Annotated in this window: 56 protein-coding genes and 1 riboswitch (1 of these 57 running past the window's edge); of the genes, 30 read left to right on the top strand and 26 right to left on the bottom strand. The window is 37.0% G+C overall.

Going from position 1 to position 57,671, the window contains the following annotated elements:
* The 10 genes from PMI13_RS04705 to tssO (PMI13_RS04655) form a co-directional block, all read right to left on the bottom strand.
* On the bottom strand, positions 1-77 hold the 5' portion of the coding sequence (locus PMI13_RS04705) for a hypothetical protein (RefSeq protein ID WP_007841201.1). 889 nt of this gene lie to the left of the window's left edge; the window shows 77 of its 966 coding nt (coding positions 1-77); its start codon is at positions 75-77; the stop codon falls past the left edge of the window.
* Positions 78-163: 86 nt separating this feature from the next.
* Positions 164-943: a hypothetical protein gene (locus PMI13_RS04700; protein WP_007841200.1), complete on the bottom strand. Its 780-nt coding sequence runs from the start codon at positions 941-943 to the stop codon at positions 164-166.
* A gap of 82 nt (positions 944-1,025) precedes the next feature.
* Entirely contained in the window at positions 1,026-1,421 is a 396-nt protein-coding gene (locus tag PMI13_RS04695) for a hypothetical protein (RefSeq protein ID WP_007841199.1), read from the bottom strand.
* 3 nt (positions 1,422-1,424) lie between these two features.
* Positions 1,425-2,087 carry a hypothetical protein gene (locus PMI13_RS20565; protein WP_007841197.1) on the bottom strand — a complete coding sequence of 221 codons (663 nt, stop codon included), beginning with the start codon at positions 2,085-2,087 and terminating at the stop codon, positions 1,425-1,427.
* The gene (locus tag PMI13_RS21500; protein ID WP_007841195.1) at positions 2,084-4,366 is read right to left on the bottom strand and encodes a hypothetical protein; all 2,283 of its coding nucleotides are present in this window, start codon (positions 4,364-4,366) and stop codon (positions 2,084-2,086) included. Before PMI13_RS21500 ends, PMI13_RS20565 begins: the two co-directional genes overlap by 4 nt.
* A 16-nt stretch (positions 4,367-4,382) precedes the next feature.
* Complete coding sequence (locus PMI13_RS04675) at positions 4,383-4,886, bottom strand: DUF4280 domain-containing protein (RefSeq protein WP_007841193.1); 504 nt, start codon at positions 4,884-4,886, stop codon at positions 4,383-4,385.
* 93 nt (positions 4,887-4,979) lie between these two features.
* Complete coding sequence (gene tssR / locus PMI13_RS04670; protein ID WP_007841191.1) at positions 4,980-7,379, bottom strand: type VI secretion system protein TssR domain-containing protein; 2,400 nt, start codon at positions 7,377-7,379, stop codon at positions 4,980-4,982.
* Positions 7,380-7,426: 47 nt separating this feature from the next.
* On the bottom strand, positions 7,427-8,338 hold the full coding sequence (locus tag PMI13_RS04665; RefSeq protein ID WP_007841190.1) for a PKD domain-containing protein: 912 nt from the start codon (positions 8,336-8,338) through the stop codon (positions 7,427-7,429).
* 47 nt (positions 8,339-8,385) lie between these two features.
* On the bottom strand, positions 8,386-8,907 hold the full coding sequence (tssO, locus tag PMI13_RS04660) for a type VI secretion system TssO (RefSeq protein ID WP_007841188.1): 522 nt from the start codon (positions 8,905-8,907) through the stop codon (positions 8,386-8,388).
* Positions 8,908-8,912: 5 nt separating this feature from the next.
* Positions 8,913-9,443 carry a type VI secretion system TssO gene (gene tssO, locus PMI13_RS04655; RefSeq protein WP_007841186.1) on the bottom strand — a complete coding sequence of 177 codons (531 nt, stop codon included), beginning with the start codon at positions 9,441-9,443 and terminating at the stop codon, positions 8,913-8,915.
* Positions 9,444-9,692: 249 nt separating this feature from the next.
* Here tssO (PMI13_RS04655) and PMI13_RS04650 point away from each other — a divergent pair, with 249 nt between their 5' ends.
* The 3 genes from PMI13_RS04650 (at position 9,693) to PMI13_RS04640 (ending at position 12,653) form a co-directional block, all read left to right on the top strand.
* On the top strand, positions 9,693-10,295 hold the full coding sequence (locus PMI13_RS04650) for a response regulator transcription factor (RefSeq protein ID WP_238536279.1): 603 nt from the start codon (positions 9,693-9,695) through the stop codon (positions 10,293-10,295).
* A gap of 139 nt (positions 10,296-10,434) precedes the next feature.
* The gene (locus PMI13_RS04645; RefSeq protein ID WP_002984212.1) at positions 10,435-10,725 is read left to right on the top strand and encodes an HU family DNA-binding protein; all 291 of its coding nucleotides are present in this window, start codon (positions 10,435-10,437) and stop codon (positions 10,723-10,725) included.
* Positions 10,726-11,093: 368 nt separating this feature from the next.
* Positions 11,094-12,653 (top strand): Rne/Rng family ribonuclease, encoded by a 1,560-nt coding sequence (locus PMI13_RS04640; RefSeq protein ID WP_007841183.1) that lies wholly within the window; start codon positions 11,094-11,096, stop codon positions 12,651-12,653.
* 222 nt (positions 12,654-12,875) lie between these two features.
* On the opposite strand, the gene PMI13_RS04635 is transcribed toward PMI13_RS04640, so the two are convergent.
* Positions 12,876-15,926 (bottom strand): M60 family metallopeptidase, encoded by a 3,051-nt coding sequence (locus tag PMI13_RS04635; RefSeq protein WP_007841182.1) that lies wholly within the window; start codon positions 15,924-15,926, stop codon positions 12,876-12,878.
* Positions 15,927-15,964: 38 nt separating this feature from the next.
* Positions 15,965-18,703: a polysaccharide lyase family 8 super-sandwich domain-containing protein gene (locus tag PMI13_RS04630; RefSeq protein WP_162129629.1), complete on the bottom strand. Its 2,739-nt coding sequence runs from the start codon at positions 18,701-18,703 to the stop codon at positions 15,965-15,967.
* Between the two features lie 350 nt (positions 18,704-19,053).
* On the opposite strand from PMI13_RS04630, the gene PMI13_RS04625 reads away from it, so the two are divergent.
* From PMI13_RS04625 to PMI13_RS04605, 5 genes are all read left to right on the top strand, one after another.
* On the top strand, positions 19,054-19,530 hold the full coding sequence (locus PMI13_RS04625) for an OsmC family protein (RefSeq protein ID WP_007841176.1): 477 nt from the start codon (positions 19,054-19,056) through the stop codon (positions 19,528-19,530).
* A gap of 235 nt (positions 19,531-19,765) precedes the next feature.
* Positions 19,766-20,395 (top strand): NUDIX hydrolase, encoded by a 630-nt coding sequence (locus PMI13_RS04620; protein WP_007841175.1) that lies wholly within the window; start codon positions 19,766-19,768, stop codon positions 20,393-20,395.
* A 27-nt stretch (positions 20,396-20,422) separates the two neighbouring features.
* Positions 20,423-21,229: a lysophospholipid acyltransferase family protein gene (locus PMI13_RS04615; RefSeq protein WP_007841173.1), complete on the top strand. Its 807-nt coding sequence runs from the start codon at positions 20,423-20,425 to the stop codon at positions 21,227-21,229.
* 16 nt (positions 21,230-21,245) lie between these two features.
* Positions 21,246-21,683 (top strand): hypothetical protein, encoded by a 438-nt coding sequence (locus PMI13_RS04610; RefSeq protein WP_007841172.1) that lies wholly within the window; start codon positions 21,246-21,248, stop codon positions 21,681-21,683.
* A gap of 6 nt (positions 21,684-21,689) precedes the next feature.
* Positions 21,690-23,027, top strand: a complete 1,338-nt coding sequence (locus PMI13_RS04605) for a UDP-N-acetylmuramate--L-alanine ligase (protein WP_007841171.1) — start codon at positions 21,690-21,692, stop codon at positions 23,025-23,027.
* Between the two features lie 62 nt (positions 23,028-23,089).
* Here PMI13_RS04605 and PMI13_RS04600 read toward each other — a convergent pair whose 3' ends face one another.
* Together PMI13_RS04600 and PMI13_RS04595 are read right to left on the bottom strand one after the other, a co-directional pair.
* Positions 23,090-24,151 carry an NAD(P)H-dependent flavin oxidoreductase gene (locus tag PMI13_RS04600; RefSeq protein WP_007841169.1) on the bottom strand — a complete coding sequence of 354 codons (1,062 nt, stop codon included), beginning with the start codon at positions 24,149-24,151 and terminating at the stop codon, positions 23,090-23,092.
* Positions 24,152-24,387: 236 nt separating this feature from the next.
* Positions 24,388-25,263, bottom strand: a complete 876-nt coding sequence (locus PMI13_RS04595; RefSeq protein WP_007841165.1) for an aldo/keto reductase — start codon at positions 25,261-25,263, stop codon at positions 24,388-24,390.
* A gap of 181 nt (positions 25,264-25,444) precedes the next feature.
* On the opposite strand from PMI13_RS04595, the gene PMI13_RS04590 reads away from it, so the two are divergent.
* Both PMI13_RS04590 and PMI13_RS04585 read left to right on the top strand, forming a co-directional pair.
* Positions 25,445-25,879 (top strand): GNAT family N-acetyltransferase, encoded by a 435-nt coding sequence (locus tag PMI13_RS04590; protein WP_007841159.1) that lies wholly within the window; start codon positions 25,445-25,447, stop codon positions 25,877-25,879.
* Entirely contained in the window at positions 25,880-26,356 is a 477-nt protein-coding gene (locus tag PMI13_RS04585; protein ID WP_007841157.1) for a GNAT family N-acetyltransferase, read from the top strand.
* Here the strand turns inward: PMI13_RS04585 and PMI13_RS04580 are convergent.
* The gene (locus tag PMI13_RS04580; RefSeq protein ID WP_007841156.1) at positions 26,333-27,229 is read right to left on the bottom strand and encodes a LysR family transcriptional regulator; all 897 of its coding nucleotides are present in this window, start codon (positions 27,227-27,229) and stop codon (positions 26,333-26,335) included. The genes PMI13_RS04585 and PMI13_RS04580 overlap by 24 nt on opposite strands.
* A gap of 341 nt (positions 27,230-27,570) precedes the next feature.
* Between PMI13_RS04580 and PMI13_RS04575 the strand changes: the two genes are divergently transcribed.
* The 6 genes from PMI13_RS04575 to PMI13_RS04550 all read left to right on the top strand — a co-directional run bounded on the left by PMI13_RS04575 (position 27,571) and on the right by PMI13_RS04550 (position 32,293).
* A complete protein-coding gene (locus tag PMI13_RS04575; protein WP_007841154.1) occupies positions 27,571-28,185 on the top strand; it encodes an NAD(P)H-dependent oxidoreductase in 615 nt (204 codons plus the stop codon).
* Complete coding sequence (locus tag PMI13_RS04570; protein WP_007841153.1) at positions 28,185-29,069, top strand: NAD-dependent epimerase/dehydratase family protein; 885 nt, start codon at positions 28,185-28,187, stop codon at positions 29,067-29,069. Before PMI13_RS04575 ends, PMI13_RS04570 begins: the two co-directional genes overlap by 1 nt.
* A 9-nt stretch (positions 29,070-29,078) precedes the next feature.
* Positions 29,079-29,366, top strand: a complete 288-nt coding sequence (locus PMI13_RS04565) for a putative quinol monooxygenase (protein WP_007841151.1) — start codon at positions 29,079-29,081, stop codon at positions 29,364-29,366.
* An 80-nt stretch (positions 29,367-29,446) separates the two neighbouring features.
* On the top strand, positions 29,447-30,121 hold the full coding sequence (locus PMI13_RS04560; protein ID WP_007841149.1) for a type 1 glutamine amidotransferase domain-containing protein: 675 nt from the start codon (positions 29,447-29,449) through the stop codon (positions 30,119-30,121).
* Between the two features lie 134 nt (positions 30,122-30,255).
* A complete protein-coding gene (locus PMI13_RS04555; protein ID WP_007841147.1) occupies positions 30,256-31,239 on the top strand; it encodes an aldo/keto reductase in 984 nt (327 codons plus the stop codon).
* Positions 31,240-31,321: 82 nt separating this feature from the next.
* Positions 31,322-32,293, top strand: coding sequence for a cyclase family protein (locus PMI13_RS04550; protein ID WP_007841144.1), 972 nt, complete (start codon positions 31,322-31,324; stop codon positions 32,291-32,293).
* Between the two features lie 119 nt (positions 32,294-32,412).
* On the opposite strand, the gene PMI13_RS04545 is transcribed toward PMI13_RS04550, so the two are convergent.
* The 3 genes from PMI13_RS04545 to PMI13_RS04535 form a co-directional block, all read right to left on the bottom strand.
* Positions 32,413-32,856 (bottom strand): carboxymuconolactone decarboxylase family protein, encoded by a 444-nt coding sequence (locus PMI13_RS04545; protein WP_007841141.1) that lies wholly within the window; start codon positions 32,854-32,856, stop codon positions 32,413-32,415.
* A 5-nt stretch (positions 32,857-32,861) separates the two neighbouring features.
* Entirely contained in the window at positions 32,862-33,293 is a 432-nt protein-coding gene (locus PMI13_RS04540) for a DoxX family protein (protein ID WP_051957046.1), read from the bottom strand.
* Positions 33,294-33,356: 63 nt separating this feature from the next.
* On the bottom strand, positions 33,357-33,929 hold the full coding sequence (locus PMI13_RS04535) for a Crp/Fnr family transcriptional regulator (protein ID WP_007841137.1): 573 nt from the start codon (positions 33,927-33,929) through the stop codon (positions 33,357-33,359).
* Between the two features lie 64 nt (positions 33,930-33,993).
* On the opposite strand from PMI13_RS04535, the gene PMI13_RS04530 reads away from it, so the two are divergent.
* Complete coding sequence (locus PMI13_RS04530; protein ID WP_007841135.1) at positions 33,994-34,359, top strand: DUF1304 domain-containing protein; 366 nt, start codon at positions 33,994-33,996, stop codon at positions 34,357-34,359.
* Positions 34,360-34,605: 246 nt separating this feature from the next.
* Here PMI13_RS04530 and PMI13_RS04525 read toward each other — a convergent pair whose 3' ends face one another.
* The gene (locus PMI13_RS04525; RefSeq protein ID WP_007841133.1) at positions 34,606-34,980 is read right to left on the bottom strand and encodes a winged helix-turn-helix transcriptional regulator; all 375 of its coding nucleotides are present in this window, start codon (positions 34,978-34,980) and stop codon (positions 34,606-34,608) included.
* Positions 34,981-35,071: 91 nt separating this feature from the next.
* On the opposite strand from PMI13_RS04525, the gene PMI13_RS04520 reads away from it, so the two are divergent.
* Positions 35,072-36,064 (top strand): quinone oxidoreductase family protein, encoded by a 993-nt coding sequence (locus PMI13_RS04520; protein ID WP_007841131.1) that lies wholly within the window; start codon positions 35,072-35,074, stop codon positions 36,062-36,064.
* A gap of 147 nt (positions 36,065-36,211) precedes the next feature.
* Here the strand turns inward: PMI13_RS04520 and PMI13_RS04515 are convergent, their stop codons facing one another.
* Together PMI13_RS04515 and PMI13_RS04510 are read right to left on the bottom strand one after the other, a co-directional pair.
* Positions 36,212-36,682, bottom strand: a complete 471-nt coding sequence (locus PMI13_RS04515) for a thioredoxin family protein (RefSeq protein ID WP_007841130.1) — start codon at positions 36,680-36,682, stop codon at positions 36,212-36,214.
* Positions 36,679-38,748 (bottom strand): TonB-dependent receptor plug domain-containing protein, encoded by a 2,070-nt coding sequence (locus PMI13_RS04510; protein WP_007841129.1) that lies wholly within the window; start codon positions 38,746-38,748, stop codon positions 36,679-36,681. The genes PMI13_RS04515 and PMI13_RS04510 overlap by 4 nt, the downstream gene beginning before the upstream one ends.
* A gap of 118 nt (positions 38,749-38,866) precedes the next feature.
* Between PMI13_RS04510 and PMI13_RS04505 the strand changes: the two genes are divergently transcribed.
* The 7 genes from PMI13_RS04505 to PMI13_RS04475 all read left to right on the top strand — a co-directional run bounded on the left by PMI13_RS04505 (position 38,867) and on the right by PMI13_RS04475 (position 46,386).
* Positions 38,867-40,054: a homogentisate 1,2-dioxygenase gene (locus PMI13_RS04505; protein ID WP_007841128.1), complete on the top strand. Its 1,188-nt coding sequence runs from the start codon at positions 38,867-38,869 to the stop codon at positions 40,052-40,054.
* A gap of 28 nt (positions 40,055-40,082) precedes the next feature.
* On the top strand, positions 40,083-41,357 hold the full coding sequence (locus PMI13_RS04500) for an acetyl-CoA hydrolase/transferase family protein (protein WP_007841127.1): 1,275 nt from the start codon (positions 40,083-40,085) through the stop codon (positions 41,355-41,357).
* Positions 41,358-41,542: 185 nt separating this feature from the next.
* Entirely contained in the window at positions 41,543-42,274 is a 732-nt protein-coding gene (locus PMI13_RS04495; protein ID WP_238536277.1) for a hypothetical protein, read from the top strand.
* 229 nt (positions 42,275-42,503) lie between these two features.
* A complete protein-coding gene (gene hppD, locus PMI13_RS04490; protein WP_007841123.1) occupies positions 42,504-43,634 on the top strand; it encodes a 4-hydroxyphenylpyruvate dioxygenase in 1,131 nt (376 codons plus the stop codon).
* An 83-nt stretch (positions 43,635-43,717) separates the two neighbouring features.
* Entirely contained in the window at positions 43,718-44,173 is a 456-nt protein-coding gene (locus PMI13_RS04485) for a hypothetical protein (protein WP_034669789.1), read from the top strand.
* Positions 44,174-44,283: 110 nt separating this feature from the next.
* On the top strand, positions 44,284-45,531 hold the full coding sequence (gene fahA, locus PMI13_RS04480) for a fumarylacetoacetase (protein WP_007841119.1): 1,248 nt from the start codon (positions 44,284-44,286) through the stop codon (positions 45,529-45,531).
* Between the two features lie 33 nt (positions 45,532-45,564).
* Positions 45,565-46,386: a flavin reductase family protein gene (locus PMI13_RS04475; protein ID WP_007841117.1), complete on the top strand. Its 822-nt coding sequence runs from the start codon at positions 45,565-45,567 to the stop codon at positions 46,384-46,386.
* Positions 46,387-46,450: 64 nt separating this feature from the next.
* Here PMI13_RS04475 and PMI13_RS04470 read toward each other — a convergent pair whose 3' ends face one another.
* The 4 genes from PMI13_RS04470 to PMI13_RS04455 all read right to left on the bottom strand — a co-directional run bounded on the left by PMI13_RS04470 (position 46,451) and on the right by PMI13_RS04455 (position 49,811).
* A complete protein-coding gene (locus PMI13_RS04470) occupies positions 46,451-47,263 on the bottom strand; it encodes an arylamine N-acetyltransferase family protein (RefSeq protein WP_007841116.1) in 813 nt (270 codons plus the stop codon).
* Positions 47,264-47,290: 27 nt separating this feature from the next.
* Positions 47,291-47,953, bottom strand: coding sequence for a hypothetical protein (locus tag PMI13_RS21300; RefSeq protein WP_034669791.1), 663 nt, complete (start codon positions 47,951-47,953; stop codon positions 47,291-47,293).
* Positions 47,954-48,019: 66 nt separating this feature from the next.
* Complete coding sequence (locus PMI13_RS04460) at positions 48,020-48,916, bottom strand: helix-turn-helix domain-containing protein (protein WP_007841114.1); 897 nt, start codon at positions 48,914-48,916, stop codon at positions 48,020-48,022.
* A gap of 55 nt (positions 48,917-48,971) precedes the next feature.
* Positions 48,972-49,811: an alpha/beta hydrolase family protein gene (locus PMI13_RS04455; RefSeq protein ID WP_007841113.1), complete on the bottom strand. Its 840-nt coding sequence runs from the start codon at positions 49,809-49,811 to the stop codon at positions 48,972-48,974.
* 151 nt (positions 49,812-49,962) lie between these two features.
* Between PMI13_RS04455 and PMI13_RS04450 the strand changes: the two genes are divergently transcribed.
* From PMI13_RS04450 to thiD, 5 genes are all read left to right on the top strand, one after another.
* The gene (locus PMI13_RS04450) at positions 49,963-50,736 is read left to right on the top strand and encodes a HipA family kinase (RefSeq protein ID WP_007841107.1); all 774 of its coding nucleotides are present in this window, start codon (positions 49,963-49,965) and stop codon (positions 50,734-50,736) included.
* On the top strand, positions 50,723-51,106 hold the full coding sequence (locus tag PMI13_RS04445; RefSeq protein WP_007841105.1) for a DUF3037 domain-containing protein: 384 nt from the start codon (positions 50,723-50,725) through the stop codon (positions 51,104-51,106). Before PMI13_RS04450 ends, PMI13_RS04445 begins: the two co-directional genes overlap by 14 nt.
* A 21-nt stretch (positions 51,107-51,127) precedes the next feature.
* Complete coding sequence (locus PMI13_RS04440) at positions 51,128-52,120, top strand: alpha/beta hydrolase (protein WP_007841103.1); 993 nt, start codon at positions 51,128-51,130, stop codon at positions 52,118-52,120.
* A 186-nt stretch (positions 52,121-52,306) separates the two neighbouring features.
* A complete protein-coding gene (locus tag PMI13_RS04435) occupies positions 52,307-54,148 on the top strand; it encodes a carbon starvation CstA family protein (RefSeq protein WP_007841101.1) in 1,842 nt (613 codons plus the stop codon).
* Between the two features lie 168 nt (positions 54,149-54,316).
* Positions 54,317-54,409: riboswitch (TPP riboswitch) on the top strand.
* Between the two features lie 73 nt (positions 54,410-54,482).
* Positions 54,483-55,316 (top strand): bifunctional hydroxymethylpyrimidine kinase/phosphomethylpyrimidine kinase, encoded by an 834-nt coding sequence (gene thiD / locus PMI13_RS04430; RefSeq protein WP_007841099.1) that lies wholly within the window; start codon positions 54,483-54,485, stop codon positions 55,314-55,316.
* 175 nt (positions 55,317-55,491) lie between these two features.
* Here the strand turns inward: thiD and PMI13_RS04425 are convergent.
* Positions 55,492-57,671, bottom strand: a 2,180-nt coding sequence (locus PMI13_RS04425) for a TonB-dependent receptor plug domain-containing protein (RefSeq protein ID WP_007841097.1), incomplete at its 5' end; no start/stop codon positions are given.

The following is a 57,671-nucleotide window of genomic DNA, read 5'->3' as shown; positions in this document are numbered from 1 at the left end:
TATTCCGGATTTTCCAATTTTATTTCTTCAGCGATGCTTTCCAGCGTTTCCCCGTGAAGTATAAAATGAACAATCATAGTTTCTGTTTTTGGTGTAAGGCAATTTAATTTAAAAATTTTATTTTACAAAATCGATGATATCATCTTTTTGTACACGAGAATCTTTATTTCTTTTTTAACTCATACGAGCCCGCATTTCCTGAAATTTTATCCATAAATGTACTTTTCAACATATATTTGTTATTATTTCTGCTAATGGTCAGGATGGAATTTTTATTATCTTTTTCACTAAACACTATTTCATCAGACGCTGCACGAACAATTGTTAAATCTTTTTTGAGATTTTCTATATAACTATCAAGCTGGTATTCAGCTGAGTTTTTATCAATTGTTATAACTATAGTTCCCCAACCTCTCGGATCACCGGACTCTTCTTTCATTCTCAGGAATCTACAGGAATAAGAACCGAGCCATTGTTGATTTGCCTTCTGATCAGCAATTTTATTGGATGCTGTTTTTATTTTAACATTTTTATCAGCATTCATCAATAATCTGTTCCCAAAATCCCTAAAAGATTCTTGTGCATCCGGCATAAGTGTTTCCAAAACATTCTCATTTTTTCCCTCAAGATTTATTTTTTCTACTTCTCCTGAATTCCCATAAGAAAAGATATAGATTTCTTTATAAGTCTCCGTCACGGCCTCATCTACATACATGTCTACGTTAAATTTCACTTTTATTGATTTATCAAGCTGTTCTATGTTCTCCGGTGAATAAGTCATTGCACAACCAGAACCACAACTTATAACAAAGGATTCTTTCGTAATACCATTTATTTCGTTTCTTATCGTGTCCTCTTTTACTAAAATCGGCACCGATATGATGGCTACTTTTTTACAACCAAACATCAGTAAAATAAAAATTACTATCGTTATTCTTATCATCTCTAAATTAGATGGTCTTACTTTGTTTTGTAATCATAAATGCCCATAATTCCTTCAATAAAACATTATACTAAACATTAAATTAGTTTAATTTCTTTAAAGGCATATCATCACTTCCCGGATTAATATAATATATTGGACTTCCCGAAATATAATATTCGTTATCAAGTTTTTCAATATAAATAATTCCCATTTCTTCATATTTGGGATTAAAATTTATTTTAATCTTATCTTTTTGTATAAAATCGCTTTTCAAATTTTTATAAATTTCCGGTTTACCTCCATCACTTATATATTTTACCGTTATATTATTTAGTGTGAAGATATTAATATCAAAACCTGTTTTTAAGCCATCCTTATTTCTAGCAGAAAAAGAATAGTCTCCAATCCAGCTTTTTTCATTCTTTTTCTGATCTATATTGTGATTTTGACAAAATACATTGACAAAAAGTACTAAAAAGCATATAAGTGATTTCATATTTTATTTTTTAATAAATTTCCCTGCCGGATCAATTATATAGTTTACTTTTAATTTGGTGGAATCTGCAGATTTTTTTTCACCAATAATGTCACCTGTCTCATTGTATTCGAGTTTATCAACAGAATATTTCACAATTTCTATATTTTTGTCAGCATCTATTTTAAATGTTCTAAAATATTCTGTCTCAAAAGTAAATCTACAGTCAAGCAAAAGTTGATCAACTAAATCACTATTAAGATAACTGTTTAACTGAACATTTAATATTTTAGAATCATTCTCTCCAAAAGAATTGTAAATAATTAATTTTACAGTATTGGTGTCAGAAAATTTAAACGTTTCTAAAATGTAATACTTGTATTTTGGCTCCTGTTGAATTTCAAAATCATTCTCCTTCAGCGGAACAAATTTATTTTTTTCATTAAAATTCCCAGAGACTAATCCTTTGTACTGCGAATTAACAACGTAACTTATAGAGTCCACATTGTATTTATAGTATTGTTTTATATTATCTGAAGTATATGGTAAATTATTTTTCATTGTGTTCGTACTATCAGCTATTGTTAATTCATGATTAGATTCTTCTTGTTTTGGAGCTACTTTTTTACAAGAATAAGAAAACACTAGCATAATAATGCTACATGCAGACAGTTTTAAAATTTTCATTCTTTAATTTCTTTAAAATTTGGACTATATCCTTGCAAGTGTAAGTGATGATGATGATTAGCCGTATTTTTAGGGAGATGGTGAAGATAATTAACTTTTCCGTTTCTTCTGTAAGTCCAACCTAGCATACTTTTCCAGCCAAATCTGTTTAAGGCATCATTCCATTTATTCTGTCTTACATCATCCAGCATATCAGGATTTGCGCTGATATCCAAACTTGTACCATCACCAAACATCAGTTTTTTATCTTTTCTCAAATATTTAAAATCACCATTATTTCCATTAATATGACTCACACTGGGTCGCGAGGATCCGTCTGAGTGACTGAATCCATTACAACTGATATCATTGTAATTCACCTCCAACATTGCACCAAACAAACTTGCCAATGTCTTTTCATTCACATATTTTCTTGGTGAATCTACATTAAATGTATACTGGTATGTTCCTTTTTTATAAGTTTTGGTAACCTTATCAAAATTGATAAGATTTATCAGAGTTCCTTTTTTGCCTCTAACCATCTGAGTAGGAATAATATCATAGGTACCCATCTCATGAAGACCTCCGTCTTTATCATGATAAATATACTTATATTTCTTTTTATATTCTTCTTTTACCACTTTCGGAATATGCTTTTCAATTCTTCCATCATTGTAAATATGATAAGTGACTATATCTTTTGCAGTCGCTTTACTGGCCTGAACATTCTGACATGTAAATGTAGTTGCTTTTACAGATTTACCTTCATTATAAAAATCATTAATCGCTTCTTCAAATTCCCAGACGTACGATTTTCCCTCTCTTCCTTCATAGTATCGTTTTTTGCCTTTTTTATCAATCCAGTATTCATCAGCCTCTCTTTTAAACATAGGATTATCATCATACGCTGCTTTTGTGCTGTCATAAACAACATAGTCTCTTTCAGTCCCATGTCCACATGCTTTAGGATAATTTACTGCCAGATAAAGATCTGTTTTTGTTTTTAATTTTCCTTGAAATCTTTTCTGTAAAAAATGCTTTTCAACATAATCCAATTGTTTTTCTGCAGTCATTTTAATTAGCCCAGTACGCTTTACCCCTAAATCAATAGAAGCTCCTTTGCCAAACTGAATAAGCCCTACATATCCCCCTTCTCTGTTGTCATCTTGATTAGATTTAAAAGTCCCAGCCGTAGGATCAAAACCACGACCGGTTTCCAGTGCCATTACAGCCATTAACCAATTTGCCCCTTCATAATTTTGTTGTGGTAAACCTAAACTCTGAGCTATTTTAACAACTTTTTTTCTAAACTCACAACTTACTTTTCCTCCCCAAATAAGGTCTTTATATAATTCCTTACATAAGCAACTGGTTTGTATAGTTGTCGACTGACCTTGTACAATACTCACGGTTCTTCCTCCTGGTTTTTGCTGGGTAGGTTTTTGAGATGGCTTTACCGTACCTTTTGATTCTTCGAAATCCCAAAGCTCGTTCCACCACTCAACCGCTTTATCTATGATTCCTTTTTCTTCTTTTTTTGAAGCTGGCTTTTGGATTGCGGGTGAACCTTTTGCTTTTGGAGGCACTGTTGGCTTTGACTGTACTGCTGGAGCTTTATACTCCGGATTTTTAACATCTACATTATCGGTGGCGTGTTTTTTATTTTTATAATACTCCACTGTAACGTAGAATTCCAGTTCTTTCTGGTCAGTTTCACCACTCATTGCTTTTTGCATCAAAGCTTTTGTTAAAGCAAACTCTGCAGTTGCTACTCCACTTTTTCCTACTGTCGCTTCTTTTTTATCAATAAAAAGATTACCTGCATTATGCCCATCGCCTTTTGCATCATCTTCCCAAAGGGTGAAAGTTAATTTCTCCCCTGCAAGATTTACACATTGTGCTTTTGCTACAAGTTTTTCCATATAGCTGAAAACGGTACCTTTGCTATCATCCACATAGAAAAGCTCCACTTTATTGATCTTAGGAATTTCCACAGGCTGCGGATTGATTTCTATGATACTTGATCCCTGTCCTTCAGGTTCATATAAATAGGCTTCCAGACGATAGGTATGTTTTTGCGCAACTTCCCCGAAAGTAAAGCTGCCATCTCCTGTTTTTTTGATACTGGTGGTCGTGAAACGCCCATTAGAACGTTTTTTAAACAATTCCCAGGTTACCAGTGCTGGATTACGTTTTTCTTTTGGTGTTCCGGAATACCAGTCTGTAATGGTATAGGTCGTTTTTTCTCCAACCTTTGGGGTTGTATTTCCGGATATCTTTGAAACTCCTTTTTTTGACATTGCAGAAATTTTAAGGTTAATAAGCGTCTATTTCACTTTCTTCTACAGTCTCTTTGAAGTCATCCATTTTCACAAGCGGATTAATGTGCTGTACTGTTTTACTGTCAGCATTTTTCACATTTTTCTTGCTCATTTCCCCACGTTGACCATGGTCTTTTACTGTAATTTTCCCACCTACGGTACATTGTAATTCTGAAATTTCAGTAACCGTCTTTTTACCCATGATTTTTACATTCTCATAAGTTTTCTGCCATTTTCCTGCAGGAGCATACGAGCAGGGCAGATATCCGCCTGAAGTAGGTTTTAATTTACACTGACCGAAACTCGGCCCGGGAGGATTGAATTGCAGGTCATCTTCGGTCACAGCAAGATAGTCTGTACTGCCTTCAGAATCATTCCAGAAATGTTTCTTATGAGCAGTCACTTTATACTGGGGAAACTGATCACCCTGATTGCACTGGGCTTTCCCCTTCTGGACAACAAAATGTTTACCAGCATGGGGTGATGATTGGTTTGACATAATTATGTGATTTGGGTAATATCAAAGATAGAAATTTTATGTCAGAAAAATAAAAAAGCAGAAAATGATTTCTGCTTTTTTTGTTATAACTTGTTAATGTTTAGTATATTCCGGCTCTTCAACGGGTAACATTGTCGGCATAAAGTATTCATTCAGCCAGTAGAACGTCTGCCCGTTCTGCTGTATTTTTACAGCGGGATTATTTCTGTGGGTAAGCATTCTTTCAGCCAGATCTTTATAATTACGGAAATAGTTTCTTACCGTTTCATTGGTGACAATTTTAGACTTTTTCCAGCCTCTCAGCTTGTATTTGGACATCAGCTCTTCTTCAGAATTATCAAATCCTGTCGTTACTCCTACTGCATAAGACATCGGCTGCTCGTACAGATCACCTTTATCCAGGAATTTCGTCGTCGGGTTATATTTTTTAAGAAGCCTTACATATTCATTGATTGCTCTGGACTGCTTGAAATCTGTTCTTCCTGCCTGTGTTTTCTCATACACTTCTGTATAAAAAGCTTTAAGGTTATCATATTCAGTTTCAGAGATCAGAATCCCTTTTTCAAGTCCGGGTTTATAATCTTTCAGCTCTTTAGGAATATATCCTTTTACTAAAAACGGACTTCCGTAATTGATCAATTGGGCAGCAATTCCTGCAGGTACAGGATTGGTAAGTCCCGGATATAGATATTTATATTTTAAGTCTACGTCTGTTCTTCCAGCTCCTACTGAAGAGTGAAAATAAGCATTAAGGGAATTATCAATAGTCATATTGTCCAGGGTTACCTGAGATATTAAGCTGTCGACAGATTTTTTCAGATATCCCGGAGTGGCAATATCACCTTTTTTAGGGAAGATTACAAATCCCTGTGACATACTCTGTTTCGGATAATCTAAAGAGAAGAAACCTTCATCTCCTTCAATAAGGTTAAAATTATTTTTGGTCAGAACATCATTCTGATTAATGATCTTCTGTTTTTTAAGTTCGGCAATATTTTTTGCTGTATTTGTAACTACATTTTCAGAAAGCAATACAAAATCATTATAAGTATCAGATGATCTTGCACTCGTCTGGAACATAATCAGTCTTGCCTGGGCCTGGGTCAGGGAGTTGATTACTCCATACATATTTCCACCCTGATTGGCTGAAGTACCTACCGTTATAATGATATTTGTTTCATCAGGAACGCCGGACAATAGATTTCCCGCTGCCATAAGACCTTCGCTTACCGGCTGATAACCACTGTTCGTAGGACAATTCATCTCTTTAACTTTCTCGTCTATGAAACTGGTGATCTTACTGTAATCCTGGCTTAAGTTAGATACGGCTACATTATCTCCGCATGAATTGTTTTTATATAATACAACTCCATATTTTACAGTATTGAAATAAGAAGGCTTTTCAAATCTGAGCTGCAAATCCTGTAATAAAGATTTTACAATTGGAGCATAGGGTGCATTTGCCATACTGATATCCAGTGTGAAAACAATATTGATTTTTTTATCCTTATCAGTAATTTCACGGTAACGGTCAAAATAGATCTGTTCTCCAAGAACATTGAAAACATAGTTTTTACTGTAATCCAGAATATTGGTGAAATATTTAGTTTTAGAATCCGGAGCCGGAGCTTCGTTTAATGCTAAATTAACCGGATAAATATTTTCAAGTGGTGTTCTTTTATTAACATCTGTGAGAAGTACCGCGGTTCTGTTTTCTGTTTCGTTTCCGCCCGGAGCTCCTTCATGTAATCCTAATGCAGTTTCGGTAACTCCTGTAGTATTTTTCATTTTAACGGCAGAACGCTCTCCCCAGGCAGAAATCACATTTGAACTTACCCAGCCATATAGACCGGAGCTAATGCTGTCCAGATTCACCGTTGGTTCTTTACCTACTAAAAATCTTTTATTATTTTCAGCTTGTTTGTAAACATAGACCACCTGTCCGTTAGGAATTTTCACATTGGCAGCTTCAATTAAACTCGGAGAGTTGAAGACCATAATAGAATCATTCTTATAATACCTTTCCGCACTTCTGATTACATCGCTGTTACTTGGTACTACGGCTACTCTCACAGGAAAACCTGTTTTCTCGTTTTTCAAAGAATTGTTCCAGAGAAGAAGATCGGATTCAGGAATCCAGCCGTAAGTTTTAATAGATTTTGATGAAACTTTTTTCATTAAAGCATCAGGAATATATTCTGCTACTTTTACCATTCCGTCCCTGTGCTTCAAAACCATCAAAGGTTCTAAAAATTTAACTTCTTTATATGATTTTTCGTCACTTTTATCAAGATAAGCCGTATTCCGGGACCGGTCTGAAATAGCCACCCACGGAACCGATTTTTTCGGAAAACCGTTGATTACCGGCGAATTATCGATTTGCCCGTATTGTGAAGGCTCAGGAGTTTTCTTTGACGGTAATTTTACCTGACAACTTACTAATAATACTGAAACTCCTATGTAATATGCTGCTAGAGGAAATTTATTTTTCATCCTATTTTCTTTTATGATTGGTGTATCCGGTAAAACCGGAAGAGAATTTATTTGCTTTGGTTGATATCGACTTTGGTAACACAGTTCTGTGCATCGTCAAAATTTACTTTTACAGTCTGGATAACATTGTTTTTATCAAACTGAAGTCCGGCACAATACAGATAAAAGTTATTGACTTTACTATCGTTTACTTTAACTACCGTATTTTCATTGTTACACAGATATTTTTGAAGTAAATAATTATAGTGTGTATTAAAATCATTTCCATTCGCTATCTGCTGTAAATGTCTTTTGAAGTCATCATCAATTTTGGCATAGGCATCTTCCACACTTACTTCTGCCTCTTTCAGCTCATCATAGGAAGGAAGAATTTTGATATGGTGTAAAACAGGCTCAATATCCTGATTCGTGTATAGCTTAACAACATAATCACCAGGCTCTTTATAAGAATAGATGGCCAGCTTATCTTTGGAGTCTGTACCTCCTGTTTCTCCAAACTTCCAGCTAAATTGTTCGGCATCCGATATGGCACGGAATTCTACGTTTTCGAGCTGATTTGCCTGCGCCGGGGCTTCTATTGTTGTTTTAACTTTAGCACTATCCGCTGCTTTCGGAACTGCTCTTGCAGAAACCAGCACCGGAAAGGATTTGGAATATTTATTATCAATAATCAGGGTTATTGAATAATATCCCGGTTTGCCATAAAAATGAAAACCATTGGCTTTATCAGAAGTTTTTCCGTCTCCAAAATCCCATTTCCTGGTTTTTGCAAACGGTGTTTTATCCTCAAATAAAAGGGTATCTCCTACAGCTAATGTAGATGGAGATACATCTCCTATAATATCATCGGCTGAATGAATGATTTTTTTCTGCAGCCATAACGCAACAAGAGCAGCAATTAACAATGTTGCAATAACACCGATAATAATGTTCTTTTTGTTCTTTTCAAAATAATTCATAGTTATAATTGTGAAGTGATTGCTTTAATATTTTTGTCTGGTAATTTTTACTGGGATCGCGCTTTCAATGCATTTTCGCGCTGATATACACGGCTTTTCGTTTCTTTAAGGCCAATCAGGCAGTCATTATACAGCTTTTCGAATCGTTTGATATCTTCCGTTGCACTTGAAATACTCCTCTTATCATCGAAATACATTTTGTAAAACCGGGCAATCTGCGGATAGGCATCTTTTCTGATGTCTGTAATATCGTTTCCGAAAGCTCCGTTGATATCGTTGATCTCATTCTGAATTGCATGCTCCACAAAAGGTTCCGTAGTTTCATCCGTAAGCTTTTCAATATGAACGAATGTACTATCCAGGTTTTTCTGAAGAATTTTTTGTTGCTGATCAAATTTAGCTTTCTCTTCAAGTTTCTGAATAGACAGGATATCTTCATCAGAAAAAGGGGATTTAAAATTTTTTAAAAATATAATCCCAAGAAATATAAGTGCCGCCAAAAGCATTAAAATCAAGTATAAAAACTGATATTGCTTTTCTTTTTTAGATAATGTAATTTGTCCTTGCATAATTTTTATCTTTTTCTTCTACCTCCTGAGAATTTTCTTGTAGGATCTATTTTCAGTACATCTTCCATATTGTCTACCTTACCTCTGCAGTCGTTGGCATTTCTTATCGCAATTTTTTTCCTGTTGGAAACTTCCACAATCTTATTCTTCAAAGTAAGCATCGGTCTTATCTGCTTCATTAAGGTGGAATAATGTTTGAAATTATCAGCACTGTCTTTTCCCATAATATTATAGGCATCATTTACATTATCAATGATATTACTGCTGTATAAAGCTTCGTTATCGGCCTGATTAAGCCTGCTCATTCTGCTGAAAATAGTATCGACCTGTACTTTAAGTAAATCGCTGCGGCCCTGTAACGCTCTGTAGGCTTCAGCTTCCCGGCTGATCCCTTCCGTCTGTGTATCATAGCTCTTAAAAAAGAAAAATACACCCGTAAAAGAAACAACGGCTAAAACGATGAAGGACAGAACAAACTTCCAAATGCCTACCCTGACGTCTGACCTGTTTAATTTTTTCTCCTTATTTGAAGACATAGTTTGTGATTTTGTTTGGGTCTGTGAAAATATAAAAAAAAAAATTCCTGTACAATATCTAACTTTTCCGTGAATTACCCGTTAATATTCCATTTAAATTAAGTTTAATTTTCACTTTCATAAGTTTTTCATAAATTAGGCCTCTGATTTTTAATTATCCCGCACCAAGTCGATATTAAAATGAGTAAAATATTAAATAATACTGTACGATTTTCTATAGCAGACAGCGATTTTTATTTCAAGAAAATAATGATCAAAACTCTGCTGGAAAACCCCTTCCATATGCTTCTCAGTGACTGTAACAACGGTCACGAGCTTGTAAACAGGATCTACAGGCGACAGGAAGATGTATTCATTATAGAGCTTTTCATGCCGGTATTAAGCGGGATCGAAGCCATTAAATATATCCGGAAGAGCAATACCGAAACACCCATCATCACTTATTCCGGAACCTATCAGGAAGACATGGCGGAAATTCTTTCCAAAATCCCCAACATATATTACTGCCAGAAAAAAAGTGTTGTCATCAAAGATATTATCAAAGGAAAAATAGCTTCAGACAGTTTTGATTATGAAGCTTACAGCAAAGAATGGGAACAGCAGCCTCTTGCCGTACAGGAGTATATGGACCGGCAAAAAAGAAGCCTTGAAGAACTCTCACCTACGGAAATACAGCTGATGAAATTCTGCTATGAAGGCTTTAGTAATAAGGAAATCGGGGAAAAACTCAACTTAAGTACGAGAACGATTGATACCTATATCAACAGGCTTACAGAGAAGCTCGGATTGAAGACCAAACTTCATCTTATACGGTTCTGTGTGGAAAACGGATATTACAATTCCAGCATGTAAATAGATCTTAACGCAATATTAATACAGAGTAAATATAAAATTCTCAACCTTTTAACTAAAATTTTTTTGCCACTAATTTGCTAGTTTTCAATTTTTTTAACTAAATTTGCACACCTAAAATTTAAAATTTAAAAAGGAAATGACAAAGGCAGAATTGGTAAACACCATCTCAAATAAGTTGGGAACAGAAAAGAATGAAACACAGAAAGTTGTAGAAGCTTTTATGCAGGAGATCAGAACTTCTATGTATAATGGAGATAACGTTTATCTAAGAGGTTTTGGTTCTTTTATTATTAAAACAAGAGCTGCTAAGACAGGAAGAAACATTTCTAAAAACACTGCAATTGAGATCCCTGCTCACAACATTCCTGCTTTCAAACCTTCAAAATCTTTTGTTGAGAAAGTAAAAACCAAAGTTGCAGTAAAATAAAAATTAACTGAATATTAACTAGTTACTAAAAAATTAAAATTATGCCAAGCGGAAAGAAAAGAAAAAGACACAAGGTTGCAACTCACAAAAGAAAGAAAAGAAGAAGAGCAAACAGACATAAGAAAAAATAATCTCTTTTTTTCGAGATCTACAATATAATAATATAGTTGGTGTTTTTAATTATTTAATATTCACCGACTATATTTTTGTTTTACAACTATAAGATTCAACAGGAAATCAGGATAGTTTTATTTATTTTCCAATACATAGGGTAACTTTAATTATTAATTCTTACATTTAAAATATATTGATTTGATAAAAACCCTACCTGTTTCCTATAATCTTAATAATTTTTATCTTATACCAAAATGAAGAAAGAACTAATAGTTTCGCATGATGATGCTCTTACAAAGATTGCACTGCTGGAAGATGGAAGACTATGTGAACTTCATGAGCAAGAGGACAAAAGCGATTTTATAGTTGGAGATGTGTTTATAGGAAGGGTAAAAAAGCTGGCCCCCAATCTGAATGCTGCATTCGTAAATATAGGGTATGATAAGGATGCTTTTCTGCATTATCAGGACCTGGGACCGCAATACCTCACCTATAGAAAATTTTTAAGGGATACTATTTCTAAAAAACAAAGCTCTTCGAGTTTAAAGAATTTTGAGATACAGCCCGAAATTGACAAAAACGGAACAGTAGACAAAGTCATTACCAAAGATGACGTCGTTCTGCTTCAGATCACTAAAGAACCTATCTCTACAAAAGGCCCGAGAATTTCCACACAGGTTTCTCTGACCGGGCGTTTTCTGGTTTTAATCCCTTTCGATAATAAGATTTCCATTTCCAAAAAAATCAAAAGCTTTGAGGAAAAAGAAAGATTAAGAACTCTTATCGAGAGTATAAAGCCTGAAGGATTCGGGGTGATCATAAGAACAGTTGCCGAAGGAAAAAAAGTAGCAGACCTTCATAATGATATGAATCAGCTGATTCAGAAATGGGAAAGCACTTTTAAAAATATACAGAGAAATAAGGTTCCGTCTAAAGTTTTAAGTGAAGAAGGTAAAGCTTCAGCGATTATAAGAGACAATTTCAACCAGGACTTCGTAAGTATTATCTGTGATGATGAGCAGATGGTTGACGAGATGAAGGGTTACCTGGAAGTTATTGCTCCCGAAAGAAAAAATATCGTTCAGTTTTACGATTCCCATATTCCTCTTCTGGAATATTATAATGTGGAAAAACAGCTTAAACAAAGCTTTGGAAAACACGTCAATATCCCCAGCTCAAAAGGTGCTTATCTCGTTATCGAGCATACAGAAGCATTACACGTAGTCGATGTAAACTCCGGGAACAACATTACCACCGGAAATACAGCCAATAAAGAACACGCACTCAACGTGAATAAAATGGCAGCTACAGAAATCGCAAGGCAATTGCGTCTCCGTGATATGGGCGGAATTATCGTGATCGATTTTATCGATATGACCAACCCTGATCACCGAAGAGATTTGTACGAACATCTGAAAGAAGAAATGAAGCGTGACAAAGCACGCCACAAGATTTTACCTCCGAGCAAATTCGGACTGATACAGATTACCAGACAAAGAAACCGTCCGGAAAAACAAATCGACACCAAAGAAGAAAACCCGAATAAAGACGGAGAAATTGTAGCTCCGATCGTTATTGTGGAGAGAATGGGAGAAACCATCAGAACCATTATGCAGAAGGAAAAAGGAAAACTTTACCTGCATGTACACCCCTTCGTGGAAGCTTACCTTACCAAAGGAATCAAAAGCATCCAGATGAAATGGTTTATGAAATATAAAAAATGGGTAACCATTGTCCCAAGGGATTCTTTTAAATATTTAGAATACAAAATTTACAATTCGAAAAAAGAAGAATTGATCGGATATTCTAATTAGTACAAAATTCAGGAGGCTGTCTCAAAAAGTCAAAAATGTTCTGAGAATCTTAAATGACAAAAGTGGTCAGGCAGAGACTCCGGAACAGGAAGTACTTTTGAGACAGCCTTTTTTATTTTCTTACCTGAAATATTACAAAGATAATATCAATTAAAAACCTGTGCCATATAGACACAGGCTGTAAGTAATTTTATCCTGAAATTATTCAGGTTATTAACAATTCTATTTTTTTATAAATTTAAAATTCCTGTAACTGTTCTTGTCTTTCAGTACCAGCGTATAGTTTCCCTCGGGCAAATCTGCTAATGCAATTTTTCTCTCTTTCACTGATCCTTTGATGATCTGGCGTCCTGCTATATCATAGATTTCAAACTGTGAAAAATCATCATTACTGATATGCAGTACATCTGTAACCGGGTTAGGATATATTACATCTCCATTTTTTATTTTGTGATCATCTGCTAAAAGAGTAGCATCTGCAGGATATACCAATTTTCTGTTGCCATCATATCCTACAGCATATACGCTGGTTGCATTCTGCTGATAATTAACTTTTGTAAAGTCCAGGGCAGCATATCCGGTACCGAAAATCGCAACGTCTATAATAGTGTTCTGATGATAGGTTTCAAAAGCAATTACGTTTTTCCATTGTTGTGCATCTACTTTTAATGAAACCAGATTAGGATCAGCATTAGGAGTCAAGGTAACCCCAACCCCGGCTGTCCCTATAAGAGCTGCCTGCTGCCTCACAAAATCGATACTGTTGGTAGAAACATAATTGATAACCGGAGAAACAGGCATTGGATAATTTTTATTTTTAATAGCAGCAATAGTGTTGGCAATCTGCTGAGCTGTAATCGTAATAGTTTTATTGCTGTAATCGTAAACCACTTTATCTACAGGACGAAGGTATCCGCTTTTTACAAAGAAATCCGTAAGGTCTTCTTGTACCACATCACAGATATTGGAAACCGCATTTAAAAGCAGCTGAACATCACTTACCCCGGAAGTATTGGCTGTTCTGCATATTTCCAGTAAATCGGCCAGCCAGAATGCAGTATCCGGTTGCCCGGCAGAAGCAGGAATCCCGGCAAGCCTTTGCTCCAATGACGGGCGTCCCTTCGCTGCTCCTCCGATTCCATAATAAAGCATCAGCTGCCAAAACGGAATGGTAGCAATTCTTGTTGTCGGACGGTCATCAGAATTTATGATCTCATAAACGTTTTTCCCTTGGATCTGCCCCAGGTTAATATTAGCATTATATGTTCCGCCTACCACATTAGGACTGTATCCTGCATATCCTGCGACATCCTTATCAAATCTTGTCGATCCCGGAAAATCTGTACTGTATAAATACTGACAGTATGCAGAATAAATATTATTGGTTACCTCAGTCATTCCATGCCATTTAAAAGCAGGTCTTACCTGATTGATGTGCCCCAGCTCGTGGGCATGTCCCCAGATATTGGAGAAAAGAGCATTTCCGTCAAAGCTGTCGGACAGGTCATTTACATTCCCTATTCCCATATGTGCCCCGAAAGAATTTGCATAAAGCCCGCCACCTACAGGAGTATACAGAAACATATGATTTCTTGGAACTTTATTATATTTAAAAAGCCCCATCAGCTCATATTCTTTTTTCACAATCTTATCATAATTCGCAGCCAGTAGCTGTCCACTCAGATAAGATTGTCTCTGTAAGCCTACTTTCTCCAGGTTCAAATTGATATATCCGCCTTTTACATCATATTTTTTATAGATGTTATTAGTAAGGTTTTTTTGCCAGTCTGCATCAGAATCTATTAAAGGATCATAATATCCATTCACCATTCCTGTTGTAATATTAACGGCAATAGGAGATAATCCTGAAGCATTATTAAAATAATCTATATAGCCGAGGCCATCAGCTGTAATATCAATAATATTCAATCCTTCAGATAAGTTATATGTTTTCTTTGTTATATTATTTTCACCTGCAAAATCCAAGGTTTGAAGAGCAATGGTTGCTCCGTTTATAGCTCCGACAAAAATTACCGCTTTTGTACCTGATCTGAATAAAATCCCAGTCGGGTTTTCACAGGTATTGGCCCCCATTGTTTTGAGCTGGGCTGTAACTGAGCTTATGACAGGATATGCAACATAATTCTGTGTACGAAACCGTTTGTTATAGGTATTGTTGTATAAGCACTGTGCCAGACCTTTAAAGAAAGGAGAAGAGATCCCGTTGATATCAGCCTGCGTAATGCCGGGTTTCAGATCAGAATGAAGACTGTTAAAAATATTATTGTATACATTAAGGCTAAGCTGTGTGTTATTAAAAAATTCCATTTCTGCACAGCTTGCTACATTATTCTCTCCGGACAGTACTTTTACTGTAATTTCAGCTACATTGGTAAGGGTCTGGGATAAAGGAATCAAAGTAGCTTGGTTTGAAAAATTACAATTAAAATCCGCTACTTTTACTGCCGTTGAAGACGATGTTTGCTTATACCAGACCTCTCCGGTACCAAAGTCTCCATTTCCTCCATTTGTCCTTGGTGTATACTTTACAGCATTAATGACATTATTTCCTGTAAAGATATAGGTGAGATTTACGGGAAATGGATTTCCTGTAGATCCGGAATAATAAATAGTAGCCGGATTATTATCTATGGTCTTATCTGCACCTTCCGCAGCACTATTGGCAGGAGGGTTTACAGAAACACCCGAAGGCATATATTTAGCATTCGTCAGAGCATTGAATTCATCAGTCTGAATCGTACAGTCTGTAATAGGATTTGTATTCTGTGCTGCAGTAGAATAAAACTTGATTTCCGCGGCAGATGAGTAATTATTCACCCCTGCAACAACACGGATTCTCACTGCCCTCAGATTGGTAAGAGGCTGCCCGGAAAGATCTATTGTTTTTACGGAAGCGTTATTGGCGAGGATAATACCGCTCTGTACAGTATTGAATGTATCAGGGGCACTTTGTGTAGAATATTCCACATCAATTTTAGTCCATATCCCATTAGTTCCACTGGTACGCGGTACATATTCTATCTTTACAACATCCTGAACATTGGCAAAATAAAAGTCAATCACATCCGGAATCCCATTTTGTGAATTTCTTGTTTGATAATTAGTATTAACATTATTATCCAGAGCCCTATGAATTTCGGAGCCTGGCTGTGACACCATATTACTCCGGGCATAGACGGGACTCACCGGGTTTTGGGCATGGATAAAACCGGATGCCCAAATAAAAAGGGAGTAGAGTACAAATTTTTTCATTGTGTTAAATATTTTAAATAATGAATTACAGTAAAGTTCTATTTCTTCAAAATTTTAATTAATTCATTGTTTATGGTTATAAAATAAATTCCTGAAGGTAAGTTCTTAAGGTCAATTTTAGCACTGTTTCCTTCCATGTGAGAAATGACCTCTTTTTCAACATTCTTACCATTGCTGTTAAAAATATCTATTTTGTTGGATATTGGTGTTTTATCAATGGTTGAAATATATACCAGACCAGTTGTTGGATTAGGGTAAACCTGATAGATATTTTGTTTTGCAGCCGGTGAAGCAGATAATGTCTGCTGCTGTTTAAGAGAAACCTGCTCCGTAAAGCCGTTTTTCGTAGTGAATGAAACTTCGGTAGACCCACCTGCTACCTGCAAGCTTACATTAGGATTGGGAACATCTATTTCCCAAAGACCTGATATTCTGACCGTAACCGTTTCGCTTTGAGGAACTCTATGAAACCTTGATGCCACATTATTGATTTGTGAATAGGTATATGACTCATCGTTTCCAAGCAAACCCAGACTGGAATTCGTGAGGCTTATTTTCAATTTTGTGTTGTTATCACTTTTTTGGGTCATAATAACTGCCGGTTTATCAGACTTTTCCAACACATCATAATTAAAAGTTGCCCCGGCATTCCAAATCACGTAATTATAAGTAGATTCAGGAACATACAATGCTACATGTGCTTGTGTATTCTGCTGTAAAACAGAAAAAAAGCTACTGAAATTGTTCAACAGATTTTCAGTTGATGCCCCTCCCTGTAAATGAACAGCATACTGATAGGTTGATGCTAAGGGAGCTGTTCCATGGCCCATAAAAGCCTTTAAAAAATCACCTGTTGTATTTCCATTATTTGCTTGGTTTGGAGCTGTCTGTGTACTTCTTTTTATTGTAATCGGATTATTGTTGTAGTTATTATTCGGTATAACATAACCATTTCCTTTAGAATCAGTAGCCCATAATCCTCCTCCGTTGGTATTCAATGTATAATCATTGCCGGAAACCGTGGCTCCGTTTACTAAGCTCGTATTTGACGGACTGCTGATCAGTGTCTGGAAAAGCGTTGTATGAATAGGATAGCTGCCTCCAATATCTTTAATGTCTGAGCCTAAACAAAGAATTTTATCTCCAAAGAAAAAATAACTCTTAAGAGCCGTCATTCCTGTTTGTGAATTATAGTCTTTATAATCCATTGCAAAAACACCATTCATTTTATCAATATTAGCATGAGCTAAAAAGTTTTTGCCATTCATTTGCCTCATTGCATAGCCTGCTAAAATATGATAGGGAACATTGGCAACAGTAGTTCCCGGAACATGGCTCCAATCCCAACCGTTATACAGCAGACTGACATCACTGACTAAAAAAGGATTTCCCTGCGTTAGAATTTCCATGGCACCGGCAGAAGTATATGCCCCAAGCCTATTTTCCGAAGCCCCATTTTCGAAATGCCAAACGTGTTTACTGGTTCCTTTCACACTTACCTGCCAACCATTAAATTTATGTACACTTAATCCGGCATAAGGAAATCCAAAATGTCCCGAAGAAATTTCTGCTGCAGGATTCAATCCTGTGTTGAGCAGATCTGCTATATTTTGCATACCGCCTAAAGAATGTATAACATTAATACTTACAATATTATCCCGTATCAGTCTGTTATTAGCATTTATCGATATATTCCAAAGCCTTTGAAATTCCTTGCCGGCATCTTCATTTCCCACAGGATCAGAAATATACAGATAAGCCAATGCCGGTCTTAAAGTATTATATGAGCTTGTTGTAAAGGGGAAGCGTCCTGCAAGCCCCTGTGGCATCGTAAAATCTTTACTGAATGTTCTGTAATTAAGAATTGCTTTTTTCAGGTTTTGCTGTGATGTGGTTATTAATTCATAAGAAGAGTTTTTCAGCATCATATTTAGAATTGATGCCTGATGTAAAGCATCTATACCATAAGTATTGGAATAGGCTCCTCTATGGTGAAACGTAATAAAGTCTGGCTTTATACAATCTGCCCATCCGTTTGCAATTAATAAGGCATTATTAATAAAGCTTTTTAAATGATTCATATTATTTATTCTGGAAGACTCCGAATCTTCCTGGGCCAATACATAGCAAAACCTTTGTTGTATAGATGCCCTTATTACATCACTATTGTAACCCGGATAAGTAAAATTGAAATAAGGAAACTCCGGTGCCAGAAACTTTGTAATACCATTAAGAGCACCCATGTGATGATTAAATTTTCCTACAGCTTTCAATTCATCTTTCATAAGCAGTACAGCTGTGGCATAAGCCGAAGATCTTAGGGCAATACCATAATGGCTTGTGACAATTTCCTCGTTATCAGCAAGCAATTCATACTGAAAGTTTGTGGTGGCAGAAACTCCTTTATCTTCAATATATTTAAAGATCTTTAAAATATTATCTTTTAATGCCACGGTATTATAATCAGGATTGGGAGAGGAAACCGAGCCTTTAATTTTATATAAAAAAACCAGCCGGATAAGTGATTTCTCAGTTAGATTAAAAAATTCATTTTTATCAGCATCTATCGTAAAATCCCAAAGGTTTCCGGGATTAACAAAATTATATTGTGATAGGTCTAAAGCCTGTACTCCGGTATTTCTGAAGCTGTTGTAACGGGTATTTATATAGGGGCTATTGTAGTTTATATTTTCCCCGGTAAGCCAGTTCACATACTTTGTTTTAATAGAATTAATCTCACTTAATTGGGCCCTGAAGTGAGAAAAAATTAAAACCATACTCAAAAATAAAATAAATCTTAAGAACATATATTAAAAATTTTTCATTAAATAATAAATTTTCAAGTAATAATTTCACTTGTTTTTTCAGTGGAATTAAAAAAAATAACCGAAACGTAAATACTGATTATCAGATATATAAATACACATTTCCAATAATCCCGCATATCCAAATTACAAATATTTTTGCGAAAACAAATGGATTTATAAAGAATTTGATCAACAGCTTTAAAACAGCAAATATCAGCTGCTTTTCTGTCATATTATCAACTTTGCAAAGTGATGATTTTTTTTATTTTTACGTTATAATTTATGATCCTGGTATACAGAAACCTTTAATCTTTATATTTATGAAAAGTCATCATTACAAAATTACTGTTCAATGGACAGGAAACAAAGGAGCCGGAACGAGCGGATACAGGGAATATGAGAGAAGCCATACTATTTCCGCAGAAAATAAAGCAGTTATTGAAGGCTCTTCCGATCCGGCATTCCGGGGGGATAAAACAAGGCATAATCCTGAAGATTTATTTCTTTCATCCGTTTCTTCCTGCCATATGCTCTGGTATCTGCATTTTTGTTCTGAAGCCGGGATTATTGTAACAGATTATACCGATACTGCAACAGGTATTATGACTGAAACAGCTACCGGAAGCGGCCGTTTTACTGAAGTTACCATGAATCCTGTTGTAACCGTTACAGATGAATCTATGGTTGAAAAGGCACAGCAGCTTCATACCAAAGCAAATGAATATTGCTTCATTGCCAACTCGGTTAATTTCCCTGTAAAACATATCCCCGTAGTGTTAGTCGCAACATTAACCTGAATTACACTGATTTCAGCGTTATTATTTATCATTAAATTATATTCAGGATTTAAAATCCGGAATGGTGTGGTATAACCGGACCAATGATCCACAGTGATCGTTTTCAATCCGCGATTTCACAGTCTGAAGATTCTGCAATTTTGTTCATTGGCGTTTTCGCTTCACCATTCCTTCAAATGGTTAATTAATGTTAACGGGTATTTATTTCTTCAAGATATATTGCTAAATTTGAGGTATGGAAAATTTTGGAAAAGATTTATTGAGGAAAATTAAAAACGAAGAATTACCCGGGGAAAATGCCCATGGCATATTTTCACCACCTTATCGTCCTGTATTTACCTATGATGAAATTTTAGCAAAAAATCCAAAATTTGCTGCCGTAAATATTGCCCTCTACATCAGAAACAATGAATGGTATTTTCCGTTAATTCAAAGAACTGAAAACGAGCACGACAGACACAGCGGACAGATCTCTTTACCTGGGGGAAAACGTGAAGAAATGGACCGGGACTTTGCAGAAACGGCAATACGTGAAACCTCTGAAGAGATAGGAATTGATAAACATTATGTAAGAATTATCAGACCGATGTCTCCCATTTACATTCCGCCAAGCAATTTTTATGTATATCCGTATATCTCTTATACCAAAAAGAATCCTCTTTTCATTTTACAGCAAAGTGAAGCAGTGGAAACAATAGAGTTTCCTGTCACTTCTTTTCTGAATCTTCCCGATAAACCTGAAATCATGGCTTTACCCAGTGCCGGAGGGCATGAAGTACCGGTAATTAATTTTAACGGATATATTATCTGGGGAGCTACAGCGATGATATTAAGTGAATTCAGCCAGTTATTGAAAAAAATGTAACTTTGCACTACCGTGTTTAATTGAGAGATGGCGAAGAAGAATATTTTCACCGATGCATTCGGAACACCTTATTTTTTAAAAAGGTTAATCATTTTTATTTTAGGAATTGTTTCTTACAGAAGATTCAACGGCTTCAATAAACTGAAAATAACCGGTACTGAACACCTTGTGGATCTTCCCGATTCCAATGTGCTCTTTGTTTCGAATCACCAGACGTATTTTGCAGATGTAGCAGCAATGTATCATGCATTCTGTGCGGTAAACAATGGTTATTTAGACACCATTAAAAACCCGATTTACCTGCTTAATCCTAAGATAGATTTTTACTATGTGGCTGCGGAGGAAACCATGAACAAAGGTATTCTTCCAAAAATTTTTAAAGTGGCAGGCGCGGTAACGGTAAAAAGAACCTGGAGAGCTGAAGGCAAAAATGTCAACAGACTGGTAGATCTTACCGAGGTAGACAATATTATGAAAGCCTTAGACAATGGCTGGGTAGCTACTTTCCCTCAGGGTACTACATCGGCTTTTGCCCAGGGAAGAAGAGGTACAGCGAAATTGGTTAAAAATCAACGCCCGATTGTTATTCCGATTAAAATCAACGGCTTCAGAAGAGCATTTGATAAAAAGGGATTACGTGTAAAAGTAACAGGCGTAAAACCAACCATGGAATTCAAAGCACCTCTTGAAATAGATTACGATAAAGAAAACGCACATGAAATTCTATTGAAAATCATGACTGCTATTGAGCAGACAGAAGATTTCAATTTACTACACAATTATGATGAAGAATTAAAAGCTAAAAAATTAGAAAAAAAGGATTCAGATAATTAAAAACGGTAAATTAAATATGAAAAGAATAATAGGGATCTTATTCGCAATCATAGTATTAGTTTCATGTAACAGTCAGAAAGTATATTCGGATTTTGATATAAGCTATTCCAGAAGCGGCGGCTATGCCCCTGTTTATGAAAATCTGCTGATCAAAGAAAATAATGCACATTATTCTTTTGAAGGTCAGGGGAAAAAATTTAAACAGGATTTTAAAATCCCGGATGAGGATTTAAAAAAACTGGATCATATTCTTTCCCAAAATAATTTTAGAAGGATACAGGAAGACCGTAAAAAAATATATGATAATGTAAGCACTTCTATCAATATAAAGAAAGGTCCGAACGAAGGCAGTAAAACTGATGCAAGTTTAATAATGCCCAACTTTAAAACCAATTGGGATAATATTATGAATGCTTTTCAGGAGATCATTAATAACAATGTAAAAAAACAATAAAGAAAGTTGAAAACCCATTTCATTGCTATAGGCGGAAGCGCCATGCATAATCTTGCGATTGCATTAAAAGACAAAGGATACCAGGTTACAGGTTCAGATGATGCTATTTTTGAACCTTCAAAGTCGAGATTGGAAAAAAAAGGAATTCTTCCCGGAGAAATGGGTTGGTTCCCTGAAAAAATCACCTCCGATATTGATGCGGTTATTCTTGGGATGCATGCCCACCAGGACAATCCTGAACTGGCAAAAGCAAAGGAACTTGGGCTTAAAATCTACTCTTATCCTGAATTTCTTTATGAGCAGTCTAAAAACAAAACCCGTGTTGTAATTGCCGGTTCCCATGGTAAAACCACCATTACATCCATGATTCTGCATGTTCTGAATTTCCATCAGAAAGAGGTGGATTTCATGGTAGGGGCACAGCTTGAAGGTTTCGACTGTATGGTAAAACTTACCCAGGAAAATGATTTTATGGTACTGGAAGGGGACGAATACCTGTCCTCTCCTATTGATCTTCGTTCAAAATTTTTATTATATCAGCCTAATATTGCTTTATTGAGCGGAATTGCATGGGATCACATCAATGTTTTCAAGACATTTGATGATTATGTGGAGCAGTTCAGAAAATTTGTGGCAAGCATCACTCCGGGCGGTGTCCTGGTATACAATGAAGAAGATACCGAAGTGGTGAAAGTGGTTGAAAATGCCGAAAATTATTTCAGAAAAATCCCTTATGAAACTCCTGAATATGAAATCAGTAACGGGAAAGTGCATTTAAAAACTGAAATGGGAGATATCCCGCTTTCCGTTTTCGGGGCACACAACCTGTTAAATCTGGAAGGGGCAAGGCATATCTGCCGGCAACTAGGAGTGATGGATGAAGATTTCTACGAAGCGATTATGAGTTTCAAAGGAGCTTCCAAGCGTCTTGAAAAAGTAGAAAGAGAAGATCAGGGAACGCTTTATAAAGATTTTGCCCATGCTCCAAGTAAAGTAAAAGCAGCAGTAAAAGCATTCAAAGAACAGTTTAGGAATGAAAAGAAATATGGTTTCCTTGAGCTTCATACCTATTCAAGCTTAAACCCTGTATTTTTAGAGCAATATGACCATGCGATGGACGGATTGGATGAAGCGGTAGTTTTCTATTCTGAAGATGCTTTAAAAATCAAAAGGATGGAACCTATTTCTCCTGACCTGATTAAAGAAAAATTTAAAAATGACCATCTGAAAGTATTTACCAATGCAGAAGAGCTTCATGCCTACTGGAATACTTTGGATAAAAGCCAGGGTGTTTTCCTGATGATGAGCTCAGGTAATTTCGGGGGACTTGATCTAACAAAATAAAAAAGGGCTGTATCAGATTTTGATACAGCTCTTTTTTATTATTGAAAATGCCTGCAAGAAAATTATTCAAGTTCAGCTTCCCTGATCAGCTTTTCTAAAATATCAGTTGTAGAAAGTTCACTGTAACTGTGAATCGACTGTCCGGCCCATATGCTTACAAACTCAGGGTTTTTCAATGCTTTCGACACTTTTCTCAGTTCATTTGTCAGTTTATTCTGATACGGATATGGCAAAATATAATCTGAATTTTCAACAGATTGAATATATTTATTACTGATTCCTCTTGCATACCGGCCTGAAAAACTTCTTGTCAGGATAATATCTTTTTCAGTCACATTTTTCAGCCTTTCTTTTTCAAACAGCTGTAAAGCGCTTTCCTGAGAAGCCAGTAAAATACTTCCCACCTGGAAGCCCTCCGCCCCTAATTCTTTTGCTGCCCGTAAGGTGTTTGCATTATAAATTCCGCCTGCATAAATCAATGGAACCCTTACATGATCATACACTTGTGAAAATAGTGACAATCCTCCGGTTTGCGGAATCTTTTCAGCATTAAAAGTTCCTCTGTGGCCACCGGCTTCAATACCCTGAACACAGATCAGATCAATTCCAGATTGTTCTAGAATCAGAGCTTCTTCTAAGGATGTACAGGTTCCTATGAGTGTTACTTCATTTTCTTTTAATTTTTGAATACTCTGACTGTCCAGATTTCCGAATGTAAAGCTTAAAATTTTACACCCTTCATCAATAATTGCATTAATCTGTTCGTGATAGGTGTTGACTTTAATATCCTCAAAACCGGGAAGATCCACTTCAATTCCGTTTTCTCGGGCCAAATGTTCTATAAACTGTTTTACCCTGACAAATTTATCTTTTAAAGCATCTGTAATTTCAGGAATATGATGAACAAAAATATTGACCGCAAATGGTTTATCCGTAAGCTTTTTCGTTTCCCGGATCAGTTTAACAGACTGACCGGCTGATAAATCAGCTAATGCCAAAGAACCCAGGCAATTCGCTTTTGCAGCTGCTGAAACCATTTCCGGTGTGCTCACACCAAACATCGGAGCCTGAATAACAGGATATTGTATATTTAATTTTTCACTAATCGTATCGGGCCAGAACATATATTTAATTTTAACCAAAATTTACGAAAAAACAGGCAATAACAGTATTGTTTCTTTGATTTATACTTTAATTATGATCTGTAATCTGTGAGAAGCTTATATTTTGGCTAAAGCCAATGATTGTACCGTAAAATTAAAGCGGGCTAAAGCCCGCTCCTATTGAATATCTTAACTATGTAAACCAGATTTGTCAGATATATAAACGTTCTGTAAAAATCTGCACAATCAATATTTTTTTAAATATCAGCTACCGATCTCAGCATTTTCTGCTCCCATTCCGGATCTTTCGGATCAAAAAACAGCCGGTTTCCGGTATCTAAAGCACGGATGATATCCATTTCGTCATCCGATAATTCAAAATCAAAAACATTGAAATTTTCTTCAATTCTGGATGGGGTTACAGACTTTGGAATCACTACAAACCCTTCCTGCAGATGCCATCTTAAAATGACCTGCGGAACCGTTTTATGATATTTTCCGGCGATGGTTTTCAGTGCTTCATTATTCAAAAGCCCTGCATTTCCGTTTCCAAGAGGGCTCCAGGGTTGTGTAACGATATTGTTCTCTCTGTCGTAAACCTGAAGCTCCTTCTGCTGGAAAATCGGGTGAAGCTCAATCTGATTGACTACGGGGGTGATATCAGAATTAGCTTTTAATTCTTCAAGCTTTTCAACAGTGAAATTACAAACCCCGATCGCTTTGATTTTTCCTTCATGATACAGCTCTTCCAGGGCTTTCCACGCTCCCTGGAAATCTCCGAACGGCCAATGGAGGAGATACATATCCAGATAATCCAATTGTAATCTGTCCAGAGTTCTCTGAAATGCAGCTTTAGCCTTTTCATAGCCATGATCCTGAACCCAGAGTTTTGACGTAATAAATAGCTCATCTCTATCTATCCCACTATTTTTTATGGCATTCCCCACTGCTGTTTCATTAAGATAAATAGACGCAGTATCAATCATTCTGTATCCTGTCTGAATGGCTTTGATTACTGCATCTTCACAAACCTTCAGATCTTCAATCTGCCAGACTCCGAATCCCAGAGCCGGAATATCTACTCCATTATTCAAAGTGACAACAGGTTGCCCTGCATATGTTTTTTGCTGCATAATTCTTTATTTTAATTTTTAAATATGATGTTAAACAAATTTCCGATAAAATTTTCAGATTTTCAGTTACCATTTTTACTTTATTTATTCACTACCCGTCTTTTTGTTTTGCAAAACTTTCCGAGATTAATATTACTAACTTCTAGTTTCTAATTTCTATTTTTGCATAAACTCTAAAATTATGTCACACCAGATCATATTAGCCCGACAGGAAAACTACCCAGCAATTATGGAGATCTGGGAATCTGCCGTAAAAGCCACCCATGATTTTCTCAGTGAAGAAGATTTCAATCATTTTAAAGAAGTGATTCCAAAAGATTATCTTCCGAATTTAGAGGTTTATCTTCTTATGGAAAATGACGGGGCAAAAGGCTTTGCATCCGTAGCTGACGGTACTCTGGAAATGCTTTTTATCCACAATGGCAGTCGTGGAAAAGGTTATGGCAGAGAGCTGTATCAATTTATGAAAGACAAAACCGGGCTTACTAAAGTAGATGTCAACGAACAAAATCCCCAGACTATAGGTTTTTACGAAAAAATGGGGTTCAGAAAGATTGGAAGGTCAGAAAAAGATGGTTCGGGAAAAGATTATCCGATTATCCATATGAGCTTGTAGATGGAAGAATTTATATTTAATAAACTGAATCCGGCAAAAGGCATCCCTTATGAGTTGCTTTTACTGGCCGATGAAACACTTGAAGCGATTAATCAATATATTTTCAGCTCTGATATTTATACTCTGAATAATGGAATTCAGGATATTGCTGTGATGGCACTTCATAAAAATAATGAAACGGAACTGGAACTTAAAAATATTGCTGTTATCGACTCTTTCCGCAATAACGGCATTGGAAGTATTCTAATCGATAAAGCTAAAGAAATAGCCAGGCTGAATTGCTATCTCGCATTATTAGTAGGCACTTCAGACACAGGGATTCAGCAAATCAGGTTTTATGAAAAAAACGGATTTGTAAAAAAAGAAGTGCGAAAGGACTTTTTTATTAAAAATTACCTTTTCCCTATTTATGAAAACGGAATGCAGATGCGGGATATGATCGTTCTTGAGTTTTTAACTCATCACCTGTCTGAATAATTTTTTAATGTGATCGATCTCCGACTCGTAATTCGTTTTTTTCCGGCATCCGAAATATAACGTATTTTCAAGTTTTTTATCCCCTTCCCAGATCAGCTTTACATCATTGCCTTCAATTTCATTTTTACATAAAAAATCAGGAACCACAGCCAGTCCGGTACCTCCTTTCAGGCAACGGATGATAGAATTAAGATTCGGAACAATATAATTCGGCCGGAAATTAGGCTTATGACCGAAATTTAAAATCCAGAACTGGAATAAATGCTCCATATCACCGGTAGTTCCGTACCACTTTTCTTTTTTCAGCCACTCTTCTATCTGTTCAGGATCTTTTGTTTTCAATACTTTTTTAAAGCTTTCCGTATCTACATCTTTTCCGCCTACCAAAATGATCTGCTCTGATGAAAACGCTTCATGTTCTATATTCATTGAGGAACCTTTTTTCGGGGTGATAATCAGATCCAGAATTCCTTTATCCAGCTGATCGATCATTTCCGGATACTCCCCGAAATTGATAATGAGGTTAAAAGGTAACGTTGAAACATACTGTTCCAGGGTTGTCTGGAACGTTTCAAAACACATCCCAACGCTAATCGTCGGCGTATGCTTTTCTGTAGATTTCTGAAAATTCTTTTCTACATTTTCCAGTTTTTGAAGAGGCTCAAAAACCGCATTATACAATACTTTCCCCCTTTCGGTAGGAATCATTTTCCTTCCGGTACGATCGAATAATTTATACCCGACATAAGCTTCCAGAGAACTTAAATGCAGGCTCACTCCGGGTTGGGAAATAAATAAACTTTCCGCAGCTCCCGTTAAAGTTCCGGTTTTATAAATTTCTTTGAAAGTACGGTACCATTCCAGATTAACCATTGCTCAATTATTTATATTATGATACAAAGTTACTAAATAATTAGAATAGTAATAGCATGACAAATTCCTCTTCTTCAATATCATTCAAAGCCATCTCCAGGGTAGGAAGATTTCCATGTATATCACTAAAAACTACAATCTGTATCATATATCAATCAGTTACTCAAACAAAATTTCGGAAGAAAATCTGCAATCAGGTTTAGAAGCAGCACAATAATTAACCGTATCGTATCAAAATTCAAAATATCATTATTCTGATAATTGGATATAATTTATATTATTTTTATTATATAAAAACTGAAGGTAACTTTGCACAGTAAAATTTAAACAATCATAAAACAATGAAAAAAGTATTAATCATTAACGGTGGACAAAACTTCGGGCATTCCGGAGGAAAATATAATAAAACAATTGCAGAAAACACTCTGGAGGTTTTGAAAGCATTTGAAAATGTAGAAATAAAAACTACAAACGTAGATGAAGGATATGATAAAGATGAGGAAGTTCAGAAATTCGTCTGGGCAGATTATATTATCTATCATACTCCGATCTGGTGGTTCCAGCTTCCGAACGGCCTGAAAAAATATATCGATGAAGTTTTTACAGCAGGACATGCCAAAGGAATTTATATGAGTGACGGAAGAACTGCAGAAAACCCGCAGATCAACTACGGAACAGGTGGTATGCTTGGCGGAAGAAAATATATGGTTACCACGAGCTGGAATGCTCCTGAAACAGCATTTACCCTTCCGGGAGAATTTTTCAATGAAACCAGTGTAGACAATGGACCATTATTTGGATTTCACAGAATGAACGCTTTTGTTTCTTTACAAAAAATGGAAAGTTTTCACTTCCATGATGTAGAAAAAAATGCCAATATAGAGCGTGACATGAAAATCTACAAAGAACATCTTACCGCTGTTTTTGAAAAAGAATTAAAACCACAATTAGTGTAATGAAAAAAGTACTGATCACAGGAATTACAGGATATATCGGCGGAACAATCGCTGTGAAATTACTGGAAAAAAACTACAACGTGACAGGATTGGTTCGTAACGAAGCTCATATTAAAGAATTAAAAGCTTTAGGAATTGAATCCGTTGTAGGAAATATACATGACGAAGCCGTTTTAAAATCTGCAATTTCAAATGTTGATGCAGTGATCCACAATGCAGATTCTGCAGACGATGCCTATGCTGCCGACAGTATCATCAATGCATTGGGAGGAACAGGTAAAACCCTGATTTTCACTTCGGGTTCTGCAATTTTAGGCGGAAAAGAAAATGGAGAGAAGAATGATTTTATCTTTACGGAAGATTTTCCTTTAGAACCAAGACTGGAAATGGCTTCAAGAGTACTGATCAATAACTATGTTTTAAGGTCTTCTCAAAAAAATATCCGCAGTATTGTAATTGTCCCAACAATGGTTTATGGTACCGGATCAGGCCTGAAAAAAGAAAGTATCCAGCTTCCTGCTTTAACCCAATTTTCAAAAGAAAAAGGCTTTGGTGTTTATTTTGGAAAAGGGGAAAATATCTGGTCAAATTTACATATTGAAGATCTTGCAGATCTCTATGTGCTTGCTCTTGAGAAAGCAAAAGCAGGCTCAATTTATTATGCAGAAAACGGCTCATCAAATATCAAAAAACTGGCAGAAAAGATCAGTGAAAAATATGGATTACAGCCTGCACAGTCTTTACATGTTCAGGAAGCTGTAAACAGATTCAGCCCTGCAGGAGGATATTTCGGTTTTGCCTCCAACAGTCTTTGCAATGCTGACAAAGCCAAGAAAGAACTGGGCTGGAACCCGAAATACGATTCAATCGAAAACTTTATTTAATCAAACATTATGAAAATATATCTTACAGCAGTTATAAAAGCTAAAGAAGAACACCGTAACGAAGTTTTGGAAGTTCTTCAGAATATGGTAAAAGAAACCCGCAAAGAAGAAGCCTGTGAATTGTACAGCCTCCATCAGGGAACGGACCATAAAAACGAGTTTGTTTTTTATGAGATATGGAAAGATGAGACAGGATTGGAGCAACATAATCAGCAATCCTATATCAAAGCATTTGGAGCAATTGTTGATGAGAAATTACAGGAAGCACCTCAAATCTATAAAACCAATATTATTTAATCATGAAAAAACTGGCATTTTTAGTATTCACTTTATTCACAATCGGATTTCTACATTCACAAAATAAAAAATCAATTCCTATGAAAAAGAAAATTTTATTTGTCGTGACCAGTCATGACAAAAAAGGCAGTACCGGTGAAGATACCGGATATTATTTAGGAGAAGTTTCTCATCCCTGGGAGGTTTTACATCATGCGGGATATGAAATAGACTTTGTAAGTCCGAAAGGCGGAACTCCTCCTGTTGATGGGTTTGATCTGAAAGACCCGGTAAATAAAGAATTCTGGGAAAACAAAGAATATAAAAATAAAATTGACCATTCTTTACAGCCGTCACAGGTAAACCCGGAAGAATATTCAACAATCTTCTATGCAGGCGGACATGGGGCGATGTGGGATTTTGCAGATAATACCGAACTCGCTGCAATTGCCTCAAAAATTTATGAAAACGGAGGAATTGTAGCAGGTGTTTGTCACGGTCCCGCCGGTTTGGTTAATATTAAACTGAACAACGGGCAATATCTTGTGGACGGTAAAAAGATCAATGCATTCACTAATGAAGAGGAAGCAGAAGTGAAATTGACAAACGTTGTCCCTTTCCTTCTGGAAGAACAGCTAAAATCCAGAGGTGCAAAATTTGAAAAATCAGGACTTTGGCAGACTCACGTTGTGACAGATCAGAGAGTGATCACAGGGCAAAATCCTCAATCTGCAAAAGCTGTAGGTGAGGCTATTTTAAAAGAATTAAAAAAATAAAAGATCATCTTAACCACAAAAGTCACGAAAGCATGCCGGAGAAGATAAGCAGGAGAAGCTTTTGTGTCTTTTGTGTCTTTTGTAATTTTTTAAAGGAAACTTTAAATAATCAGTTTTAAAAATAAAAAATAAAAATGGAATATAGAAAGTTAGGAAATACTGATCTTGAAGTATCAGTAATTACACACGGTGCCTTTGCCATCGGTGGAAATATGTGGGGCGGAAATGAAAAACAGGATTCTATAAACTCAATCCATGCGTCTTTAGATAACGGGGTAACCTCAATTGATACAGCCCCATTTTACGGTTTTGGGCTTAGTGAAGAAATGATCGGAGAAGCTATTAAGGGAAAAGACCGTTCTAAAATTCAGTTACTGACCAAATTCGGTTTGGTTTGGGACGGCAGCAATAAAGGTAAAGGCGAATTCTTTTTTGATGCAGAAGATAACGGAAAAACCCTTCCCGTATATAAACTGGCTTCCAAAGAAAACATCATCAAAGAAGTTGAAGAAAGTTTAAAACGTTTGGGTACCGATTATATTGACCTTTTACAATTGCACTGGCCGGATAGCTCAACCCCTGTCAGCGAAACCATGGAAGCAATGGAATTATTGATCCGGCAGGGAAAAATCCGTGCAGCCGGAGTAAGCAATTACAGTGTGGAACAAATGCGGGAAGCTTCCAAAACCATTCAATTAGCAAGCAACCAGGTTTCTTACAGTATGCTGAACCGTGCCATTGAACAGGATCTGGTTCCTTATTCTTTGGAAAACAATACGGGGATTATCGTTTACAGTCCTATGGAAAGAGGTTTATTGACCGGTAAATATTTTAAACAGGCTCAATTAAAAGCAGATGACCACCGCAATGGTTATTTTGCCCAGTTTGATCTTGAAAAAGTAAAAAATTTCCTTGAAACACTGGAAACTATTGCTCAGGAAAAGAACGCTACAATTTCTCAGCTGGTATTGCGCTGGACTTCTTTACAGCCTGCAATCAGTGTTGTTCTGGCAGGTGCACGTAATGCCCGGCAGGCTATTGAAAATGCGCAGGCAATGTCTGTAAACCTTTCTCAGGAAGAATTGAACGTTATCAATTCCGCATTGAGCAAAATCTAAAATAGAATTTTCTGTAAGCATTATCTGCAAAGAAAATGTTTACAGAGTTCCATTTCTTTTTTCAAATCATACCATTACGAAAATGAAAAATAATCTGATCAAAACGTTCGGGTTGGCTGTTTTATTGACGGTTAGTAACCTATCCGTTAAAGCTCAAAACCTTTATATCAATCCCGGAGATCAATCCTGGTATCCTTCTGCTTACGGGGTCAAAGATGAAATCGGAGCTGCCAATTTGCTAACTCCGGAAGTCATAAAGCAGGCACTTCCCTTAGTAAAACAGGGTAAATCATTATCATTGGCCGTTCCCATTAACAAGGACTTACCGGCTTTCCGCCACAGGAGCTTTCATTTGTATAATATCCAACCCGGAGAACAGGGCGGACAAAGCTTAGGCCCCAACAAATTCACATTCAATGATGAGTTGGTGAATGCATGGACCGGCGTAGGTACCCAGCTTAACGGTATCGGGCATATCGGTATCAACAATACTTACTATAACGGGAACAAAGCCACTGATTTCGTCACAGTAGAGGGAGTGAAAAAATTAGGGATAGAAAAAGTTCCGCCATTTGTAACCCGTGGTGTTATTCTGGATATGACTACTTATTACGGGAAAACTATTGTTCCGGGGGGCACTGAATTTACAGTTTCCGACATCAAAACCGTTCTGAAAAAACAAGGGATCATTCTGAGAAAGGGAGATGTTGTTTTGTTTAATACCGGGTGGCTGGAGCTGATCGGTAAAGACAACAAACAATTTCTTGAGGTAGAACCCGGAATTGGTATGGAAGCTGCGATATGGCTTGCCGACCAGGGAATCGTAGCTTTCGGCGGAGATACCTGGGCATCCGAAGTGTATCCCAATCCGAAAAGTAAAGAAGAATTTCCAATCAATCAGTTTATGCTGGCCAAAAAAGGAATTTATAACCTCGAGCTAATTGACACCCGACCGCTGGTTAAAGAAAAAATCTGGGAGTTTTTATTTGTTCTTGGACACCCTCTTTATGTGGGCTCTACCCAGGTCAATATTAATCCTGTAGCAATTTATTAGGAGAATATAACTACAGTTTTAACCATTAGTGAGATTGCTTCATTTCGTTCGCAATAACAATAAAACAGCTTTTCAGAAAATTGAAAAGCTGTTTTTTAATAAATAACTGTTGAAAAAAATTATTTCGGGATCTGCATGTGAGTACTGATCGCAATTCTGTTCCAGGCATTGATGGTGATAATTGCCATAATGATCTGTGAAATCTGGTTATCACTGAACACCACTTTTGCTCTCTGATACGTCTCTTCGGTTAAACCTTTATGGCTGATTAAAGTAATTTCCTCCGTCATCAATAAAAGCACCTGCTCTTCTTCAGTGAAGAATTCCGTAGCTTCTTTCCAACCGTTCAAAATATAGATTCTCTGTGGAGTTTCACCATATTTCACAGCATCTTTTGCATGCATATCCAGGCAAAAAGCACATCCGTTGATCTGTGAAGCCCTGATTTTGATTAATTCTTTTTGAATGGGATTTAAAGAAATCGTCTGCAGATACCCTTCTAATCCCATCATCGCTTTGTAAGCAGCTGCATCTGTTGCTGCCATATTAATTCTTGCGCTCATAAAGTTTATTGTTTTTTGATTAATTGATCGATACTGAATGAAAACTGTTGTTGGCCTGCCAATAAAAATGCACCTGCACTTCCTACCCAGACGGAATAGTCTAAAGGAGCCTTAACTCCTAAAGCTACCGTCATCGATAATGCGAAAACCAGCAAAAGAAATCCTGCTCCATACGCAGCCATTTTAGTTTTAAACCCTAAAAGCAACATCAAGGGAAGAGCTATCTCCAGGAATGTGGCACAATAAGCCGAAAAACGACTCAGAGCATCGGGAAGGAAAAAGGTAAGCTGCCGGGTATATTTTTCAAAATTCTCCCAATTTCCCCAGGCGGAATTCTTACCCCAAAATCCAAACCGGTCTGCTACCGCTGAAAGCATCGTTACGGAAATGGCAAGTCTTAAAAATAACTGCTGAAACTGATTTCTTTTTTCTGTCATGATATTGGCTTTTAATAACATGACAAAGTTCCGGTTTATCAGCCGTAAAAATCTTAAACTGGTTTAAGAACGTAATTTTGCCCGGATCTCGCTGAGATATTCCGGAGTAAAGCCCAGATAAGAAGCAATAAGGTATTGCGGGATTCTCTGATTAAAGTTTGGATATTGGGTACTGAAATGCACATAAAGCTCTTCTCTTGTCATTTCATATAAAAAACGGATTCTTCTTTCGGATGCAGCATAAGCCCTTTGATAGATCATTCTGAAATATTTTTCCATCACCGGATGCTTCTGCAACAGTAATTCCTGAGTGGGGAGATCAATGATCAGAACAACAGAATGCTCTACCGCCTGAATACAAAAATCCGATTTGATCTGTCTTTCATAAGCAAAAGTATCTGTAATCCACCAGTTTTCTATAGCGAACTCTGTGGTTTGCTCTACTCCTTTTTCGTTGACAAAAAACTTTCTGAGACAGCCTTTCACAACAAAATACATGGATTTACATACTTCGCCGTCCAGCATCAGTTCCTGTTTCTTTTTCACTTCCATCGTCTGAAAAAAAGATAAGACCGAAATGTATTCTTCTTCATCAATGCTGATGAATTTATCTAAATGTATTTTGAAAGTATCCATTTTGAAATTTAGTAATCAAACTTAAATTTATTTTTTTAGTTTTACAATTCTAAAAACAATAATTATGGAAATCGTTGCAAAAATTTTGATTGCTTTGGTCGCATTAGAACATCTTTACATTCTTTGGATGGAAATGTTTGCGTGGGAAACCAAAGGTAAGGAAGTATTTAAAGCAGCGTTACCGGCAGAAATGTTTAAACCTACCAAAGGTTTGGCTGCCAACCAGGGACTTTACAACGGTTTTCTGGCAGCAGGGTTAATCTGGTCACTGATTATTAAAGATGAGCAGTGGCAAACCAATATCGCTTTATTTTTCCTTGGATGTGTAGCCGTAGCCGGAATTTACGGAGCTGTATCTGCCACTAAGAAAATATTCATTGTTCAGGCATTGCCGGCGATACTCGCCATCATTGCTGTACTTTTGAAGTAATGTAAAAGCTAATAGCAAAGACTCAGATCTTATTCTTTTCAAGATGTTTCAAAGCGGAATTTTGTATTAATTAAACTTACTGGGATTAAAACCATTCTCACTTAAACACAAACATCTGCTAAGTCTGTCAGAAATAATTGAGTTTTATATCAGCAGAATAATGATCACTCTCAGATTTAACAGATGACGCAGATTTTCAGATCAGAGATAAAATATACTGCTTTTTAATTTTCAAATCAATATCCATTACATCGACTCTTTGATCTTTTCCCGGTGAAGCAATCCCCATTTCACTAAAGTCTCTGTCACCGGAAATACAGATTTCCCATATTCCGTGACGGCATAAATTACGGTAATCGGTTTTGTATCCTGAATGGTTCTTGTGATCAGCAAATTAATTTCCAGCTCTTTTAGTTCTTTGCTCAGCATTTTGGCAGAAATTCCTTCAATTCCTCGCTGTAGTTTTTTAAAATGAATCTGCTGATCCGGACGGTTGGTTAAATAACGTAAAATCATCAATTTCCATTTTCCTCCTAAAACATCCAGGCTGTCGCGCATGGCGAATAATTCTTCTGTGCATGTAGCTTCCCTTTCAAGTCCGTTTTCTATTATTTTTGCCATAATGGTTTCATTAAAGTAACTAGTTACCAATAGTTAACTGGTAGCAAATATAAACTATTCTGTTTCTACATTTGTATTTTAAATCATCCTTATGAAAGCAGTCCTATTAAATAAAAATTTTCAGCTTGAAGATGGCTTTGTAGAAAAGCCTCAGCCTAAAAACCATGAAGTTTTAATCCGTATCCAAGCCAGTGGTTTTAATCCCATCGATTATCAGATGCTTGAGAATGAATTGGAACGCAGGCTTATCAGTTCCCCTGTTCTAGGCCGTGAATTATCAGGAATTATTGTTGAAACAGGAAATGATGCCACTCAATTCAGGATTGGAGATGAAGTATATTGCGGAAGTGGCTCAATGGGAAGTAATGGTTCTTATGCAGAATACATTACCGTTCCGGAAGCTATTGTTTCCTTAAAACCTGCAAATGTTTCTTTCGAGCAGGCAGCAGCCATTCCATCTGTCGGGATGACAGCGTTACAGACTTTTAACCGTTTACAGCTAAAGGATGAGGATACCGTTTTAATTACCGGAGCTGCGGGAGGCGTCGGCTCTTTTCTACTGAAGCTGTTAATTGCCAATGGTTTTCATAAAATAGCAGCAACCGTAGGATCTGAAGAAAATAAAAAAGCACTTCTTAAAGTGGGTTTACCAGAAAAACAAATCATCAATTATAAAGACGAAAACCTCGTTCAGAATCTTTTAGAAGCGAATAACAACCAACCTTTCGATATCGGAGTTGACCTTGTAGGAAATTATATGTCGGAAGTAACAGCCGATATTTTAAAAAGCAATGGGATGTATGTGGATGTAACGGCTTTAATCAGCAAAAAAGCCCATGAGACCTTATTTAATAAAGGTTGTCTGATCATGAATATTTCAAATTATACCCACAGCATGACCAAAAACTACAAATATTATCAGGACAGCTTACTTGAAATTGCCAGGCTTATAGAAAATGGAATAATCATGCCACCCAATTATAAAGTTGTAGGAAACCTGTCTTTAGAAACTGTCCTGAAAGCGCAATCTATCCTTAAAAACAATCAGACTCAAGGGAATAAATTAATTATGATTCATGAATAAAATACCCCGAAGAATCATCACCGGAATTCAAAACGGAAAATCAACAGTCATTGAAGATCTCAGGACTTACAGTTTTAGCCACAGATTTCACAAATTTACAGAAATTAAGCTGCCTGAAATCATCTGCGTTATCTGTGAGAAAATAAACTATTTATATGAAGCAGCAATTTCCAGAAGTTTCTGCTTCATTTTTTCAGGCTTAAATACTCCTTCATGATAATACACCAGATTTTGGTTTGAATCCAGCAATATCCATAACGGATAAACCGGCTGATTTGTATTTTTAGACAGTGCCAGAGCTAATTCATGAATTCCGGAATTCCCATTAGGCAGATAATTAAATTCTTTTCCCTGGAAAAATATTTTTTCTTTGGTTTTCTCCGCTTCAAAATGGATAACATAAAAATCCTTATCCATCAATTGTCTCAGTTCTTTATCTTTATTTAATTGGAAAGATTCAATTTTACATACTGCGCACCAATCTGTATAAACATGAATAATCACAGGTTTAGGTTGTTCCTTTTGTAGTTGCTCAAGTCCGGAAAAAGTGCCTGTTTCCATCTTCTGGGCAAGACAGAAACAAGGCACTAACATTAAAAATAAAATTAAATTTTTCATTTAAGGGTATATTTTACACCTAAAAATCCTCTGATCCCCTGCATGGGTGCATAGCCGTAAGTTGTATCAAATGTATAATGATTCGGGTTATTAACCGGGTCATCCACATGCTGGTCAAACGGGTCAAACGGCCTCATCAAAGGATCTTTCGGAACAAAGTTGAACAGGTTTTTAACTCCGCAATAAACTTCAAACCCGGATCTGAAACTTTTTGAGATCTGAATATTCGCCAGGGAATAAAACGGTGAATATTCGGGGCGGTAGTCATTCGGCAGTACCGGCAGTCTCATGGGCCCGTAGAATTGTCCTGTAAAGTCCAGAGTCAATGCATTCGGGAATTTATACGTTAAAGCATACGTTCCACTCCATTTTGGAGCGTGAAGTTGCTGAATTTTTTCATTTCCATCATCCAATTTCTGATACACATCCAGATAAGTTACCCCCAGATTAACACTCAACGGAAAACTGAAGCTGAAATCCACATTCACTGAAGCTCCTCTTGAAATCCCATATCCATGGAGGTTATCATAAATAATTTTATCCGGTTCCGTATCAAAATCCCCTACAATCTTATTGCTGAAATAAGTATAAAATGCGGAGGCATCCAAATTAATCAAACGGTCTCCTACAGGTATTTTCCAGATATAATTCAGATTTCCGTTGATTGATTTTTCAGGTTTTAAATCTGATTTAATCACTACCTCACGGGAGCCTGTAAGGGCGGCATGATCTTCTGTAAATAAATTCACCACCCGGAAGCCGGTTCCAAAATTAAAACGTAAAGTATGATAAGGGTTCGGGGAAAATTTCCATGCAAATCTCGGGGAGTGTATAGAATGATGTATTTTATCATAATCAAAGCGGTATCCCAGCAATAATGTATTTTTAGAATTAATTTCCCACTGATCCTGGATAAAAGCTCCCCAGATCGGAGATTTCATAGGCTCATTCGTGAATCCGTCTGCTGATAAGGTTCCGGGAGTATTGTCATCATAAAAAGTTTTTTTAAAACTGAGCCCTAAAATCAAATCATGATTTCCAAAGGTCTTATCCCAATACGTCTGCGTAAAAGCTACTTTTTGCAGAGCATCAAAAGGATTGCTTCCATAAAATGAGTCCTGATTGTGGTAGTTATAAGAAAACTGGGAAATAATCTGCTCTTTCAAAGGCCACTGATAAACCCCGAAAGCCTCTACCCTGTTGGTGTAAATACTTTCTCCGTATACGGTATCACTTCCGCGGTAATACCTGTTCCACTGCATTTCACCGCCAAAACGGTCTTCATACAAATACCTTAACGCAAAACTGCCCAACCGGTTATCTTTTCTTTGAAAATTCCATTTATTAAAAACTGAAATCCTGTTCTGCAAAGCAGCATCAGTAAAATTATCTTTATTCTGATCTATTCTTTTAGTGAAATTAAAATAATTCAGGCTCAATAATGAAGCGGCATCCTTCCCCAGGTTAAATTTAGTCGACAAATCAAAATTATTTTCACTCCAAGTACCTGTCATCAGATCTGCACTCAGTTTTGGGGCTGTTAAAGCATTTTTGGTAATGATATTAATGACTCCACCCATGGCTTCAGATCCGTAAAGAGATGAAGCAGGCCCTTTTACCATCTCTATCCTGTCAACCAGGCTGTTCGGTATCCCGCTTAATCCGTAAACCGTAGATAATGAGCTCACGATGGGCATTCCGTCAATTAAGATCATTGTATAGGGCCCTTCCAGGCCGTTGATGTGAATATCTCCGGTGTTACAAACCGAACAGTTCAGCTGAGGCTTTACTCCATTGACCATTGAAATGGCTTCAAAAATATTCGGTGTAGGGTTTTTCTGAAAAAATTTCTGACTGTAAATTTCTACCGCCACCGGACTTTTAGATCTGCTGACCGGTTTTATGGTTCCTGTAATCACTACGTCATCAATCATTTTCGTTTTCATTTCTTTTTTGGATGCAGCCGCTGAGTCTGTTTTTAGGTTATGATTTATATCTAAACTATCCGACTCCTGTGAAAAACAATAAGACGATAACAAAACAACAGAAAATAATATTTGCTTCATGAAATTAAAATTGTTAGACAAAACTAACAATTATTTTCGAAATAAAAAACTTTATGATAAATGTCGTTAAAAATTATTCGTCAAAAATTATTAAATTTGAGAAAATATAAAGGTAAAAATGAGATATAATCAATCCGGGAATATCCCACAGAAAAGACATACGATTTTTAAATCTCCTGAAGATAAATTCTATTATGAGCAGCTTTTCGGTACGGAAGGCTTTCATGGAATTTCTTCCCTGCTCTATCATATTCACCGCCCTACCCAGATAAAATCTATTGGAGCCCCCAAAGATGTGACTCCAAAAATTGCTGTTGACAAAAATGTAACGCCAAGAATGTTCAAAGGTATGAACGTTACTCCTGAGGATGATTTTATGGACAGCAGAAAAATCCTTCTGATGAATAACGACCTGAAAATGGGATTGGCTAAGCCGAGAAAATCAATGGATTATTTCTATAAAAATGCAGAGTGTGATGAGCTTCTGTTCGTTCACGAAGGCAGTGGAGTTCTGAAAACTTTCGTTGGAAACCTGGAATTTTTTGTCGGAGATTACCTTATCATTCCAAGAGGTACCATTTATCAGATAGAATTAAAATCCGAAGACACAGTATTCTTTGTATTGGAAAGTCATTCTCCGATTTATACTCCAAAGAGATACAGAAATGAATTCGGACAGCTTTTAGAGCATTCACCATTCTGCGAAAGAGATATTATCGCACCTACTTTCGTTGAGCCGAAAGATGAAAAAGGAGAATTCCTGATCAAAGTAAAAAAAGAAAATCAGATCACCGATTTCATTTATGCAACCCATCCGTTTGATGTGGTAGGCTGGGACGGTTATTTTTACCCTTATAAATTTAATATTAAAAACTTTGAACCAATTACAGGTAGAATTCACCAGCCGCCACCGGTTCATCAGAATTTTGAAGGACATAATTTCGTGGTTTGCTCATTCTGTGCAAGAATGTACGATTATCACCCAATGGCGATTCCTGCACCTTATAATCATTCCAATATCGATTCGGATGAAGTTTTATTCTATACCGAAGGTGATTTTATGAGCCGTAACCACATTGACTTAATGGATTTTACGCTTCATCCTGGAGGAATTGTTCACGGCCCCCACCCAGGTGCCATGGAAAGAAGTATCGGAAAAAAATTCACTGAAGAATATGCTGTAATGGTAGATCCTTTCCGTCCTTTAAAAATTACGGAGGAAGCTTTGAAAGTGGAAGATCCGTCTTATAAAACATCATGGCTGGAAGAAACTGACAAAAATATGGAAGACCGCTCACAAGAATAAGCGAAAAATATCATTAAAAAATTTCAATATGTACAATTATATAAGTGCAGAAGAAGCTATTTATACCATAAAAAGCGGAAACCGCGTGTTCTTTCACGGAAGTGCATGTACTCCGAATTATCTGATCAATGAGCTGGCAAGACAATCTCACAGGCTGGAAAATGTAGAAATGGTTTCCATTACCCAACAAGGAAATGTAGAAATTGCCAAGCCCCAATATAAAGACAGTTTTTTTGTTAACTCCCTGTTTGTCTCTACTCCTGTACGGGATGCCGTAAATTCCGAAAGAGGCGACTTTGTCCCTGTATTCTTAAGTGAGATTCCTATTCTGTTCAGGAATAACATACTCCCACTGGATGTAGCCTTAATCACTGTTTCCCCACCGGACAAACATGGCTTCTGCACCCTGGGAACTTCTGTGGATGTGGCAAGAGCCGCAGTAGATACAGCTAAAATCATTGTTGCTATCGTTAATCCTTTAATGCCGAGAACCCATGGAGACGGGATGATACATATCAGCAGGATTCATAAGCTGGTGTGGCATGAAGAAGAACTTCCCACAGTAGATTACGGCTCAAAAGTAGGCCCTGAGGAAATGCTTGTCGGAAAAAATGTAGCTGAACTGATTGATGACAGATCAACCCTGCAAATGGGGATAGGAACGATTCCTGATGCTGTTTTAAAATGCCTTAATAATCACAAAGATTTAGGAATCCATACGGAAATGCTGAGTGACGGAGTTATCGATCTGATTCAGAATGATGTAATTAACAATAAATACAAAGGCTACAACGAGAACAAAACGATCACAAGTTTCTGCTTCGGAACCAGAAAACTCTACGATTATGTAGATGACAATACTGTTTTTGCTTTTAAAGATGTAAGCGACGTCAATTTCCCGATCAATATCATGCGGAACAAAAAAATGGCAGCCATTAATTCTGCTATTGAGATTGACCTCACCGGGCAGGTGTGTGCAGATTCTATCGGAACTTTGCAATACAGCGGAATCGGAGGCCAAATGGATTTTATGAGGGGAGCCGCTCTTAGTGAAGGCGGAAAACCAATTATTGCGATAACATCAAGAACTAAAAAGGGAATTTCAAGGATTGTTCCTTTTCTTAAACAGGGTGCCGGTGTAGTAACAACAAGGGGACATATCCATTATGTAGTCACTGAATACGGAACGGCCTACCTTTACGGGAAAAATCTCAGACAAAGAGCCCAGGAACTGATCAGCATTGCACATCCGGATGACAGAGAAATGTTGGAAAGAGCTGCTTTTGAAAGATTTAAGCATTAAAAATATCAGAGTAAAAATATCAGGTTGGGAATGAAGCTTAATTAAAAAAAACGTATCTTTAAAAACATAAAGGGAGCAAAAAACAGCATAAGGTTTTGGCAATATTTTTGATAAAACCTTTTAAAATTTGGAAATTGAAGACTATATATAATTCAATACGGGAGGAAGTCATAAAACACCCTAAAGTGAAAAATTCTGTTTTAGGGAATGTTACAGAATGGAAAAGAAGCCATTATATTATTCTTTCCGAAATCATAAAAGACGAGCTATCTGAAGCTGAGGAATTGAAAGGCGGGAAAAGGTTTGAAATAGGAAATACTATTTCACACGTTACCCTGCAACGTTTTTTTGAAAATGACTATCAGGATAAAACCCATAACGATCTGCGCTTTCTTAAAACACTGGATAAAATATGTATTTTCCTGGGTTTTAAAGATTTAAATGCTTATATTCTCTCAATAAAAGATAAGAAACCAGAAAATGAAGAACCGACTGTTGAAGAATTTCTTACGCAGATGGTTTACAATTACTGTTCTACTGTTTTTGAATTTTATAAAAAATTTCCCGATCATAAAACTGAACTTTTTAAGGACCTTGTTTTTGATGGCTCTCCTTTTTTAGAAAGGGCGACACAGTTCAGTAAAGAGCTTTGTGACAGAGAGTTTCAGTTGGTGACCAAAAATAACCGTTCCAATTTTGAAGTGTTTGATATTCATGTGGTAACAGATGAGCCCGATAAAAAAATACTGGAATCCCAGGAATTCTGGAATCTTTTGTTTAAAGTAGGTGAAACCGGAGAAGAGCACTTCGTCAACCAGCTCAACACACAGATCTATTTTATCCGGAAAATAGATAATGTCTGGAAAATCTGGGACAACTATAATCCGGATGCAGGAAGATTGAATAATAAAAAATGAAAGCCATAGAAATCTATGGCTTTCAAATGTTCGAAATGTTTTTTTTTCATTTGTCTTTTGTACTTACAAATGTATACAACCAATTTTCAACATAAGAAACTTAAATATACTTAAATGAACTTTTCTTTAAAATTATGTTAAGTCTGATTAAGGATTCTCCGTTAATTATTTCTCCATTTCTAAGATTTTCGTAATTTGCATACCATAAAATAAAAGTAAAAAAGAAAATATGTCAACACTTACATTTGCCGAAAAAATTGCTCAAGCAGAGAATTTTTTACCAATTAATGGTACTGATTACATTGAGTTTTATGTAGGAAATGCTAAACAGGCTGCTCATTTTTATAAAACCGCTTTCGGTTTTCAGTCTGTAGCATATGCTGGTCCTGAAACAGGAGTAAGAGACCGTGCTTCTTATGTTATTCAACAGGGGAAAATAAGACTGATCCTAACTACAGGTCTTAAGTCTGAATCACCGATCAGCGAACACGTAAAAAAACACGGGGATGGAGTAAAAGTTTTGGCACTTTGGGTAGATGACGCTTATAAAGCTTTTGAAGAAACTACTAAAAGAGGTGGAAAACCATATCTTGAGCCGGTAACGTTAACTGACGAATATGGCGAAGTAAAAATGTCCGGAATCTATACTTACGGAGAAACGGTTCACATGTTTATTGAAAGAACAAATTATTCGGGTCCTTTCATGCCCGGGTATGAAAAATGGGAAAGCGATTATAAGCCTGAAGATGCCGGTTTATTGTATGTCGACCACTGCGTAGGAAACGTAGGCTGGGACAGAATGCTTCCAACGGTGGAATGGTATGAGAAAGTAATGGGATTTGTAAACATCCTTTCTTTTGATGACAAACAGATCAACACAGAATATTCTGCTTTGATGTCTAAAGTAATGTCAAACGGAAACGGATATGCAAAATTCCCGATCAACGAGCCTGCAGAAGGCAAGAAAAAATCTCAGGTAGAAGAATATCTTGATTTCTATGAAGGGGAAGGCGTGCAGCATATTGCCGTAGCTACAAAAGATATCATCCATACGGTAACTGAGCTTAAAAAACGTGGGGTAGAATTCCTTTCAGCTCCACCGGAAGCATATTATGACATGGTTCCTGAGAGAGTGGGCCATATTGATGAAGATCTTAAAAAACTACAGGATCTGGGAATCCTGATTGATCACGATGAAGAAGGATATTTATTACAGATCTTTACAAAACCTGTAGAAGACCGCCCTACCCTTTTCTTTGAAATCATTGAAAGACATGGTGCACAAAGCTTTGGTGCCGGTAATTTTAAAGCATTATTCGAAGCATTGGAAAGAGAGCAGGAAAAAAGAGGTAATCTTTAATTTAAAAATATTAATATTGAGTTTTGTCAGGATGCAAAATCCTGGCAAAACTTTTTTATAAACACATTTATAAGCACATTCATATGAGAAAAATTTTCGTCGGACTTTTATTTTTTGGCGCATTGGGTTTAAAAGCGCAATACGGAACAATGAATGAAATCCTAACCAGATTAGAAGAAAGAAAAGGCATCAACCAGAACCTGGAAAATGTAAATATTGACAACAAAAAGTTTGTTTTCATCAAAGATTTTGATGACCATACAGAAAGAGACTTTATCATTATCAAAGGAAAAAATGCTACTTATGTGGAAGTTTTTGATGATAAGGCTACCGGGGAAAGCAGCTCAAATGTTTTTACAGGCGACATTATCAGAAAAAAGAATATTGTTTCTTTAAGAGCTGATATGCTTGAAAACAAAAGAGTCCCGCTTCCTGTTACCAAAACTTTATTGTTAACCAAACAGAAAGATATTCTGTACCTTATTGATGTCAATACAAAAGACAGATGGATAGATGAAGCATCTTATTCAAAAAAATAATATAAATATCCTGAAATAAACATGTAACATTCCAGAATGATCGTGATCCAGGATATTTGCTCTTAAAATTTTAACAGATTTATTTTAAATCTCCATTAAATTCAAACCTTATGAAATCATTTGTAGAATATTCCTCAAATTCAGACTTTTCCATATATAATATTCCTTTTGGAGTAGCCGTTTTTAACAAAGAATATATCGGATGCTGTACCAGAATCGGAGATCAGGTTGTTGATCTGGCCACGTTATATGACCTTGGATATTTTGAAGATATCGAAGGACTTGATGATAATATTTTTGAGGCTTACACCTTGAACGAATTTATCGAATTAGGGAAACCTGTAACCCATGCAGTCCGCACGAAAATTCAGGAATTATTACAGGAAGGCTCCACTTTGTCAAAAGATGAGAAAACCATTGAAGATGCCTTCTACGACCTTGATGAAGTAAAAATGATGATGCCGGTTCACATTCCTAATTATACCGATTTTTACAGCAGCATCGAGCACGCTACCAATGTCGGAAAAATGTTCCGCGATCCTGCCAATGCATTGCTTCCGAACTGGAAACATCTTCCTGTGGGATATCATGGAAGAGCTTCATCAATCGTGGTTTCCGGAACGGATATCAACCGTCCTAAAGGCCAGACAAAACCGGCTGATGTGGAAAAACCGATCTTCGGGCCTTCCAAACAATTGGATTTTGAGCTGGAAATGGCTTTCATTATCAATAAAAATACGGAAATGGGTGAAAGCATTTCTACCAGAGAAGCAGAAGATGCTATTTTCGGAATGGTTATTTTCAATGACTGGTCAGCAAGAGATATCCAGGCATGGGAATACGTTCCGCTTGGGCCGTTCTTAGCAAAAAACTTCGGCTCGTCAGTTTCTCCGTGGGTAGTTACCTTAGAAGCATTAGAACCATTCAGAACAGCTTCTCCTGTACAAGATCCTGAGGTTTTAGAGTATCTGAAATTTGAAGGAGATAAAAATTATGACATCAATCTTGAAGTTTATATTCAGCCTGAAAACGGGGAACAAAATTTAATTTGCGAAAGCAATTATAAACATATGTACTGGAATATGACCCAGCAACTAGCCCACCACACCGTAAACGGATGCAATATAGAAGTCGGAGACCTGTATGCAAGCGGTACCATTTCGGGAAGTGATCCAAAATCGTTCGGCTCTATGCTTGAACTGACCTGGAGAGGCCAAAATCCTATTTCATTAAGCAACGGACAGGAAAGAAAGTTTATTGAAGACAATGATACCGTTACCATGAAAGCCTGGGCTGAAAAAGAGGGAGTGAGAGTAGGTTTCGGTGAAGTGAGTGGTAAAATTATTCCTGCAGTTTAAAAACTTAAGTGATTTTTGTGTTTAATAAAAAATATGAAAACAGTAATCCCATCTGAAATATCTCCGGTACAGCTGCAAACCATTATGCAGACTGCCATTTCGCCACGTCCTATTGCTTTGGCTTCAACGGTGGATAAAAATGGCACCATCAACTTATCGCCATTCAGCTTTTTTAATATGTTCAGTACGGTTCCTCCGATTTTGATTTTCTCACCATCGAGAAGAGTCCGTGACAATACAACCAAGCATACCCTGGAAAATGTTCTTGAAGTTCCGGAAGTTGTGATCGGGACCGTAAATTTCCCGATTGTACAGCAGATTTCTTTAGCCTCTACAGAATATGATGGCGGAGTCAATGAATTTATTAAAGCCGGACTGACCATGAAAGACGCAGATCTCATTCAGCCTAAACTGATTGAAGAATGTCCCGTAAATTTTGAATGCAAAGTATTAGAGGTAAAACATTTAGGGGATCAGGGCGGTGCCGGAAATCTGGTAATCTGTGAAGTTCAGAAAATTCATATCAGAGAAGAATATCTGAATGAACAGGGAGTTCCGGATCAGAAAAAACTGGATATGGTAGCCCGTTTAGGTGGAAACTGGTATTCAAGAAATAACGAGAACAATTTATTTGAAGTTCCGAAACCCCTGGTAACCAAAGGAATCGGATTTAACCTTCTTCCCGACGAAATTAAATACAGCAAAATATTCTCCGGAAACGATCTGGGAATGCTTGCCAATGTTGAAGTATTGCCGGGAGAAGCTTTCCATGCAGATGAAAACATTCATCAGGATGCCCAGAAATTATTACTGGAAAATAAAATTGAAGAAGCCTGGAAATTACTGATCAGATAATTTTCATAGCTTTTCAGATATGCAAAGCCTTCCTGTTTAGGAAGGCTTTTTCTATTCGGTCGTTTCAATTCCTGTTGAATTTTCTGATTAAAAGCTCCTTATCTTTTATGCTTTCTACCCTGATATTAAATGCATTTTCAAGCAGCGTAAATAATTCCGAATCATTACTGATATCAATATTTTCTTTAAAACCGTTATTGTAACGGATATTTAAAGATTTATTGTGAATGGTATAGCGGGCGGTTCTATCCACTTTTGTGATGATCAGATTTCCTTTAAATGTTGATGACGGATGGGTAGCAATAAACCAGTTGGCAACTTCAACATCAGATTGTTCTGCCTCCTCCAGGGTAAACCCGTAGATCGGCATTTTCTCTTCTGCAATTAATGACAAAATATAATGAGTGCCATTTTGTGTTATCTGAAATTTTTCATTGGGAGTGGTTTGCTCATCTTTAGAATGCAAAACCAGCGGAGCGGTCAGTGTCACCGTCCCAAACCCTGAATCAGCAAGATACTTTTCTCCATTAAGCGTCACAACAAGCAACATGTGTGTGCGGGCCGCTTTATCCTTTCTCTCCCTCCTCCAGAAAACCCTTCCCAGATGGACGGTAACCTGAAAGCCTATTGTTTCCAGAACATTTTTCAGCAAAACATTCTGCTCATAGCAATATCCGCCCCTGTTTTCAACCACCAGCTTTTGAAAGACATTTTCTATATCTACCTGCGGAACCAGGTTTGTATAACTGTCGATATTTTCAAAAGAAATATATTGGGGATGCAGCTCAAGTATACTGTTCAGAGTTTCCAGATCTGCTTCTGCATTTCCGGTAAAATGTATCCTCTCGAAATATTTTTTTAATTCTGTATTTTCCATTTGTATATTTTATTTATTAAACCGATTTTATTTAAATAATCTCACCGAAGCAAAAACACCGTAATTATTTTTGATTATCCTTTCGGGACCATAGGCATCAAAGTTGGCACCCAATCCGAAACTATAGTCATGATAGCTGAGCCCGGCCCTTACCATTAAATAGCTTCTCGCATGATGATCATCCTTCACGGTTTGCGCATACAATCCCTGTAACCTTGAATATATTCTCCATTTCTCATTCAGTTTCGGTTTATATTCAACCATTCCGAAACCTTCAAGGTTACTGTTACCGGACAAATCAATTCTCGGCCCGGCAACAAGGGTAATATTCTCCGAAACATAAGAATACAATACAGAAGCACTCGGCCTTAACCCTGTAGATGGTGTATAATGTATTCCAGCAAGGATCCTGAAGCCTTTTACAAATTCATAGGCCAGATTAAACTGGGACATCGCATCTTTTGCATTCTGCTCGTTCCATTTTGAAGAAATATTGCTGACACTGAAAAAAGACAGTCCAGTTACCTCTTTAAAGTTCTTATTAATGTTCAGTTGGGATGCAACGCCTTCGTATCCGGTGAGCAGCTCAAAAACCACAGGTGCATTTGAACGTTCTTTTAATTCATTCATCTGGCCTTTAACGGAAAAAGCAAAACCTAAAAATAAGATTAACACGCTTTTAAAATTCATATTCTCAACTATTACACCGCAAATTTCAGCAATGTAAGCAGTCCGGACGTAGAACAAACAAAGCAATTAACAGGACAAATCAATCCTTTTCCTGTATTGGTTGGGAGAATTCCCTGTATGTTTTTTAAAAAAGCGGGCAAAATAAGAAGGATCTTCAATTCCTAATGAAAAGGCAATATCCGCAATACTCAGATCAGTATTTGAAAGCAGCGATTTAGCTTCCATCGTTAATGTTTCACTGATGATCGCAGAAGCTGTTTTTCCCACTGCCATTTTCACCGACTTATTTAAATGGTTGGGAGACACATTCAGCATCTCTGCATATTCCCGGATACTATGAACGGTATTAATATGTTGAGTAACTTTTTTCCGGAAGTGAAATGCAGTCGTTTCATTTGCATTAAGTACAATAGGCGGAAGTTCCTGTATGATCGCCTTTATTTCCGCTAAAAAAGTCTGCAAATATGAACTTAATAAACTGATCTCATTCTGCTTATACAGTTCCTTCATTCTCTCCAGAAGAAATAGAATATTTTCTTTTACCTGAACAGGCACCGGAATCCTGTGGTCGTTCCTTAAATCCAGATAGTTTAGTATTTCCATCAGATTTTTAAAACCCGTGTCTCTTGAAAGAAGTTCATCCGGAAAATGGCAGTAATATCCTTCAATATCATCTGAAAAGGTTTCCATAGTTCTTATTTTATAGGGTGGCAGGATCATCAGAGTAGATTCAGATATAGAATAGGAATCTGAACAAACTGTTTTGATCAGTTCACCTTTGCTGACAAAAACAAAATCATTTACCGTCAGACGATGGGGAAGAAAAGGAGTTTGCAGCTGGTTTTTCTGAACGGAAAGCTCTACAATAAAAAAATCATTCAACCCTTTAGTTTCAAAATCACCAGAACCGTTTTTCCCTATGGCTCTGAATTTTTCAGGATCATATTGAGGAATCAGTGTCATAACTTCAAATTTATATAAATGAAATTCAGTTTATACTTTAAAACAAAGGTTGTATTTACATTTTCCGGTACAGAAAATCAATGCACTTTTTCACTACTTTATTTAAATCTTCCGGCAATTCATTTTCCGTCCAGGGTTCTTTTGCCCCAAAGGTATGATTGGCATTTTCAATTAAAAACAATTCGGAATTCGGGTTTAATATATGAAGATGCTCAGCGTTTTTAACCTCTACACTTTCATCATTCGTTCCGTGAATAATTAACACATGGGCTTTTGCCATTTCTGCAGCCCTCTCTACATCAAAGCGGTGTTCATTCTGCTTAAAATCCTGGTAAAACTGATAATAATGAGGCATTTCCTGTTGTGTTCTTCCGTTTAAAACGTAATATACTCCGGCATTTCTCCAGTTCTCAAGATTATCTTTCTGAGGAAAACGATCTAAACTATCTACACTGGCCAGAGTAATAAGACCATTGATTCTCTCATCCTCAAAAGTTTTAATAATGGAAATCCCGCCACCTCTGCTGTGCCCGATCAGAATTATTTTCTGATCATCTACTTTAGAATCCTTAATAAAATATTCTATGACAGCACCGAGATCCGAAAGTTCTTTTGAATAATTATTATTTCCGAAAGCCTGAAGGTCTCCAAAATTATCCGGATCATCCAGGGTAGTTCCGTTATGTGAAAAATTAAATTTGACAAAGAAAAATCCCGCTTCAGCCAACTTCTCAGCCATCAGATTCCAGGCACCCCAATCTTTGTAACCTTTATAGCCATGAACAAAAATCACTAACGGCAATTTGTTTTCAGTTTCAGGATAAAATGCATCGGCAAGGAAATCCCTGGTTTCACGATTTGAAATAATAACATTTTGTTTTTTGGTGATCTTCATATATTTTGTTTTTGTTCATCGCAAAGACACTAGGCTCTTTTCTATATTTCATCAATTTTAAAAATATTTTACGGCCTTGCAACCCACTTAATTTTCAACTAAAAATATTAAAAATAGAAATAAACACAAAGTAAAACCTTAATTTTGCTGTATGTTGGATTTAAGAACGGTAACTGTAATGCGTTATATTCTGCCATTGAGAGAGGGAGGCTCGCTTCCGGCACTGGCAGAAGCTGACGATGACTTTAAATATGTATTGAAATTCCGTGGTGCAGGACATGGAGTGAAAATGTTGATCTCAGAACTTTTAGGCGGAAAAATCACGGAAGCTTTAGGATTAAAAATTCCTGAGCTCGTTTTTGTGAACCTCGATGTTGATTTCGGAAGGACGGAAGCTGATGAAGAAATTCAGGATTTGCTTAAATTTTCCGAAGGATTAAATCTGGGGCTGCATTATCTTTCCGGATCAATTACTTATGACCAGGGCGTTGTAATAGATCCGCTTCTGGCTTCGAAAATTGTATGGCTGGATGCATTTATCACCAATATCGACCGGACTTATAAAAACACCAACCTTCTGATGTGGCATAAAGAGCTTTGGGTAATTGATAACGGGGCTTCCTTTTATTTCCATCATTCATGGCAGAATTTTGATGCTGCTGCGAAAACCCCGTTTAAATATGTTAAGGATCATGTTTTACTTCCGAAAGCTAAAATGCTGGATGAGGCCGATAAATTTGCCCATGAAGTGCTGAATGACGGTATTTTCAGGGAAATTGTCAACCTGATTCCTGAAGATTGGCTGCATTGGAGTGATGCAGATGAAACGCCGGAAGAAATCCGTGAAATTTATTTTCAATTTTTGACAACCCGGCTGGAAAATTCACAAATCTTTGTAAACGAAGCAAAAAATGCAAGAGGATAAAATATACGAATACGCTGTAATACGCCTGGTACCGAAGGTTGAAAGAGAAGAGTTTTTCAACATAGGGCTGATCATGTTTTCAAAAAAAGAAAAATTCATCCGCGTAGAATATTACCTGTGTCCGGATAAATTCAGGCTGATGCACAGTAAACTCGATTATGAAGATATTATCCAAAACCTGGAAAGCTTTCAGAAAATTGCCACCGGTAATAAAGAGGGCGGACCTATTGCCCAGCTTGAAATTCCCGAACGTTTCCGTTGGCTAACGGCGGTGAGAAGCTCTGTTGTGCAGACGTCGAGACCCCATCCGGGAAAATCCAAGGATCTTGAGAAGACTTTTGGTAAACTTTTTGAGGAGTTAGTAAGATAACCGCTTCTCAAAAAATACCCTATGAAATCGTCACAAAATAAAATAATCCGCAGGTTTTCAATAAACCTGTTTTTTGTTATCTTTCTGGGGATATTTAATTCGGCATTTTCCCAAAATCAGATTGAGCAGAATATTCCTAAAAGTATTATGCTTCCTGAAAAAACAATAGTTTCAGAAAACATCTCCCATAAAACCGATGATAAGGGAAGCCCTGTTCTTCTGGATATTTACCAGCCAAAAATTACTCCCAAAGAAAAGCTTCCGGTTTTAATTTATGTTCATGGCGGTGGATGGGTTGGCGGTGATAAAATAATCCGTACCGGCAGCTATATTGAAAATATGGTTTTAAAGCTGATAGAAAAGCAATACGCCGTTATCAGCATAGATTATACTTTGGTAAATAAGGATATACATTTTCCGGCTCCTTTACAGGATACAAAAGATGCCATAAGATGGGTAAGGAAAAATGCCGGAAAATATAATTTTGACCCTGATAATATCGGGCTTTTCAGAACTTCTGCAGGGGCACACCTTTCTTTACTTTCCGCCTATACACAGGATAAAGAGTTCATTGGAGACCCTGAGCTTTCAACATATTCTGCCAAAGTGAATTATGTGGTCAATAATTTCGGGCCTTCTGACCTGAACCGGCTTTTGCACACCCGTACCGGCAAGATCCCTGTCTTTTTTATAGGTTTATTATCTGAGAAAATTGTTGATTTCAGGCAAAACCTGGTTTTAGGAATTTCAGGATATGATATTAAAAAAGACAAAAGAAAAGTAGTTGACCTTTTTAAAATCCTGTCACCGGTAGCCTATGTGGATCATGGAATTCCAACCTTAATTGTGCAGGGAGATAAAGACAAAGTCGTCCCGTTGAAACAATCTAAAAAATTACACAGAAAACTTAAGCGGGAAAATATTGAAAACACTCTGACGGTTGTGAAAGAAATGAGTTTGGGTTATGAGTTAAGAGTTGGGAAATCATTTGATATACATTCCTATTTCATTTAATATTGTAAATATTTAATTTTCAAAAACATAAAATTAATTCAAAGTTATAATTTCTATAAATTTGCTAGATTACTATACATACCTGTATTTTTTATTTGCAAAATAATTAACTTGGCCAATGTTTAAATTATTCAAAATAAATTAAACAAAAAATTTAATTATTTATTCATAAAAATTCAAACAGATATGGATTTCTTAAATAACATCAATGCATTAACGCTTGTTTTTACATCGATCCTGATCTTTGCAATTGCCTACCGTTTTTACGGAATTTTCATGGCCAATAAAGTATTGCGGCTTAATGATAACAATACCACTCCGGCTTTGGAATTTGCGGACGGAAAAGATTATGTAGCTACAAATAAAAATGTTCTTTTCGGGCATCATTTTGCGGCAATTGCTGCTGCAGGACCATTAGTAGGGCCTGTATTGGCTGCACAGTTCGGATATCTTCCCGGGGCTTTATGGATATTGATAGGCTGTGTGTTGGGAGGTGGTGTACATGATATGGTGGTTTTATTTGCATCGGTACGGCATAAAGGACAAAGCTTAGCGACCATTGCTTCTAAAGAAATCGGAAAAACAACAGGAACTGTAGCAGGCTTTGCTATTTTATTCATATTGATCCTCACACTGGCAGGGCTTTCACTGGCTTGTATCAATGCCATGCACGAAGCTTCGTGGTCTTTGTTTACAGTAGTTATTACAATGCCGATCGCGATCATTATGGGACTGATCATGCGCTATCGTAAAAACAGTGTGACTTTTGCCAGTATCCTGGGTGGTATCCTTCTGATCGCAGGGATCATCGGCGGTCATAATCTCATGCAGAATGAAACAATGAATAATTTATTTTCATGGGATATTACAACAATTTCTATTGCCATCCCATTATATGGTTTTCTGGCTTCTGTACTTCCGGTATGGCTTCTCCTGGTACCGAGAGATTACCTTTCCACCTATTTAAAAATCGGAACTATCGTCATGCTGGCTATCGGTGTGATCGCCATACATCCTACGATACAAATGCCAGCTATCACCCAGTTTGTAAATGGTGGCGGGCCTATTATCGGCGGACCTGTTCTTCCTTTTATTTTTATTGTGATTGCATGTGGCGCTATCTCAGGGTTTCATGCCGTTATTGCAACAGGTACCACTCCTAAAATGCTTAACAAGGAAAGAGAAATCCTTTTTGTAGGTTATGGAGCGATGCTGGTGGAAGGGTTCGTGGCCCTTATGGCTTTAATTGCCGCGTGTACACTGATGCCCGGTGATTATTTTGCCATTAATACCCCAAAAGAATCTTATGATGCTTTCCTTGCTGCCCACCCTTCTTTACATGGGGTAGACATTAATTATTTTTCTGAAAAAATAGGTATTGACCTGCACGGAAGAACCGGAGGTGCCGTTTCTTTAGCTGTAGGAATGGCCCATATTTTTAATAAAATCCCGTATATGGATCAGCTGATGGCCTATTGGTATAATTTTGCCATCATGTTTGAAGCTGTATTTATCCTTACTGCCATTGATGCGGGAACACGGGTAGGACGTTTCTTTTTACAGGAAATGCTCGGTTCCGTAATCCCGAAATTCAATGATAAAAACTGGGTCCCGGGAATCATTATCAGCAGCCTTCTTTTTACATTCGCCTGGGGGTATCTTGTGTTTACAGGTAATGTGAGCAGTATATGGCCGCTGTTCGGGATCAGTAACCAGCTATTGGCAGCCTGCGGGCTCATTGTATGTACCACGATGCTGATCCGGCTCAACAGGGGAAAATATGCATTATGCTCTGCTATTCCCGGAATCTTTATGGCAGGGATTACATTCTGGGCAGGATATATTCAGATCACAACGATATACATTCCAAAAGAACAATATTTACTGGCAACACTGGCGGTTGTAGCCATGGTGCTCATGCTTGTTGTATTTATAGGAGCTTTCACAAAATGGTATCAGCTTTTAAAAATCAATAAATCCGAAATCGATTTCTATGGTGAGCCGGTGAAAGAGATGGTGGAAAGGTAGGTGAGTTTTGAGTTATGAGTTGAGAGTTTAAGTTTAGCTGATGTCATTGCGAACTGAAGTGAAACAATCTGCAGTAAATTCTATTGCCGGTGATTGGTTGGCAATGACATTATTTTTAATCTTTTTAAAACAATATTACTACACTGCCCGATATATTTTTATACATTTGTCCTGCTTTAGGGGTATTCTGGAAAGAATTGAGAGAGTCCCTTTGAACCTGATACGGCTTACACCGACGTAGGGAAAAGCAAAAAAACATTCTCCGGCAATGTATCTTTTGTTTTATTTCAGAATCTTCCTAAAGCTATTTTAATAATCAATAGCAACGGAAAAAATGAAAAAATATACCTATCCATCTGTTTTAACGATTGCAGGATTTGACGGAAGCGGTGGCGCAGGCATTCAGGCCGATATCAAAACAGCTTCTGCGCTGGGATGCTTTTCAACATCAGTATTAACCGCTCTTCCCATTCAGAATACCCAGGGGGTAAGAAAAATTTACCCGATTCCTGTAGAAGCTGTGGGAGATCAGATAGAAGCCATTCTCGATGATATTTTCCCCGATGCAATCAAAATAGGAATGGTTCACACGCCTGAACTGGTTGAAACCATCGTTCAGGCTTTATGCAAATATAAAAAGATACCCATTGTATTCGATCCTGTAATGGTGGCTACAAGCGGACACCACCTGATTGAAGAAGAAACGGTAAATGCCATTATAGAAAAGCTTTTTCCCATTGCCGATATCATTACCCCGAATATGGATGAAGCAGCAATTTTAGCTGATATGAAAGTACAAACTCTGGACGATCTGTATTCTGCCGGAAAACGGATCAAACAGCTGGGGTGCAAAAGCATACTTCTTAAGGGCGGCCATCAGGAAACCTCAACCATCACTTCTTTATATTTTGATGCAGATGAAAATTTCCATTCTTTTGAAACGGTAAAATTTGACACTAACAACACCCACGGTTCCGGCTGTACCCTTTCTTCTGCAATAGCGGCTTATCTGGCTCAGGGGAAAACTTTATATGACTCCGTATCATCTGGCCAGCACTATGTTTATCAGGCTATAGAAAACGGAAGAGATGTACAGGCAGGCTTTGGAAACGGGCCGCTTAATCATTTTTTTAATCCTCAGAAACTTATCAAAAATGAGATAGTCTGAACAAACCTGGCAAACCATAGAAGAACATCTATCAGGGAATTAAAGCACTCCAATATGAAAGGCTTCAGAAAACTGATTTAACAGTTTATTTCAAAAAATACCCTTGAGAAAACACGGCGTCTATGAAAACACCGGTTATCTCAAGAGATATTAATTAATCTGAATTCTTTTGTGCTTAAAAATTAAAATTAAGCCTTGTAAAAACATATCTTCCGTTTTGCCCGAACTGCGAAGTAGACCGTGAATAAATAAACTGGTCATTATTCGTGGAAGCGGTAAGGTTTTTGGTCGGGTAAATATCAAACAGGTTGTTTACTCCCAGTGTTAAACCTACATTTTTTGTAAACTGGTACGCTACAGAAACATCCGTAATGATTTTATCAGTGATCTGCTGATGTTCGTTAAATTCGGTAACGCCGTCGCCATTGGCATCTATAATATCTGCTCCGGTTACTTTTCCGAAATAAGTATTCCTCAGATAGAAAGTTGCCTTTTCCCAGGTAAGATTATGAGATAAACCTGCCTTCACCCTCGGCACAGCTTCTTCAAGATATATTCTTGATTTTTCAGAGAAATAAGTGTTTTCGAGATTGGCAGACTGCAATAAACCTGATGAGTGAATTCCACCTACTCTTTTTGTCTGATTGAGGTTAACCGCAAAATTATTATCCAGCTTTACTCCTGAAAACTTTGCGTTGTGACTGATTACAACATCCACTCCTTTGGTTTCCGTATCAATAGCATTGGCAAAAAATTGCCCTGCATTTACATTGGCCTGATCAAACGCAACTTTGGCAGCATCCGGAACTGCAGCTCTGGTAAATTGGTCTGTAAGGATAATCCGGTTATCAATTTTTGTGAAATATCCGTCAGCCGTAAACGTTAAATTAACGGAAGGAATTCTATAGGTAAACCCTACACTCGCCGATTTTGAAGTTTCCTGCTTCAGACCCGGAATTCCCAGAAGTCCTGCAATTTTTGAATCATTACTGAAAGTTCCCACTTCCAGAAGCTGATTATTAGTAAACAAGGTAGAGGTTACATTATAGTAAATCTGGTGAATGGAAGGTGCCCTGAAGCCTGTGGAACCCGCAAATCTGAAATTAAGGTTCTGATCTACTTTAACCCTTGAAGCCAGCTTATAATTGAAAGTCGAACCAAAATCCGAATAATTCTCATATCTCGCTGCCGCATCCATCAATAACCAGTCAGTAAAATTGAATTCAAAGTCGGCATATCCTGCAACAGACTGCCTGTTTTTATTGACTGCATTTTCGGGCCTGAAACCGCTGAAAACCTGCGATCCACCGGGAAGTGTATTTCCAAAAAAGTCGGTAGGCCTTTGCGTATTGCCAGTCCATACATTTCCGTTCACATCATACGTTGCATAAGAAGCTTCCTCCCCTGCTGTTATTTTAAAATTTTCATAACGGTGTTCTGCCCCGAATGCAATGTTAATTCCTTTCCACACATCATATTTTTTTGAAAAATCAAGATTGATGGTATTTTGAGAGAATCTTAATCCACCGGCGTCAAACTCATTCGGGGAAGCAAATCTCAAAGAAGTATTTCCTGTATTCTGGATATTGTAATCAAAAGAATTCTGTCCGTATGTGTTGCTGAAATCAATATTCCAGCCGCCCAAGTTTCCTTTAATTCCTGCTGAAAGCGATAGATCCTGAATATCTGTTCCGATCTGCGGTAAATATCCGTCTGCAAACAATCCGGTAAAAGTCCTGCTTTGATTAGGTCTCCTGTAGAAACCTCCCGAAGTACCATGCCTGAAGCTGTAACCTCCGAAAGTATAGACTTTCCAGTTATCATTAACAGGAACTTCTATATTCGCAAAAAGCTGATGGTTATTCAGTTTGGACTGCCCTACCTGCATATTGAAATCTTTTCTGTCCAGTCCTCGGTAAGCCAGTTCCTGATTGGTTACATCAAAATTTAATAGAGATTGAAGCCCTTGCTGAATTACATTTCCATTAGCATCTTTTATATCCTGAATAATAGATGTTGATTGTATTGCAGACTGTTGAGAAGCAGTAAAATAATTTACATTCTGAGCATACTGATGGATATAATTTACAATCTGTTGTGAATTGGGAGTGGTATTGATATTACTGAACAATGATGAAAAGTTTACGCCGTCATTTAAGGCTCTTTTCTCAATAGCATTGTAGGCATTATAAATATTGCCGCTCTCCGTACCTGCCCTGTAGGTCGGATTTCTGAACTGTGAAGTCCAGGTGATGTTATAAAATCCGCCTCTCTTTCCGATTTTATTCCCGTAATTAAGGTCAACCTGAAAATTTTGTCCGTCAAAATCTCCGGTATGGTCATTGGCTGTAGGCG

This window comes from Chryseobacterium populi (genome assembly GCF_000282115.1).
GTDB lineage: Bacteria > Bacteroidota > Bacteroidia > Flavobacteriales > Weeksellaceae > Chryseobacterium > Chryseobacterium populi.
This window is presented reverse-complemented; position numbering and strand designations above follow the sequence as displayed.

Excerpts from the sequence above, each read along its gene's own strand:
- PMI13_RS04700 (WP_007841200.1), bottom strand. The coding sequence starts at position 943 with ATGATAAGAATAACGATAGTAATTTTTATTTTACTGATGTTTGGTTGT.
- PMI13_RS04695 (WP_007841199.1), bottom strand. The coding sequence starts at position 1,421 with ATGAAATCACTTATATGCTTTTTAGTACTTTTTGTCAATGTATTTTGT.
- PMI13_RS20565 (WP_007841197.1), bottom strand. The coding sequence starts at position 2,087 with ATGAAAATTTTAAAACTGTCTGCATGTAGCATTATTATGCTAGTGTTT.
- PMI13_RS21500 (WP_007841195.1), bottom strand. The coding sequence starts at position 4,366 with ATGTCAAAAAAAGGAGTTTCAAAGATATCCGGAAATACAACCCCAAAG.
- PMI13_RS04675 (WP_007841193.1), bottom strand. The coding sequence starts at position 4,886 with ATGTCAAACCAATCATCACCCCATGCTGGTAAACATTTTGTTGTCCAG.
- tssR (WP_007841191.1), bottom strand. The coding sequence starts at position 7,379 with ATGAAAAATAAATTTCCTCTAGCAGCATATTACATAGGAGTTTCAGTA.
- PMI13_RS04665 (WP_007841190.1), bottom strand. The coding sequence starts at position 8,338 with ATGAATTATTTTGAAAAGAACAAAAAGAACATTATTATCGGTGTTATT.
- tssO (WP_007841188.1), bottom strand. The coding sequence starts at position 8,907 with ATGCAAGGACAAATTACATTATCTAAAAAAGAAAAGCAATATCAGTTT.
- tssO (WP_007841186.1), bottom strand. The coding sequence starts at position 9,443 with ATGTCTTCAAATAAGGAGAAAAAATTAAACAGGTCAGACGTCAGGGTA.
- PMI13_RS04650 (WP_238536279.1), top strand. The coding sequence starts at position 9,693 with ATGATCAAAACTCTGCTGGAAAACCCCTTCCATATGCTTCTCAGTGAC.
- PMI13_RS04645 (WP_002984212.1), top strand. The coding sequence starts at position 10,435 with ATGACAAAGGCAGAATTGGTAAACACCATCTCAAATAAGTTGGGAACA.
- PMI13_RS04640 (WP_007841183.1), top strand. The coding sequence starts at position 11,094 with ATGAAGAAAGAACTAATAGTTTCGCATGATGATGCTCTTACAAAGATT.
- PMI13_RS04635 (WP_007841182.1), bottom strand. The coding sequence starts at position 15,926 with ATGAAAAAATTTGTACTCTACTCCCTTTTTATTTGGGCATCCGGTTTT.
- PMI13_RS04630 (WP_162129629.1), bottom strand. The coding sequence starts at position 18,703 with ATGGTTTTAATTTTTTCTCACTTCAGGGCCCAATTAAGTGAGATTAAT.
- PMI13_RS04625 (WP_007841176.1), top strand. The coding sequence starts at position 19,054 with ATGAAAAGTCATCATTACAAAATTACTGTTCAATGGACAGGAAACAAA.
- PMI13_RS04620 (WP_007841175.1), top strand. The coding sequence starts at position 19,766 with ATGGAAAATTTTGGAAAAGATTTATTGAGGAAAATTAAAAACGAAGAA.
- PMI13_RS04615 (WP_007841173.1), top strand. The coding sequence starts at position 20,423 with ATGGCGAAGAAGAATATTTTCACCGATGCATTCGGAACACCTTATTTT.
- PMI13_RS04610 (WP_007841172.1), top strand. The coding sequence starts at position 21,246 with ATGAAAAGAATAATAGGGATCTTATTCGCAATCATAGTATTAGTTTCA.
- PMI13_RS04600 (WP_007841169.1), bottom strand. The coding sequence starts at position 24,151 with ATGTTCTGGCCCGATACGATTAGTGAAAAATTAAATATACAATATCCT.
- PMI13_RS04595 (WP_007841165.1), bottom strand. The coding sequence starts at position 25,263 with ATGCAGCAAAAAACATATGCAGGGCAACCTGTTGTCACTTTGAATAAT.
- PMI13_RS04590 (WP_007841159.1), top strand. The coding sequence starts at position 25,445 with ATGTCACACCAGATCATATTAGCCCGACAGGAAAACTACCCAGCAATT.
- PMI13_RS04585 (WP_007841157.1), top strand. The coding sequence starts at position 25,880 with ATGGAAGAATTTATATTTAATAAACTGAATCCGGCAAAAGGCATCCCT.
- PMI13_RS04580 (WP_007841156.1), bottom strand. The coding sequence starts at position 27,229 with ATGGTTAATCTGGAATGGTACCGTACTTTCAAAGAAATTTATAAAACC.
- PMI13_RS04575 (WP_007841154.1), top strand. The coding sequence starts at position 27,571 with ATGAAAAAAGTATTAATCATTAACGGTGGACAAAACTTCGGGCATTCC.
- PMI13_RS04570 (WP_007841153.1), top strand. The coding sequence starts at position 28,185 with ATGAAAAAAGTACTGATCACAGGAATTACAGGATATATCGGCGGAACA.
- PMI13_RS04565 (WP_007841151.1), top strand. The coding sequence starts at position 29,079 with ATGAAAATATATCTTACAGCAGTTATAAAAGCTAAAGAAGAACACCGT.
- PMI13_RS04560 (WP_007841149.1), top strand. The coding sequence starts at position 29,447 with ATGAAAAAGAAAATTTTATTTGTCGTGACCAGTCATGACAAAAAAGGC.
- PMI13_RS04555 (WP_007841147.1), top strand. The coding sequence starts at position 30,256 with ATGGAATATAGAAAGTTAGGAAATACTGATCTTGAAGTATCAGTAATT.
- PMI13_RS04550 (WP_007841144.1), top strand. The coding sequence starts at position 31,322 with ATGAAAAATAATCTGATCAAAACGTTCGGGTTGGCTGTTTTATTGACG.
- PMI13_RS04545 (WP_007841141.1), bottom strand. The coding sequence starts at position 32,856 with ATGAGCGCAAGAATTAATATGGCAGCAACAGATGCAGCTGCTTACAAA.
- PMI13_RS04540 (WP_051957046.1), bottom strand. The coding sequence starts at position 33,293 with ATGACAGAAAAAAGAAATCAGTTTCAGCAGTTATTTTTAAGACTTGCC.
- PMI13_RS04535 (WP_007841137.1), bottom strand. The coding sequence starts at position 33,929 with ATGGATACTTTCAAAATACATTTAGATAAATTCATCAGCATTGATGAA.
- PMI13_RS04530 (WP_007841135.1), top strand. The coding sequence starts at position 33,994 with ATGGAAATCGTTGCAAAAATTTTGATTGCTTTGGTCGCATTAGAACAT.
- PMI13_RS04525 (WP_007841133.1), bottom strand. The coding sequence starts at position 34,980 with ATGGCAAAAATAATAGAAAACGGACTTGAAAGGGAAGCTACATGCACA.
- PMI13_RS04520 (WP_007841131.1), top strand. The coding sequence starts at position 35,072 with ATGAAAGCAGTCCTATTAAATAAAAATTTTCAGCTTGAAGATGGCTTT.
- PMI13_RS04515 (WP_007841130.1), bottom strand. The coding sequence starts at position 36,682 with ATGAAAAATTTAATTTTATTTTTAATGTTAGTGCCTTGTTTCTGTCTT.
- PMI13_RS04510 (WP_007841129.1), bottom strand. The coding sequence starts at position 38,748 with ATGAAGCAAATATTATTTTCTGTTGTTTTGTTATCGTCTTATTGTTTT.
- PMI13_RS04505 (WP_007841128.1), top strand. The coding sequence starts at position 38,867 with ATGAGATATAATCAATCCGGGAATATCCCACAGAAAAGACATACGATT.
- PMI13_RS04500 (WP_007841127.1), top strand. The coding sequence starts at position 40,083 with ATGTACAATTATATAAGTGCAGAAGAAGCTATTTATACCATAAAAAGC.
- hppD (WP_007841123.1), top strand. The coding sequence starts at position 42,504 with ATGTCAACACTTACATTTGCCGAAAAAATTGCTCAAGCAGAGAATTTT.
- PMI13_RS04485 (WP_034669789.1), top strand. The coding sequence starts at position 43,718 with ATGAGAAAAATTTTCGTCGGACTTTTATTTTTTGGCGCATTGGGTTTA.
- fahA (WP_007841119.1), top strand. The coding sequence starts at position 44,284 with ATGAAATCATTTGTAGAATATTCCTCAAATTCAGACTTTTCCATATAT.
- PMI13_RS04475 (WP_007841117.1), top strand. The coding sequence starts at position 45,565 with ATGAAAACAGTAATCCCATCTGAAATATCTCCGGTACAGCTGCAAACC.
- PMI13_RS04470 (WP_007841116.1), bottom strand. The coding sequence starts at position 47,263 with ATGGAAAATACAGAATTAAAAAAATATTTCGAGAGGATACATTTTACC.
- PMI13_RS21300 (WP_034669791.1), bottom strand. The coding sequence starts at position 47,953 with ATGAATTTTAAAAGCGTGTTAATCTTATTTTTAGGTTTTGCTTTTTCC.
- PMI13_RS04460 (WP_007841114.1), bottom strand. The coding sequence starts at position 48,916 with ATGACACTGATTCCTCAATATGATCCTGAAAAATTCAGAGCCATAGGG.
- PMI13_RS04455 (WP_007841113.1), bottom strand. The coding sequence starts at position 49,811 with ATGAAGATCACCAAAAAACAAAATGTTATTATTTCAAATCGTGAAACC.
- PMI13_RS04450 (WP_007841107.1), top strand. The coding sequence starts at position 49,963 with ATGTTGGATTTAAGAACGGTAACTGTAATGCGTTATATTCTGCCATTG.
- PMI13_RS04445 (WP_007841105.1), top strand. The coding sequence starts at position 50,723 with ATGCAAGAGGATAAAATATACGAATACGCTGTAATACGCCTGGTACCG.
- PMI13_RS04440 (WP_007841103.1), top strand. The coding sequence starts at position 51,128 with ATGAAATCGTCACAAAATAAAATAATCCGCAGGTTTTCAATAAACCTG.
- PMI13_RS04435 (WP_007841101.1), top strand. The coding sequence starts at position 52,307 with ATGGATTTCTTAAATAACATCAATGCATTAACGCTTGTTTTTACATCG.
- thiD (WP_007841099.1), top strand. The coding sequence starts at position 54,483 with ATGAAAAAATATACCTATCCATCTGTTTTAACGATTGCAGGATTTGAC.